General features: G+C 67.7%; 52 protein-coding genes and 1 pseudogene (1 of these 53 running past the window's edge). 28 read left to right on the plus strand and 25 right to left on the minus strand.

Features of this window, described 5'->3' with window-relative positions; translation table 11 throughout:
* From narJ to D472_RS0106450, 12 genes and pseudogenes are all read left to right on the plus strand, one after another.
* On the plus strand, positions 1–509 hold a 509-nt coding region (gene narJ / locus D472_RS24935), incomplete at its 5' end, for a nitrate reductase molybdenum cofactor assembly chaperone (protein WP_017603666.1).
* The gene (gene narI / locus D472_RS0106400; protein ID WP_017603667.1) at positions 506–1,258 is read left to right on the plus strand and encodes a respiratory nitrate reductase subunit gamma; all 753 of its coding nucleotides are present in this window, start codon (positions 506–508) and stop codon (positions 1,256–1,258) included. The genes narJ and narI, both read left to right, overlap by 4 nt.
* 51 nt (positions 1,259–1,309) lie before the next feature.
* The gene (locus tag D472_RS0106405) at positions 1,310–2,260 is read left to right on the plus strand and encodes a DUF5996 family protein (protein ID WP_026117449.1); all 951 of its coding nucleotides are present in this window, start codon (positions 1,310–1,312) and stop codon (positions 2,258–2,260) included.
* A 149-nt stretch (positions 2,261–2,409) separates the two neighbouring features.
* Positions 2,410–2,697, plus strand: a complete 288-nt coding sequence (locus D472_RS0106410; protein ID WP_017603669.1) for a GNAT family N-acetyltransferase — start codon at positions 2,410–2,412, stop codon at positions 2,695–2,697.
* 146 nt (positions 2,698–2,843) lie between these two features.
* Positions 2,844–4,343: an alanine/glycine:cation symporter family protein gene (locus tag D472_RS0106415; protein ID WP_017603670.1), complete on the plus strand. Its 1,500-nt coding sequence runs from the start codon at positions 2,844–2,846 to the stop codon at positions 4,341–4,343.
* A 208-nt stretch (positions 4,344–4,551) separates the two neighbouring features.
* Entirely contained in the window at positions 4,552–5,151 is a 600-nt protein-coding gene (locus D472_RS0106420; RefSeq protein WP_017603671.1) for a GNAT family N-acetyltransferase, read from the plus strand.
* A gap of 311 nt (positions 5,152–5,462) precedes the next feature.
* A complete protein-coding gene (locus tag D472_RS0106425) occupies positions 5,463–5,672 on the plus strand; it encodes a heavy-metal-associated domain-containing protein (RefSeq protein ID WP_017603672.1) in 210 nt (69 codons plus the stop codon).
* A gap of 1 nt (position 5,673) precedes the next feature.
* On the plus strand, positions 5,674–5,850 hold the full coding sequence (locus tag D472_RS28585) for a hypothetical protein (protein WP_017603673.1): 177 nt from the start codon (positions 5,674–5,676) through the stop codon (positions 5,848–5,850).
* Between the two features lie 18 nt (positions 5,851–5,868).
* Positions 5,869–8,175 carry a heavy metal translocating P-type ATPase gene (locus D472_RS0106435; protein ID WP_017603674.1) on the plus strand — a complete coding sequence of 769 codons (2,307 nt, stop codon included), beginning with the start codon at positions 5,869–5,871 and terminating at the stop codon, positions 8,173–8,175.
* 261 nt (positions 8,176–8,436) lie between these two features.
* A pseudogene (locus D472_RS26630) lies at positions 8,437–9,686 on the plus strand (cytochrome P450).
* Positions 9,683–10,783 carry a cytochrome P450 family protein gene (locus D472_RS0106445; RefSeq protein ID WP_017603676.1) on the plus strand — a complete coding sequence of 367 codons (1,101 nt, stop codon included), beginning with the start codon at positions 9,683–9,685 and terminating at the stop codon, positions 10,781–10,783. The pseudogene D472_RS26630 and the gene D472_RS0106445 overlap by 4 nt, the downstream one beginning before the upstream one ends.
* 248 nt (positions 10,784–11,031) lie before the next feature.
* On the plus strand, positions 11,032–12,774 hold the full coding sequence (locus D472_RS0106450) for a serine/threonine-protein kinase (protein WP_017603677.1): 1,743 nt from the start codon (positions 11,032–11,034) through the stop codon (positions 12,772–12,774).
* Positions 12,775–12,801: 27 nt separating this feature from the next.
* Here D472_RS0106450 and D472_RS0106455 read toward each other — a convergent pair whose 3' ends face one another.
* Positions 12,802–13,509, minus strand: coding sequence for a response regulator transcription factor (locus D472_RS0106455; RefSeq protein WP_026117450.1), 708 nt, complete (start codon positions 13,507–13,509; stop codon positions 12,802–12,804).
* Entirely contained in the window at positions 13,488–14,657 is a 1,170-nt protein-coding gene (locus D472_RS0106460) for a sensor histidine kinase (protein ID WP_017603679.1), read from the minus strand. The genes D472_RS0106455 and D472_RS0106460 overlap by 22 nt, the downstream gene beginning before the upstream one ends.
* A gap of 175 nt (positions 14,658–14,832) precedes the next feature.
* Here D472_RS0106460 and D472_RS0106465 point away from each other — a divergent pair, with 175 nt between their 5' ends.
* The gene (locus D472_RS0106465) at positions 14,833–15,075 is read left to right on the plus strand and encodes a hypothetical protein (protein ID WP_017603680.1); all 243 of its coding nucleotides are present in this window, start codon (positions 14,833–14,835) and stop codon (positions 15,073–15,075) included.
* Positions 15,076–15,180: 105 nt separating this feature from the next.
* The gene (locus tag D472_RS0106470) at positions 15,181–15,996 is read left to right on the plus strand and encodes an NAD(P)H-binding protein (protein WP_017603681.1); all 816 of its coding nucleotides are present in this window, start codon (positions 15,181–15,183) and stop codon (positions 15,994–15,996) included.
* A gap of 653 nt (positions 15,997–16,649) precedes the next feature.
* Here D472_RS0106470 and D472_RS0106475 read toward each other — a convergent pair.
* The 3 genes from D472_RS0106475 to D472_RS0106485 form a co-directional block, all read right to left on the minus strand.
* The gene (locus D472_RS0106475; protein WP_017603682.1) at positions 16,650–17,486 is read right to left on the minus strand and encodes a phosphoribosylaminoimidazolesuccinocarboxamide synthase; all 837 of its coding nucleotides are present in this window, start codon (positions 17,484–17,486) and stop codon (positions 16,650–16,652) included.
* 6 nt (positions 17,487–17,492) lie between these two features.
* Positions 17,493–18,239, minus strand: coding sequence for a GntR family transcriptional regulator (locus D472_RS0106480; protein WP_017603683.1), 747 nt, complete (start codon positions 18,237–18,239; stop codon positions 17,493–17,495).
* Positions 18,240–18,614: 375 nt separating this feature from the next.
* A complete protein-coding gene (locus tag D472_RS0106485) occupies positions 18,615–19,769 on the minus strand; it encodes an acyl-CoA dehydrogenase family protein (protein WP_017603684.1) in 1,155 nt (384 codons plus the stop codon).
* A 130-nt stretch (positions 19,770–19,899) separates the two neighbouring features.
* On the opposite strand from D472_RS0106485, the gene D472_RS0106490 reads away from it, so the two are divergent.
* From D472_RS0106490 to D472_RS0106505, 4 genes are all read left to right on the plus strand, one after another.
* Entirely contained in the window at positions 19,900–20,610 is a 711-nt protein-coding gene (locus D472_RS0106490; protein ID WP_017603685.1) for a TetR/AcrR family transcriptional regulator, read from the plus strand.
* 94 nt (positions 20,611–20,704) lie between these two features.
* A complete protein-coding gene (locus D472_RS0106495) occupies positions 20,705–22,327 on the plus strand; it encodes a peptide chain release factor 3 (protein ID WP_017603686.1) in 1,623 nt (540 codons plus the stop codon).
* 778 nt (positions 22,328–23,105) lie between these two features.
* Positions 23,106–24,392 carry a citrate synthase gene (locus tag D472_RS0106500; protein WP_017603687.1) on the plus strand — a complete coding sequence of 429 codons (1,287 nt, stop codon included), beginning with the start codon at positions 23,106–23,108 and terminating at the stop codon, positions 24,390–24,392.
* A 205-nt stretch (positions 24,393–24,597) separates the two neighbouring features.
* Positions 24,598–25,428, plus strand: a complete 831-nt coding sequence (locus tag D472_RS0106505; RefSeq protein WP_017603688.1) for an HdeD family acid-resistance protein — start codon at positions 24,598–24,600, stop codon at positions 25,426–25,428.
* A gap of 8 nt (positions 25,429–25,436) precedes the next feature.
* Here D472_RS0106505 and D472_RS29000 read toward each other — a convergent pair whose 3' ends face one another.
* Positions 25,437–25,745 carry a putative quinol monooxygenase gene (locus D472_RS29000; RefSeq protein ID WP_017603689.1) on the minus strand — a complete coding sequence of 103 codons (309 nt, stop codon included), beginning with the start codon at positions 25,743–25,745 and terminating at the stop codon, positions 25,437–25,439.
* A gap of 322 nt (positions 25,746–26,067) precedes the next feature.
* Here D472_RS29000 and D472_RS0106515 point away from each other — a divergent pair, with 322 nt between their 5' ends.
* The 4 genes from D472_RS0106515 (at position 26,068) to D472_RS0106530 (ending at position 29,470) form a co-directional block, all read left to right on the plus strand.
* The gene (locus D472_RS0106515; protein ID WP_026117451.1) at positions 26,068–27,321 is read left to right on the plus strand and encodes an ACT domain-containing protein; all 1,254 of its coding nucleotides are present in this window, start codon (positions 26,068–26,070) and stop codon (positions 27,319–27,321) included.
* A complete protein-coding gene (locus D472_RS0106520) occupies positions 27,318–27,671 on the plus strand; it encodes a hypothetical protein (protein WP_017603691.1) in 354 nt (117 codons plus the stop codon). The genes D472_RS0106515 and D472_RS0106520 overlap by 4 nt, the downstream gene beginning before the upstream one ends.
* Positions 27,672–27,687: 16 nt before the next feature.
* On the plus strand, positions 27,688–28,917 hold the full coding sequence (locus D472_RS0106525) for a PP2C family protein-serine/threonine phosphatase (protein ID WP_026117452.1): 1,230 nt from the start codon (positions 27,688–27,690) through the stop codon (positions 28,915–28,917).
* A 256-nt stretch (positions 28,918–29,173) separates the two neighbouring features.
* On the plus strand, positions 29,174–29,470 hold the full coding sequence (locus D472_RS0106530) for a DUF6221 family protein (RefSeq protein WP_017603693.1): 297 nt from the start codon (positions 29,174–29,176) through the stop codon (positions 29,468–29,470).
* A 3-nt stretch (positions 29,471–29,473) separates the two neighbouring features.
* Here the strand turns inward: D472_RS0106530 and D472_RS0106535 are convergent, their stop codons facing one another.
* Together D472_RS0106535 and idi are read right to left on the minus strand one after the other, a co-directional pair.
* A complete protein-coding gene (locus D472_RS0106535; RefSeq protein WP_017603694.1) occupies positions 29,474–30,139 on the minus strand; it encodes an HAD family hydrolase in 666 nt (221 codons plus the stop codon).
* A gap of 73 nt (positions 30,140–30,212) precedes the next feature.
* Positions 30,213–30,755 (minus strand): isopentenyl-diphosphate Delta-isomerase, encoded by a 543-nt coding sequence (gene idi, locus D472_RS0106540; protein ID WP_017603695.1) that lies wholly within the window; start codon positions 30,753–30,755, stop codon positions 30,213–30,215.
* 181 nt (positions 30,756–30,936) lie between these two features.
* Between idi and D472_RS0106545 the strand changes: the two genes are divergently transcribed.
* Positions 30,937–32,403, plus strand: coding sequence for an SDR family NAD(P)-dependent oxidoreductase (locus tag D472_RS0106545; protein ID WP_017603696.1), 1,467 nt, complete (start codon positions 30,937–30,939; stop codon positions 32,401–32,403).
* Between the two features lie 30 nt (positions 32,404–32,433).
* On the opposite strand, the gene D472_RS0106550 is transcribed toward D472_RS0106545, so the two are convergent.
* The 3 genes from D472_RS0106550 to D472_RS0106560 form a co-directional block, all read right to left on the minus strand.
* The gene (locus D472_RS0106550; RefSeq protein WP_017603697.1) at positions 32,434–33,447 is read right to left on the minus strand and encodes a zinc-binding dehydrogenase; all 1,014 of its coding nucleotides are present in this window, start codon (positions 33,445–33,447) and stop codon (positions 32,434–32,436) included.
* A 132-nt stretch (positions 33,448–33,579) separates the two neighbouring features.
* A complete protein-coding gene (locus D472_RS0106555) occupies positions 33,580–34,230 on the minus strand; it encodes a response regulator (protein ID WP_017603698.1) in 651 nt (216 codons plus the stop codon).
* Positions 34,227–35,450 carry a sensor histidine kinase gene (locus D472_RS0106560; RefSeq protein WP_017603699.1) on the minus strand — a complete coding sequence of 408 codons (1,224 nt, stop codon included), beginning with the start codon at positions 35,448–35,450 and terminating at the stop codon, positions 34,227–34,229. The genes D472_RS0106555 and D472_RS0106560 overlap by 4 nt, the downstream gene beginning before the upstream one ends.
* Positions 35,451–35,675: 225 nt before the next feature.
* Here D472_RS0106560 and D472_RS24945 point away from each other — a divergent pair, with 225 nt between their 5' ends.
* On the plus strand, positions 35,676–36,851 hold the full coding sequence (locus tag D472_RS24945) for a DUF418 domain-containing protein (protein ID WP_017603700.1): 1,176 nt from the start codon (positions 35,676–35,678) through the stop codon (positions 36,849–36,851).
* Here the strand turns inward: D472_RS24945 and D472_RS0106570 are convergent.
* Together D472_RS0106570 and D472_RS0106575 are read right to left on the minus strand one after the other, a co-directional pair.
* Positions 36,825–37,109, minus strand: a complete 285-nt coding sequence (locus D472_RS0106570) for a MoaD/ThiS family protein (protein ID WP_017603701.1) — start codon at positions 37,107–37,109, stop codon at positions 36,825–36,827. The two genes, D472_RS24945 and D472_RS0106570, sit on opposite strands and share 27 nt — an antisense overlap.
* A gap of 1 nt (position 37,110) precedes the next feature.
* Complete coding sequence (locus tag D472_RS0106575) at positions 37,111–38,214, minus strand: WD40/YVTN/BNR-like repeat-containing protein (protein ID WP_026117453.1); 1,104 nt, start codon at positions 38,212–38,214, stop codon at positions 37,111–37,113.
* Between the two features lie 485 nt (positions 38,215–38,699).
* Here D472_RS0106575 and D472_RS0106580 point away from each other — a divergent pair, with 485 nt between their 5' ends.
* On the plus strand, positions 38,700–39,293 hold the full coding sequence (locus tag D472_RS0106580) for a TetR/AcrR family transcriptional regulator (protein WP_017603703.1): 594 nt from the start codon (positions 38,700–38,702) through the stop codon (positions 39,291–39,293).
* A gap of 469 nt (positions 39,294–39,762) precedes the next feature.
* Entirely contained in the window at positions 39,763–40,866 is a 1,104-nt protein-coding gene (locus D472_RS0106585) for an enoyl-CoA hydratase/isomerase family protein (RefSeq protein WP_017603704.1), read from the plus strand.
* Positions 40,867–40,932: 66 nt separating this feature from the next.
* Here D472_RS0106585 and D472_RS0106590 read toward each other — a convergent pair whose 3' ends face one another.
* The 6 genes from D472_RS0106590 to D472_RS0106615 form a co-directional block, all read right to left on the minus strand.
* Positions 40,933–42,111, minus strand: coding sequence for a beta-1,3-glucanase family protein (locus D472_RS0106590; RefSeq protein WP_017603705.1), 1,179 nt, complete (start codon positions 42,109–42,111; stop codon positions 40,933–40,935).
* A gap of 139 nt (positions 42,112–42,250) precedes the next feature.
* The gene (locus D472_RS0106595; protein ID WP_017603706.1) at positions 42,251–43,276 is read right to left on the minus strand and encodes a methyltransferase; all 1,026 of its coding nucleotides are present in this window, start codon (positions 43,274–43,276) and stop codon (positions 42,251–42,253) included.
* A gap of 317 nt (positions 43,277–43,593) precedes the next feature.
* A complete protein-coding gene (locus tag D472_RS0106600; protein WP_017603707.1) occupies positions 43,594–45,159 on the minus strand; it encodes a serine/threonine-protein kinase in 1,566 nt (521 codons plus the stop codon).
* A complete protein-coding gene (locus D472_RS0106605; protein WP_017603708.1) occupies positions 45,156–46,871 on the minus strand; it encodes a serine/threonine-protein kinase in 1,716 nt (571 codons plus the stop codon). The genes D472_RS0106600 and D472_RS0106605 overlap by 4 nt, the downstream gene beginning before the upstream one ends.
* 102 nt (positions 46,872–46,973) lie before the next feature.
* Positions 46,974–47,696, minus strand: coding sequence for a hypothetical protein (locus tag D472_RS24950; RefSeq protein WP_017603709.1), 723 nt, complete (start codon positions 47,694–47,696; stop codon positions 46,974–46,976).
* A 121-nt stretch (positions 47,697–47,817) separates the two neighbouring features.
* Positions 47,818–48,921, minus strand: a complete 1,104-nt coding sequence (locus D472_RS0106615; protein ID WP_239642925.1) for a hypothetical protein — start codon at positions 48,919–48,921, stop codon at positions 47,818–47,820.
* Between the two features lie 393 nt (positions 48,922–49,314).
* Here D472_RS0106615 and exaC point away from each other — a divergent pair, with 393 nt between their 5' ends.
* A complete protein-coding gene (gene exaC, locus D472_RS0106620) occupies positions 49,315–50,838 on the plus strand; it encodes an acetaldehyde dehydrogenase ExaC (RefSeq protein WP_017603711.1) in 1,524 nt (507 codons plus the stop codon).
* Complete coding sequence (locus tag D472_RS0106625; RefSeq protein ID WP_017603712.1) at positions 50,838–51,239, plus strand: DUF779 domain-containing protein; 402 nt, start codon at positions 50,838–50,840, stop codon at positions 51,237–51,239. The genes exaC and D472_RS0106625 overlap by 1 nt, the downstream gene beginning before the upstream one ends.
* Positions 51,240–51,335: 96 nt before the next feature.
* Here the strand turns inward: D472_RS0106625 and mnhG are convergent, their stop codons facing one another.
* The 6 genes in view from mnhG to D472_RS0106655 are tightly spaced (at most 2 nt apart) and all read right to left on the minus strand, a layout consistent with a single transcriptional unit that may run on beyond the window.
* Positions 51,336–51,740, minus strand: coding sequence for a monovalent cation/H(+) antiporter subunit G (gene mnhG, locus D472_RS0106630; RefSeq protein ID WP_017603713.1), 405 nt, complete (start codon positions 51,738–51,740; stop codon positions 51,336–51,338).
* Positions 51,737–52,069, minus strand: coding sequence for a monovalent cation/H+ antiporter complex subunit F (locus D472_RS0106635; RefSeq protein ID WP_017603714.1), 333 nt, complete (start codon positions 52,067–52,069; stop codon positions 51,737–51,739). Before D472_RS0106635 ends, mnhG begins: the two co-directional genes overlap by 4 nt.
* Complete coding sequence (locus D472_RS0106640) at positions 52,066–52,689, minus strand: Na+/H+ antiporter subunit E (protein ID WP_017603715.1); 624 nt, start codon at positions 52,687–52,689, stop codon at positions 52,066–52,068. The genes D472_RS0106635 and D472_RS0106640 overlap by 4 nt, the downstream gene beginning before the upstream one ends.
* Positions 52,686–54,344, minus strand: coding sequence for a Na+/H+ antiporter subunit D (locus D472_RS0106645; RefSeq protein ID WP_017603716.1), 1,659 nt, complete (start codon positions 54,342–54,344; stop codon positions 52,686–52,688). Before D472_RS0106645 ends, D472_RS0106640 begins: the two co-directional genes overlap by 4 nt.
* A gap of 2 nt (positions 54,345–54,346) precedes the next feature.
* Entirely contained in the window at positions 54,347–55,180 is an 834-nt protein-coding gene (locus D472_RS0106650; protein WP_017603717.1) for a Na(+)/H(+) antiporter subunit C, read from the minus strand.
* Positions 55,177–57,170 carry the 3' portion of a Na+/H+ antiporter subunit A gene (locus D472_RS0106655; RefSeq protein WP_017603718.1) on the minus strand. The gene runs 982 nt beyond the window's last position, so 1,994 of the gene's 2,976 nt are visible here — the last part of the coding sequence; its start codon lies off the right edge, out of view; the stop codon is at positions 55,177–55,179. Before D472_RS0106655 ends, D472_RS0106650 begins: the two co-directional genes overlap by 4 nt.

Consider the following 57,170-nt stretch of genomic DNA (forward strand, 5'->3'; position numbering starts at 1 on the left):
TGGCGTTCTGTGAACACGCCTCCAGCACACCGGAACTCGAACTGTCCGCGCACTACGTGGACGTGTTCGATCTGCGCCGGCGTCGGGCGTTGCACATGACCTACTACACCGACGGCGACACCCGACGCCGAGGTCACGCACTGGCCGAGATCAAACGGGTCTACGCCCAGAGCGGTTGGCGGGTCCACACCCGTGAACTGCCCGACCACCTGGCCGTGATGTTGGAGTTCACCGCGCGGGGCGACGCCGAGGCCGGACAGGAACTCCTGGTGAACCACCGGGCCGGACTCGACCTGTTGGCCGAGGCGTTGCGCGAGTACGGAACGCCCTACACCCGTGTGGTCGACGCGGTCCGGTACACGCTCCCGGCGCCTCGCCGCGCCGATGAGGAGCGGATGCGCAGACTGGCGAAGGAGGGCCCGCCCGCGGAGGACGTGGGAATGGAGCCCTACGGGGCGCGTCCACGGGTCCCGCTGCCGTTGACGGACGTGAGCAGGAGGGACCGGTGAACGGGGACGGCACGGTGGATCTGTTGTTGTGGGGTGTGGTGCCCTACGTGGTGCTGGTGCTCGTGGTGGGCGGTCTGATCTGGCGATATCGCTATGACCGGTTCGGTTGGACCACGCGTTCCTCGGAACTGTACGAGTCCCGATTGCTGCGGATCGGCAGCCCACTGTTCCATTTCGGGCTGCTGGTGGTGATCGTGGGACACGTGGTGGGGCTGTTGATTCCGGGCAGCTGGACTCGCGCCCTGGGGGTCTCGGACACGCTCTACCACGTGAGCGCACTGACGCTCGGTGTCATCGCGGGCTTTTGCACACTGGTGGGCATCGCCCTGTTGGTCTGGCGCAGGCGCACCACCGGCCCGGTGTTCAGCGCCACCACACGTAACGACAAGCTCATGTACCTGGTCCTGGTGTCGGCGATCGTGACCGGTCTGGGGATGACCGTGTACTTCGCGGGCGTGGAGCTCGCCGGAGGGCACACCGGTGACTATCGGGAGACGGTGTCGCCATGGTTCCGTTCGATCTGGATCCTGCGCCCCGACGTGGCCGCCATGTCCGCCGCCGAGGCTCCCTACAAGTTGCACGCGCTCATGGGACTGGGGCTGTTCGCGTTGTTGCCGTTCACCCGGTTGGTGCACGCGTTCAGCGCGCCGATCGGCTACCTGTTCCGCCCCTACGTCGTCTACCGCACCCGCGACCCGCAACCGGCCGGTGCCGGTCAGGCCACACGGATCATCCGCCGCGGCTGGTGATCCGAACGTGGCCCTGCCTCGCGGGGCCGACCGACGACCTTCGGAGTGTCCATGGATCCCTTCCCGACGTTCCCACTCCAGGAGTGGAACGACACCAAGCAGACCCTTCATCGTTTCGAGCAGATCGTGGGCAAGACGCGCTTGCGGCACAGCCCTCGCCGTAACCACTGGTGGAACGTGCCCTTCCACCTGACCGGCACCGGGATCACCTCACGGCCGATGGGATCGCTGAACGAGGACTCCGTCTTCACCGTGGACTTCGATTTCGTCCGTCACCGACTCGTCGCGAGCAACCTGCGCGGGGACGTCGTCTCTTTTCCCCTCCAAGGGCACAGCGTCTCTTCGTTCCATCTGCGCTTCCAGTCGGCGATGGAGGCTCTCGGGGTGGACGGTGCCATCGTGCGGGCGAGTCCGTTCGACCTGCCCGACGCCGGGCGCCCCTTCGTGGACGATCATGAGCACGCCACCTACGTGCCCGAGCACGCCACGAAGTACTGGCGGATCCTGAGCCGGATCAACCTGCTGCTGGAGGAGTTCGCCGCGGGGTTCTCCGGCAAGACCAGCCCGGTGCACCACTTTTGGCACACCTTCGACATCGCGCTCACCCGGTTCTCGCAGCGTCCCGTCCACCAGCCGAAGGAGGCGGGTGGCGTGGTGCGGGAGGCGTACTCGCGCGAAGTGGTGAGCTTCGGTTTCTGGTTCGGTGACGACGAGGTTCCCGAACCCTGTTTCTACGCTTACGCCGCACCCGAGCCGGAGGGCCTCATCGAAGAGCCGCTGAACCCGGCCTCGGCCCGGTGGGCGTCCAGCGGTAGCGGACACCTGGCGCTGTTGCGTTACGCGGACGCGCGTGAGCGGCCTGATCCGTACGCGGCCGTTCTGGAGTTCTGGGAGAGCGCCTACCAGGCGGGGGCGAACCGGCTCGGCTGGGACGTCGAGGCCTTGGCCTGCCCCGGCGGGATCACCGACCCCCACCTGGCCGGGCGCCGACCTCGGGCGTGAGGTCTTCTTCGGGGCCGGCCGGAGGTACGACCGCACCTATCCGGACCTCCCCATGTGTGAACGCGCGAGGGGTGTGGGAACGTGTCCTCTGTGGGACCCACCACGCGCGCACCACGTGCGCGACAGACGCACGAAGTTGGGGTAGTGGCATGGAAATGACCGTTGTCGACGTGCCGGAACGGTCGAGGTACGAGGTGAGCGCGGACGGTGAGGTGATCGGTTTCTCCGCCTACCACCTGATCGCCGAGGGGGTCTTGGCCCTTCCCCACGTGGAGGTGGAACCGGCCTTCGAGGGCCAGGGCGTGGCCAGCGAACTCATGCGCCGATCCCTGGACCACATCCGGGAGCGACACCTGAAGGTCGTGCCGATCTGCCCGTTCGCCCGAGCCTTCCTCGAGAAGAACCCGGACTACGCGGATCTCGTGCACGAGGGATGAGTCCGGGTGAGAGCGCGGCACGCCCCTGGCCCCAGGCGATAACGAAACCATGAACATCCGGTGGCTCAGCGCCACCAGGGGTGTTTTGTCCCACTATGTGGGCATGGGGTTCCGGTTGACTTCTTGGAGCTAAGGAGCCCCACCGCGTGATATCCGCAGACCAAGCCCCCACCATCGACGCCCGACTCACCGAAATGATCGGCGCGTTCAACGACGAGGTCCTCTGGGCCTGGATCCTCATCCCCCTCCTGGTCGGGGTGAGCCTCTACATCACCATCAAGACCGGTCTCGTGCAGTTCCGGATGTTTCCGGAGATGTTCCGGGTGCTCAGGAGCAAGCCGGAGATCGCACCCGACGGCAAGAAGGCCGTCTCCTCCCTCCAGGCGTTCTTCATCTCCGCTGCGGCCCGGATCGGCACCGGCAACATCATCGGTGTCTCCATCGCCATCTCCCTCGGTGGCCCCGGTGCGGTCTTTTGGATGTGGGTGATGGCGCTCGTGGTGTGCGCCGCGAGTTTCGTGGAGGCCACGCTCGCCCAGCTCTACAAGGTGCACGACCCCGCCGGGTACCGGGGTGGCCCCGCGTACTACATCGAGCGAGGACTGGGTCAGCGCTGGTTGGCCATCATGTTCGCGGTCGTCCTCCTCATCACCTTCCCGATGGTGTTCAACGCGGTGCAGAGCAACACCATCACCAACACGCTCGCCAACTCGGCCGGGGAACTGGGCTTTGAGAGCGACCTGATGTTCTCCGCGGCTATCGGTGTCCTACTCGTCACTCTCACCGGCCTGGTGATCTTCGGTGGTGTCCGTCGGATCGCGCACACCGCGCAGGCGCTCATTCCCGCCTTCGCCTCCCTTTACGTGGTCATCGGCCTCATCGTCATGGCGATGAACTGGGAGCTGGTGCCCGGTATGTTCATGTCGATCATCGAGAACGCCTTCGGCCTGGGTGAGTTCGCCGCCGCCGCGCTGGGTGTGGTCATCATCCAGGGCGTGCGCCGAGGCATGTTCTCCAACGAGGCGGGTCTGGGTTCGGCGCCCAACGCGGCGGCCAGCGCCTCGGTCACCCACCCGGTCAAGCAAGGGCTGGTGCAGAGCCTGGGCGTCTACCTGGACACCCTCGTGGTCTGTTCGGTGACCGCCTTCATCGTCCTGCTCGGTCAGCAGGGCATCGCCGACGGCGCCTTGGAGGGCGACCTGACCCAGATGGCCCTGATGTCCCTACTGGGCCCGTGGGCGCTGCACCTGATGACGCTCATCATCTTCCTGGTGGCCTTCACCTCGGTGCTCGGCAACTACTACTACGGCGAGTCCAACATCGAATACCTGGGCGCGAGAGGGAAGGTGCTGTTCGGGTACAAGGTGGTCTTCCTCGTGGCGACCTTCCTGGGCTGCCTGGGGTCGATCGACCTGATCTGGACCCTGGCCGACACCACCATGGGTCTGATGGCGCTGCTCAACCTGATCGCCATCGCCCCGCTGACGGTGGTCGCCTGTCGTCTGTTGAAGGACTACAACGAGCAGCGCAGCCAGGGGATCGACCCGGTGTTCACCCGAGACCGCCTACCCGATGTGCGCGGCGTGGAGTGCTGGGCTCCGGAGGAGGAGATGAAGGTCCGGGACCGCGAGGCCACGAAGACCTGATCGACCCTCGGTCCGATGTGGGGCGCGTCCGCGGTGGCCGGACGCGCCCCACGGCGTTTCGGTTGACACTCGATTCACCCAAAAATGCGCACAAACCCCTAAGGCTAGGAGTTTTCGGGCATCTGTGTTCTTTCGGCCACAGCGAATCATCGCTAGTGTGCTTCATCACAGTTGTGGCGGTCAGAGTTGTGCCTCGCGAGGGAGTCCGATGTCCATCGTCTCAATCGAGCCCGCCACCGCCGAGCGGTGGAACGACCTGGAGAACCTGTTCGGGCCGACCGGAGCGTACGGGCACTGCTGGTGCACGTTCTTCCGGAGAAGAGCCAAGGACCACACGGCGAGTGTTTCCTGTGAGCGGTCCATGCGCGGTCTGGACAACAAGGAGGAGTTGCGGCGGCTCACTCTGGATGGGCGGGTGCCCGGTCTGCTCGCCTACGACGCCGACGGTCCCTGTGGCTGGGTGTCCGTGGCGCCCAGAGAGGACTTCATCCGGCTGTCCCGGTCGCGGACCCTGCGTCCGGCCGACCCCGGGGAACCGGGAGTATGGTCCCTGGTCTGCTTCTGGCTGCCGCCGCGCCGCCGGCGGCGCGGGTTGGGTACCAGGCTGCTGGACGGCGCCATCGAATACGCACGCGCCAACGGGGCGCGGATCCTGGAGGCATATCCGGTCGACACCGTGGGTGGACGCGCCCCCAGCGCCGAGGTCTACACCGGGACGGTGGAGATGTTCCGACGCTCCGGGTTCACCCTGGCCCCGCATCATCTGAGTGAACGTGTGGTGGCCCGGCTGGAGTTGAAGGCCGAATGATCCTGCCCCTGGGGGCCTTCGCCGACGCCTTGGCCCGAACGAGATGACCCTGGCCCCCACAAGCGCGAACATGTGACGGGTGTGCGTCAGGCCCCCGGGGATCGGATGACGGGTCGTCCGCTCGCCCCGGGGGCCTGCTCTGTCATGGTGGGGGTTTTGCCTTTCCTTGATACCCCCCTGGGGTAATCTGGCCAGGTGCAGGTCGGCGAGAAGGTTGGGTGGCGTTTGACGTCAATATACCCCAAGGGGGTATATTGTTTCTTGTAGGAACAGATCCGTGAACGCGCGGAAGAACGCACGAGGAGGCACCGATGGACAGCACCGCCGTCTACACCGTCGAGGGCATGAGCTGCGGACACTGCGTCGACTCGGTCACCGAGGAGGTCGGAGCGGTCGCCGGGGTCACCGCCGTCGAGGTCGACCTGGAGAGCAAGAAGGTGACCGTCACCGGCGAGGGTGAGATCGACGACACGGCCGTGCGCGCCGCGATCGACGAGGCCGGCTACGAGGTGGTGGCCTGACATGGGAGTGACCACGAAACTCGGGCTCTACGCCGCCGGTCTCGTGGTCGTGTTCGCCGCGGCGTTCGGGGTGGGATCCATGATCGGCCCCGTTCTGCCGAAGGAGGACGGCCATGGGCAGAGCGTGGAGCGCTCATCCGAGGACACCCGGGACCAGCACGACGTCGAGGAAGACTGACCCCACCTGGAGCGGCATATGAGTAGCAGCAGGACGGCGTCCGCCGACACCGCACCGGTCGAACTGGCCATCGGTGGGATGACTTGTGCGGCCTGCGCCAACCGGGTGGAGAAACGGCTCAACAAGATGGAGGGCGTCACAGCCACCGTCAACTTCGCCACCGAGAAGGCCAGGGTCGCCTTCGAGGGGGAAGCCGTCCCGGTGGAGGACCTGGTCGCCCAGATCGAGAAGGCCGGCTACACCGCCACGGCGCCCGGCCCCGAACCGGAGGAGGCCACCCGGACGGTGGAGGACGACCCCACACGGGCGCTGTGGAACCGTGCGCTGGTCTCCATGCTGCTGTCCGCACCGGTCATCCTCCTGGCGATGGCCCCCGCCCTTCAGTTCACGTACTGGCAGTGGGCCTCCCTCACCCTGGCCGCCCCCGTGGTGGTCTGGGGCGCCCGGCCCTTCCACGTGGCCGCCTGGAAGAACCTCAAACTGGGCACCGCCACGATGGACACCCTCGTCTCCCTGGGTGTCACCGCGGCCTTCCTATGGTCCCTGTACGCCCTGTTCCTCGGCACCGCCGGGGTCCCGGGCATGACCCACCCCTTCGAGTTCACCATCACCCGTACCGATGGGGCGGCCAACATCTACCTGGAGGTCGCCGCCGGCGTCACCTCCTTCATCCTCCTCGGTAAGTACTTCGAGGCGCGCGCCAAGCGGCGCGCCGGAGACGCCCTACGCTCCCTGCTGGAGTTGGGGGCCAAGGAAGTCGCCGTGCTGCGGGGCGAGGGCGCCTCGGCGCGCGAGGAACTCGTCCCGGTCGACAGGCTCGTCGTCGGTGACCGCTTCGTGGTCCGCCCCGGCGAGAAGATCGCCACCGACGGCCAGGTGGAGGAAGGTACCTCGGCCGTCGACATGAGCATGCTCACCGGCGAGTCCGTGCCGGTCGAGGTCGAACCCGGCTCCGCCGTCGTGGGCGCCACCGTCAACGCGGGCGGACGCCTGGTCGTACGGGCCTCGCGGGTGGGTTCGAACACCCAACTCGCGCAGATGGCGCGACTGGTCGAGGAAGCCCAGAACGGTAAGGCCGCCGTGCAGCGCCTGGCGGACCGGGTCTCCGGCGTGTTCGTTCCGGTGGCCATCATGATCGCGGTCGGCGCCTTGGGCTTTTGGCTCGGCACCGGTGGCTCCGCCGGGGCCGCCTTCACCGCCGCGGTGGCCGTTCTCATCATCGCCTGCCCCTGCGCGCTGGGCCTGGCCACTCCGATGGCCCTCATGGTGGGCACCGGGCGTGGTGCCCAGATGGGCATCCTGATCAAGGGTCCGGAGATGCTGGAGAGCACCCGCCGGGTGGACACCATCGTGCTGGACAAGACCGGTACGGTGACCACCGGCAAGATGGCCCTGGCCGGGGTGACCGTCGCCGAGGGCGAGGACGAATCCGAGGTGCTGCGCAGGGCGGGTGCCCTGGAAGGCGCCTCCGAACACCCCATCGCCCGTGCGATCGCCACCGGCGCCGCCGTGCGCGTGGGCGAACTGCCCACACCCGAGGACTTCGTCAACGTCGAGGGGCGCGGCGTCCAGGGTGTGGTGGACGATCACACGGTCCTGGTCGGTCGGCCCGCGTTCCTGACGGAGCGGTTCCGGTACCTGCCCGAGGAGTTGGAACAGGCCCTGAAGGAGGCCGAATCCGAGGGACGCACCGCCGTGACGGTGGGTTGGGACGGCCGGGTCCGGGGCGTGCTGGTGGTGTCCGACACGGTCAAGCCCACCAGCGCCGAAGCGATCCGCCGGTTCCGCGAGCTGGGCCTGACCCCGATCCTGCTGACCGGTGACAACGCCGCGGTGGCCCGCGCCGTCGCCGATGAGGTGGGCATCGAGGAGGTCGTCTCCGAGGTGATGCCCGAGGACAAGGTCGCGATGGTCTCCCGGTTGCAGTCCGAGGGAAGGACCGTGGCGATGGTCGGTGACGGGGTCAACGACGCCGCCGCCCTGGCCCAGGCCGACCTGGGCCTGTCCATGGGCACCGGCACGGACGTGGCCATCGAGGCCGGCGACCTGACCCTGGTCCGAGGGGACCTGCGGGCCGCCGTCGACGCGGTACGACTGTCCCGACGGACCCTGGCCACCATCAAGGGCAACCTGTTCTGGGCGTTCGCCTACAACACGGCCGCCCTCCCGCTGGCCGCGGCCGGCCTGCTCAATCCGATGCTCGCGGGCGCGGCGATGGCCCTCTCCAGCGTCTTCGTGGTGAGCAACAGCCAGCGGCTTCGGCGTTTTCGGTCGTTGAGCGACCACACGGGGGCGGAAGGGGACCGGGTTCCACGGGATGGCTGACTGTGGCCAGGGTCTCGCCGGCGAAACGGGCGGCCGCTAAGGTTTGCGCGGAGCTTCAACACCATGACGTTCCACGGCGAACCGTGCGGCCCGCTCGTGCCCTGAACCCGCAGTGACCCCCTCACCAATGGTCCACGACCGCTCGGACGCACCACTGCCCACCCCCTCAGAGCAGAGGTCCCTCTCGTGACATCTGGATGCCCCCGAGCCAAGCTGTACCAAGACGAACCCCATCCGGACCCCTACGCCGTCTACGCCAAGATGCGCGCCGAACACGGACCGGTCGTGCCGGTGGAACTGGAACCCGGTGTGCACGGGTGGCTGGTCACCGACTACGCGACCCTCATCTCCTGGTCCAGGGACGAGACGACGTTCGGCCACGACGCGCGTCTATGGAAGGACTACCGGGAAGGGCGCGTCAACGCCGACGCGGCCGTGCTCCCCATGATGGCCCCGCGCAGCAACGCGCTCTTCACCGACGGCAGCGAGCATCAGCGCTACCGCAGAGCGATCACCGACAGCCTCGGTTCCATCGGCCACGAGCGGCTCACCGAGGTCACCGAACGGTACGCGAACGGACTCATCGACGAGTTCTGTGAGCGGGGCACGGCCGACGCCCTCAACGAGTACGCGCGGATGCTGCCGCTGCTGGTCATCAACGACCTGTTCGGCTTCGACCGCGACCAAGGTGTCCGTTTCGTCGAAGCCATGCGCAACCTTTGGTTGGGTATCGACGCCGAACGCTCCAACGCCGAGGCCGAGCGCGCCCTGTCCGAGGTGGTCACCGCCAAGCACCGCGCACCCGGCGACGACGTCACCACGAAGCTGATCCAGCACCGCGCCGCGCTCAGCGACGAGGAGGTGATCATGCAACTCCTCCTGTTGGTGGCCGCGGCCAACGAACCGACCGCCAACCTCATCAACTCGGGTGTGCGGGCGCTCATCGCCGACCCCAACCGCGCGAGTGATCAGGCTCCCTCACCGACCGTCCTGGCCGACACCGTGGATCGCGTCCTGTGGCGGGGGCCGCNAGGGTGGACGTCCCCCTCGGCGGTGGTCGGGTCATCGAGGCGGGTTCGCCCATTCTGTTGGGCTTCGCCGCGGCCAACCGGTTCTTCGTCGAGGAGAACGCCGAGGAGATGGTGGAGTCGGGTAGCCGTGCCCACGTGGCCTGGGGCGCCGGTTCGCACCGATGCCCGGCACGTGAGGAGGCGGTCACGATGACGATCATCGCGTTGCGTACGCTCTTCGAACGACTCCCAGGATTGCGGCAGACGGTTCCTTCGGAGGAACTTCGGTGGCAACTGTCCGCCCTGTCCTGGGTCCCCGTCCAGCTTCCGATCCAGTTCACTCCACAACCCCCTGTCACCCCCCGAGCCCCCGCGGAAGGAACACCTTGGAACGAATCCGACTCGCCCCCGGAAACCTCAGAGCCCAAGCGGCCCACCTCCGGGAAATCGCCCCTGTCGTCCCTGTCGAGCTTCCTGGTGAGGTTGATGCGTGGGTCGTGACCACCCACCAGGCGGTCACCGAGGCCCTGGCGGATCAACGAATCCAGAAGAACAAGAAACATTGGAAGGCCTTCAACGCCGGGGAGATCCCCGCGGACTGGCCGCTGATCTCCTGGATTATCAACGAGAACATGCTGTCCAAGGACGGCGAAGACCACACCCGGCTGCGCAGGCTGGTGTCCAAGGCGTTCACGCCGCGTCGGGTCGAGAAGCTGAAACCGACCGTCGTGGGCATCGTCGACTCCCTGCTCGACGACCTGGAGCGTGCGGCGACCGAGTCCGAGGACGGGGTCGTGGACCTCAAGGCCCTGGTGGCCCAGCCCTTGCCGCTCACGGTGATCAGCGACCTGTTCGGGGTCGATGAACGGACCAGACCCGAACTGCACCGGCTGGTCGGTGTCTTCTTCGACCAGAGCGTCACCCCCGAAGAGGCGATGGGGACCTTCTTCGAGATGTGGGCGGTCCTCACCGACCTGGTCGCGACCAAGCGGGCCGAGCCCGGTGACGACCTCACCACGGCCCTCATCGCGGCCCGGGACGAGGAGGACAAGCTCACCGAGGACGAACTCATCTGGAACCTGGTGCTGTTCATCAGCGCCGGCTACGAGACCACGATGAACCTCATCACCAACGCGGTGCGCGCCCTGGTCGCTCATCGTGACCAGCTCGACCTGATCATGAGGGGCGAGGTCGAGTGGTCCAAGGCGATCGAGGAGGTACTGCGTTGGGACGGCCCGGGTGAGTACGTGCCGATGCGCTACACCACTGAGGACATGAGTCTGGCGGGTGTCGACCTCCCCGCCGGAGAACCGCTCCTGCTCGGCTACGGTTCGGCCGGTCGGGACGAGGAACGCTACGGGCCCACCGCCGGGGAGTTCGACGTCACCCGGCAGGACTCCTCACACCTGACCTTCTCCCATGGTCGGCACTACTGCCTGGGCGCCAACCTGGCCCGTATGGAGGTCAACGAGGTCCTGCCGCGTCTGTTCGAACGCTTCCCCGAACTCGACGTGACGGTGGAGGACACGGAGCTGAGCGCCTCTCCCTCCATCATCGCGTCCGGGGTCGAGACCCTACCGGTACGCCTGAAGGGCTGAGCCCTTTCGGGACACGCCCGGTTTTCACGCTCCCGCCGAGAGCCACCGCGACGGATCTCGGCGGGATCCTCGCATTTCACGGGTGTTCTGGGCGGTCCTGTCACTGTATGGGGACAATGTTCGCACCTCAGTGGGGGCACCGAGAGGGGTCGGTGACTCCTAGACTCATCATGGCCCCCCACATCGCCCAGCCCCTGATCACGCACTTGCCCTTCCCTCCGAACGGGCTCTCCCGAGATTGCGCACATATGAACAGTTCGGAAGCCGAATCCGGTCGCGTCCTGGTCGACCGCTACCGCCTGGACGAGGTCATCGGCGTGGGCGGCATGGGCCGGGTCTGGAGAGGCACGGACACCCTGCTCGACCGCCCCGTGGCGGTCAAGGAGTTGACCACTCCCCCCAACCTGCCCGCGCACGAGGTCGACGTCCTGCGAACCCGGATGATCCGTGAGGCCCGCAGCGCCGCCCAGCTCAGTCACCCGGCCATCATCACGGTGTTCGACGTGGCCGAGGAGGATGGCCGCCCGTGGATCGTCATGGAACTGGTCGCGGGCCCCTCGCTGGGTGATCTCATCCGTGGGGAAGGGGCCATCTCGGTGCGGCGGGCCGCGGACATAGGGGAGCAGATGGCCGCCGGGCTGGCCGAAGCGCACGAGCGTGGCATCGTGCACCGCGACATCAAACCCGGCAACGTGCTCATCGCGGGCAACGACCGGGCGGTCCTCACCGACTTCGGTATCGCCCACCTGGACGGCTCCACCCACCTGACCAGCACGGGACTGCTCATCGGCTCTCCGAGCTACCTGGCTCCGGAGATCGCGCACGGGCGCTCGGCCACACCCGCCTCGGACATGTGGGCCCTGGGCATCACCCTCTACCAAGCCGTAGAGGGCTCCCTGCCCTTCGACCGGCCCACCCCGATGGCCACGCTGACGGCCATCGTCACCCAAGACCTGCCCGAGGCACCGAACGCCGGTGCGCTCCGCCCCGTCCTGGAGGCCCTGACCGAGAAACGGCCCGAGGACCGCCCCTCGGTTCGTGAGGTCCGCGCCTTGTTGCGCGAGGTCCGCGACGCCGAACAGGACGCGCGGTCGGCGGCCACCGCCGTGGCACCGGTCTCGCCACCGGAGGCCGAGGACACGCCCTCGAAGTCCCCCGAGGCCGCCGAGGAGGCGAATCGGAGGCCGGTGGCCGATGGGGGCACGGCGGACCGCGCGGTCCACGCCGCCGCGCCCGACCAGGACGCGCCGTCCTCGCCGACGGCCACGCCCCAAAACACCCGTGGGGGCGGGAGAAAGACGCCCGTACGCTCCCTTCTGGTGGTGGCGGCCGTTTTCGTCCTGCTGCTCGGGGCGGCGGTCACCACCGTCTTCGTCAGCGCGAATCGGCCCGGGGAGATCGCCGCGACCGGAGGAGGAACCGCTGAGGGAGAGGCCACCGAATCCGACGAACCCCAGGAAGCCGCGATCGATGCCGAAGGCGAGGAGGAAGCCGAGGGGCAGGACGTGGAGACCTCGGGAGAGGCCTCGGAGGAACCCGAGGAAGACGACGAGTGGGACTTCCTCACCCGCCACGAGGACTCCAGTGGTTTCGCCGTGGACGTTCCCCAGGACTGGAACCTCGACCGCGATGGGCACATGGTCTACTTCCGCAACCCCGACGGTGGGTACCTGCTCGTCGACCAGACCGACAACCCCAATCCGGACGCCGGAGACGACTGGCGTGACTTCGAACCCCGCGCCAAGGGCAACTTCTCCGGCTACTCGCTGATCGGGATCGAGGACGTGGAGGCGGATTGGGCCGAGGACTACGTCAGCGCCGCCGACTGGGAGTTCACCTTCAACGGACGCAACGGAAAGATGCACGCGATCAACCGTGGCTTCCACACCGAGAACAAGGGATACGCGCTGTTCCTGGTCAGCCCCCAGGACGCGAACATCAACCACGCGCTCCTCGACCGGATCTCGGAGTCCTTCGAGCCCGCCGACTGAGCGGCGCGGCGTCGCGAATCCTGCTGCTCAGGCGTGATCGTCGTCGAGGAGTTCGGCGTCGTGCACGAGCAGAGCGATCTGCACCCGATTGTTCAGGGCGAGCTTGGTGAGGATGCTGGACACGTGCGTCTTCACCGTTGGCACGCTCAGGAACAATCGGGCGGCGATGTCGGCGTTGGAACGACCCTCGCCGACGGCCACCGCCACGTCGGTCTCCCGGGCGTTGAGCACGGCCAGGCGTCGCCGGGCCCGATCGGCCCGTTCGCTGTGGTCGGTGTGGGCCACCCGATCCATCAGGCGACGTGTCACGCTCGGGGACAGTACGGGCAGCCCCCGCGCCACCCGGCGGACCGATTCGACGATCTCCTCGGGCGGGGTGTCCTTGAGCAGGAACCCCGCGGCCCCCGCGCGCAGGGCCCGCAGCACGTGTTCGTCCGCGTCGAAGGTGGTGAGTACCAGTACCTGGGGCGGATCCGGCAACGCCCGCAACGTTTCGGTGGCGGTCAGTCCGTCCACGGTGGGCATCCGGATGTCCATCAACACCACGTCGGGAGAGTGCCGTTCCACCAGGTCCAAGACCTGGCTTCCATCCTCCGCCTCGGCCAGGACCCGCACGTCCGGGGCGCCCCCCATCATCATCACCAGGCCGACCCGCACCAAGGCGTCGTCGTCGACGATCACCACGCCGATCCGCCGATCGTCATCCCGCTCGCTCATGCCGACCACGGTAGCCATGCGGTGAGGCGCCAACCACCATCGTCGGTCGGTCCGTACTCCAACCTGCCCGAGGCCAACGACACTCGTTCGGCCAGACCGACCAGGCCCCGTCCCTCGCCCTTGGAGGGGGCCGTTCGGGGGTCGTCGCCGGTGGGCCCGTTGACGACCTCCACGGTGAGCCCCTCACCGGCGCCCCCGGACAGACGTATGGAGGTGTCGGCGCCGGGCGCGTGCTTGCGCGTGTTGGTCAGTGCCTCCTGGACGATTCGGTAGACGGTGCGTCCGGTCCGTTCCGGAACCGGTCCGAGGTATTCCTCGGCGCACTCCACACCGACCCCGGCGTCACGGGCCTCGGCGACCAGTTCCGCCAGGTCGGCCAAGGTGGGTTGTGGCAGCTCACCCACGGGCGCGCGCAGCACACCGATGACCTCGCGCAGATCCTGGAGGGCCTGATGCGCGCTCTCTCGGATCACCTTCGCCGAGCGGGCCACCTCCTCGGCCGGCGCCTCCGGCCGGTACTCCAACGCGCCCGCGTGCACGCTGAGCAGGGACAGTCGATGTCCGAGGACGTCATGGATCTCTCTGGCGATGGATTCGCGCACTTGGTGTTGGGCTTGCTCGGCCCGAAGTCGCGCCTCGGCCTCGGCGTGCACGGCCCGCTCCCGCAGGGAGGCGAACAGTTGGCGTCGGTGTTGCACGGAGATGCCCCACCCGGCGACCGCGCCCTGGAAGACCGCGCTGAGCAGGAACATCACCAAGAACGGCGCGTGGGGCTCGGGGTGCAGGACCACGTTGACCAAGGAGGCCAAAAAGCTCAGCCCCAGAACGCACAGGCCGACCTTGGGCGGACGGTGCACGCACAGGGAGAACAGGGCGGCGAGCATGGCCCCGCCCACCAGGGGGAAGAAAGCCGACAGCACGACCAGCGTCACCGCGATCCCGAACGGCCACCGGCGCCGCCACCACAGCGCCGCGCAACCGGCCAGGGCGATCAGCTGGTCGGCGATGGTGAACAGTTCCGGTTTCGGTGGGGGAGGTGGGTCCCCCGGGACGGAGATCGCTCCCAGCAACCCGAACCCCAGGGCGATCACGAACATCAGGGAATCCACGACCCAGTCGCGCGCGCTGCGTCGATACGGCTGCCGGGGCGAGGTCGTGTCGTTCATCGACGGATTCTACGAGCGGCCGGCCGTCCCAGGAACGGCACGCGAGGGACGCGGTACCGAAGGTGGTCGGGTCCATACTTTGGTCGAACACCGTGAATGGGTCGTGGACCTTGGTTCCTCGATCGGGTGCCGTCGGCCGATCCGCCGAAAGCGGGCGGCGCCCTAGGTTCGACGTATGCGCAAGGTGATTCAGGGAGTGGGAGCCCTCCTCGTCCTCATGGGGATCAGCGGGGCCATCGACCATTTGTGGACCCAGCCGGTCCTGGGCATCGTGCTCAATGCCTTCGACCGGCTCGTGGTGGCGCACGTTCCGTTACTCCAGGAGAACGCCGTCCTGGCCAACCTGGGTCTGGCCGCCTGCGGTGTCGTGCTGGTGGGCATCGCGGAGGCGCTTCCACGTGCCCGAAACCGTCCCTAGCCGTCCTTGAGCCCTCCGGGTGCGTCGTTGTGTTCCCCGCCCACCCCGGAGAGTGGGTAGCGTCGGTGCTCGGAGCACCCACTCGGGAACCTGGGGGAACACCCGATGAGCACACTGGTCACCGGCGCCACCGGACAGGTGGGCCGACGTGTCCTGACCGAACTGCGCACACGCGGCCTGTCCGCCGTGGGCGCCTCCCGGAGCGGAGAAAGACGCCTGGACTGGACGGACACCAGTAGCTGGAAACCGGCATTGGAGGGTGTGCGGAGTCTGTTCGTCACGGTTCCCATGGCCAGTGGGCTCACCGAGAGGGCGGGGGCCTTCCTCGAATCGGCGGCCGACTCGGGGGTGGGCACCGCCGTGCTCGCCACCGCCATGGGCGCGGAGAACGGCCCCCCGGACTCCGAGCAACGATTCCTGGAGTCACGGGTCCGGGAGTCGTTCGACCGTTGGACCATCGTGCGACCCAACTGGTTCGACCAGGACTTCACCGAAGGTCTCTTCGCCCGACTGGCCCGCTCCCGCAACGGGCGGCTGGAGCTACCGGTACCCAAGCGCTCCGCGGTGAGTTTCGTGGACGCGCGGGACGTCACCGACACCATCGTCGCCGCCTTGATCGACGAGCGACACCACGAACACGAGTACACGCTCACCGGCCCCGCTCCGGTCACCTTTCGCGAGATGGTGCGGATGACCAAGGGCACGGACAGCCCGGTGTGGCGCTACAAGAAGGTGGACGAGGCGGGCTTCTACTTCCGCGCCACCGACATGGGCCTGTCGGACCGGTACGTGGACACCCTCAACGAACGCTTCCGCGCCATCGCGAACGGTCAGGCCGCCAAGGTCACCGAGGACGTTCGCCGTGCCCTGGGGCGCGATCCCGTCCCGATGGCCAAGTTCGTTCGCGAGGCCGTCATCTGAGGCCTTTCGGCCACGGCGGAGCCCCGGACGGTCGAGAGCGCCTCCGGGGCTCGGGTACGGGTCGCGCCGGGTCCTACTTCAGCAGCCGGCGGGCCATGACCATGCGCCGGCTCCGGTTGGTGCCCTCCTAGCTTCGGGTGTTGTGCCCAAGTGGTCCGAGGCGACCTGGGTGGACCCGTGGAGTTCTTGTGATGGCAGGGGAGGGGCCTTCCTTCGGTGCCCGGTGTTTCTCACGGTTGTTCGGCCTTCGACGGAACACCCTCACCGGCTACCCGGATATGTGGTCGAGTACCGAAACGTCTGCGGGTGCGATATCAATACAGGAAGCACGTCGACGCCGGTTGGGGCTTATGTCCGTTTCTCAACAACTTGCAAATTCGAGGGGTTCGGGCGGATAGAAGCCCAGGTCAGCGAGACTGCTCCCCGCGCACGCGGGGATGGACCCTCGCAACGGATGATGGTGCTGAACCGCTTGTGCTGCTCCCCGCGCACGCAGGGATGGACCCACGCGGTCGGCCATCGAACGGTCGAGCAACGTCTGCTCCCCGCGCACGCGGGGATGGACCCGTTGCGGTAGGGCCTGCCCGGCTCAAGGCCTTCTCGCTCCAGAAGCTCCCACAACCTGCCGGAGCAGCTTGTTGTGGTCTACGTGCTTACGCCTCCCAGGTCTTGCCGGTGATCCGTTCGTAGACCTCGATGTACCGGGCCCGGGTCGCTTCCACGATCTCATCCGGGATCTCGGGGCCGGGCGGGGTGCGGTCCCAGTCGGTGACCGTGCTGGACCAGTCCCGCACGAACTGCTTGTCGAACGCGTGCTGGGGCCTGCCCGGCTGCCAGTCGTCGGCGGGCCAGAACCGCGAGGAGTCCGAGGTCAGTACTTCGTCGGCGAGTATGAGCGTGCCGTCGGCCGCGCGGCCGAACTCCAGCTTGGTGTCAGCGATGATGATGCCGCGCTCAGCGGCGATCTCAGCGCCGCGCTTGTACACGTCCAGGGTCACCGTGCGCAGGCGGTCGGCGGTCTCCTGGCCGATCTCCTCCACCACGTCCGCGAAGGTGATGAACTCGTCGTGGCCCTCGGTCGCCTTGGTGGTGGGGGTGAAGATCGGCTCCGGAAGCTTGGATGCCTCCACCAGGCCCTCGGGGAGCTCGACCCCGGAAACGGTGCCCTGCTTCTGGTACTCCTTGAGCCCCAGGCCCGCGAGGTAGCCGCGAGCGATCCACTCCACGGGCAGCATGGTGAGCCTTTGGCAGCGCACCGCACGCCCGGCCCACTCCTCGGGCACGTCGGTGGCGGAGATGACGTGGTTGGGCACCACGTCGGCCAGTTGCTCGAACCACCACAGCGAGAGCCGGGTAAGGATCTTGCCCTTGTCGGGGATGGGCGTGGGCAGCACGACGTCGTAGACGCTCACGCGGTCCGAGGCCACCAGGATGAGGTCATCACCATCGGCGTAGACGTCGCGCACCTTGCCCGAGTGCAGCAGTTCCATGTTTTCCTACCTGGAGATCTCGTAGTCGTAGGTGGCCCAGCGGCGCGCCACCGAGACGGACTGGCCGAACTCGATCACGTCGCCTTCGGCGCTGAACACCCAGTTCTGCTTACGCAGGACCGGGGAGCCGAGCGGGATGCCGAGTGTCGCGGAGTCCTCTTCGGAGGCGATGTCGGCACGGAGTTGGTCCTTGCCGGTCGCGGGTGTGAGCCCCACGCTCTCCTCCACGTACTTCGGAGTGCCCTGGCGAATTCGCTGGGCTTCAAGCAGCAGCGGGGCCGACCCAGCCAGTTCCCCGCTGTACCAGGACGTGCTCGCTGAGGAGGGCACGTCATCGCGAAGGGTGATCCGTTGGCGTCGGATCACGTCGGCCCCGACCGCAACACCCATGGCGTTCGCGACGTCCTCGGGCGCCGGTACCAGTTCGGCCACCCGGATCTCGGTCCGCTCGTCGTCCGTGTAGATGTTGCCTTCAAGGCTGCGCACCACGCGATCCTTGGCGCTGGCCGTGGTCTGGTGGCGAGTGACGATGCTGCCCCTGCCCGGCTCGCCGCGCACCAGGCCTTCGGCCTTGAGTACACCGACGACCTTGGTCGCGGTGGCGAGCGAGATCTTCCACTTCGCGGCGATGGTGCGCACCGAGTCGATCTTCTCCCCCTCGGGGAGGGCCCCGGACTCGATCTCTGCCTTGATGTGCTTGGCGACCTGTAGGTAGGGCGGGTCGGTGCGTTGGATCCGAGGCTGAGGTGACACGGGCGGCTCCTTCGCGGCGAACACGATCAGTGTACTAGTACATATGACTGTTCGGTCGTGGGGCCGAAGATCTACGAGGCACGACGTCCTCGGGGTCGTTGGATGCTGAAACCGTTCTAGCACGCGAACGTATGGCGTGCCGAAGCGGTTCCACGGCCACGGGCCGCAGCCGCTCGACCTTCACCCGGCAGGCCGGCCGTTGGCGGGGGGGCCGTCCGCCGTGGCCGAGCGGAACATGACGGAACATAGACGGAACAGGCTCCTCACGGAGCGGGTTCCGAACCTTTGCACACGGCACGCGGAACAGCCCTGCCCACGGTTCGGGCCATTTGACGAAGGCCACCGTGAGCAGGGCTTTTTTGTGTTCGGGGCGGCCTACTTGAGCAGCTGGCGGGCCATCACCATGCGCTGGATCTGGTTGGTGCCCTCGTAGATCTGGGTGATCTTGGCGTCGCGCATCATGCGCTCCAGCGGGAAGTCCTTCACGTAGCCGGCGCCACCCAGGAGCTGCACGGCGTCGGTGGTGATCTCCATGGCGACGTCGGAGGCGTAGCACTTGGCGGCCGCGCCGTAGAAGGGCAGGTCCTCGTCGCCCCGCTCGGACTTGGCGGCGGCCACGTAGACCATCTGGCGGGCGGTCTCCAGCTTCATGGCCATGTCGGCCAGCATGAACTGGATGCCCTGGAAGTCGGCGATGGACTTGCCGAACTGCTTGCGCTCCTTGACGTAGGCCACGGCGTGGTCCAAGGCGCCTTGGGCGATGCCGACGGCCTGTGCGCCGATGGTGACGCGGGTGTGGTCCAGGGTGCGCAGGGCGATCTTCAGGCCCTCGCCGGGGGCGCCGACGATGCGGTCACCGGGGACGAGGACGTCGTCGAAGAACAGCTCACGGGTGGGAGAGCCCTTGATGCCGAGCTTGCGCTCGGGCTCGCCCAGGGTGAAGCCGGCGTCGTCGGCGTGTACGACGAAGGCCGAGATGTTGCGGCCGCGCGGTCCCTCGGGGTCGGTGACGGCGAGCACCGTGTAGTACTTGCTGACCCCGGCGTTGGTGATCCACGACTTCTGGCCGTTGAGGACCCAGTCGTCGCCCTTCGGGGTGGCCTGGGTGCGCATGGATGCGGTGTCGGAACCGGCCTCGCGCTCGGACAGGCCGTAGGAGAACATCGCCTCGCCGCGAGCCACGGGGGTCAGGTAACGCTGCTTGACCTCCTCGGAGGCGCCCAGGATCAGCGGCATGGTGCCGAGCTTGTTCACCGCCGGGATCAGGGAGGAGGAGGCGCACACACGGGCGACCTCTTCGATGATGATGCAGGTCGCCAGGGCGTCGGCGCCCACGCCCTCGTAGTCCTCACCGATGTGCGCGGCGTGGAAGTCCGTCGCGGTCAGGGCGTCGAGGGCGTCCTGGGGGAAGGCCGACTTCTCATCCACCTCGGCGGCGTGCGGAGCGATCTTGTCCTCGGCCACGGAACGCACCGCCTCGCGCAGCTCCTCGTGCTCCTCGCTGGTCTTGAACAGATCGAAGTCGCTCATGTGCTTCCCTGGTCTCTGGCACTTAGTGCCGATATTTGGCATTCAGTGCCAGAGTAGGGGGTGGGGGCGAGGAAGTACACCGGCCGGGGTCGACTACCTTCCGAAGGACGCTGGCGTAGCGGAAGGACGTATGGACTCGATGGGCGAACAAGGCGCCGGACAGGTCAAGGGTGAGACCCGAGCGGTGGTCCTGGCCGCGGTACGGCTGTTCACCGAAGCCGGCTACGAAGCCACCACGATGGCGGAGATCGCCGAAGCCACCGGGATGAGTCGCCGCAGCCTCTTTCGTCGATTCCGTTCCAAGGAGGACATCCTCTTCGCCGAACACGACGAGCTGTTCGAGACGGTCGTGCGCTACATGGAGGCCTCCCCGGAGACCCCGGTGGACACGGTGGTGAGCGCCGCACGCCTGGTCTTTCAGGGGTATGTCGGCGCACCTGAGATCACCGTGCCCCGTTACCGTCTGGTGCGAGCCCACCCCAGGCTGCGCGACCGGGAGGTGGCGATGACCGCGCGCTACCAGGCGGCCTTCAGCCGGCACCTGGCGCGAAGAACCGGGGAAGGGCGGCCCTCACTGGAGGTCGAGGTGGTCGCCGCCGCCGTGATCGCCGCACACAACCACGTCCTGCGCGGGTGGCTTCGGGACCCGGCGGAGGGGGCCGTGTGGGAACGCTTCGGCGAAACGATGGACCGGGTCCACGCCCTGGCCGGCTCGCTCCTGGAAGGTGCCGAGGCCGGGAACGAGGGCGCCGAACGTGTCCTGGTCGCCGTCTATCCCAGTGGTGTGGAGCGCACCGAACTCCTGCGTCGGGTAGCCGATGCGGTCGCGCCCCCTTCGTGATCGGACATGGGCCGTCCTCCGTACGGCGCCCACGCGCGTAGGCTGTACAAGGCCCGGAACGGGGAGAAGACACGAGGCGGGACGGACGACGGGAATGAGCGTGGACACGGCGGGAGCGGCCAAGCAGGAGTCAGAGGTCGCACATGAGGCGGAGCGGCGCCGGACCTTCGCGGTCATCTCGCACCCCGACGCCGGTAAGTCGACGACCACCGAGGCCTTGGCCCTGCACGCCGCGGCGATCTCCTCCGCCGGTGCCGTGCACGGTAAGGGCGATCGCAAGGGCGTCACCTCCGACTGGATGGAGATGGAGCAGGATCGAGGGATCTCCATCACCTCCGCCGCCCTGCGCATCGACTACAAGGGACACGTCCTCAACCTGCTGGACACCCCCGGCCACGCCGACTTCTCCGAGGACACCTACCGGGTGCTCTCCGCGGTCGACTGCGCCATCATGTTGCTGGACTCGGCCAAGGGTCTGGAGCCACAGACCCTCAAGCTCTTCGACGTGTGTCGGGCCCGCAAGATGCCCGTCATCACCTTCGTCAACAAGTGGGACCGTCCGGGTCGTGAACCCCTGGAACTCCTCGACGAGATCGAGCAGCGCATCGGATTGCGCCCCACCCCGCTCAATTGGCCGGTCGGCATCGCCGGTGACTTCCGCGGACTGATCGACCGCACCTCGAACACCTACACCAAGATGACCCGGACCCCCGGCGGTGCGCGGAAGGCCATCGAAGAGGTACTGGACGACGACCGCGCGGCCGAGATCGAACTGGACGCCTGGGAGCAGGCCCGAGAAGAGATCGAACTCCTGGAGGCCCTGGGGGCCGACTTCGACCACGAGTCCTTCATGGCGGGGGAGTCCTCCCCGGTGCTGTTCGGCGCGGCACTGTCCAACTTCGGGGTGGGTCAGTTGTTGGAGGCGATCGTGGGCCTGGCCCCGGCGCCCTCGGCCAAGGTCGACGATCAGGACCGGCCGCGTCCGGTGGAGCGGCCCTTCTCCGGCCAGGTCTTCAAGATGCAGGCCAACATGGACAAGAACCATCGGGATCGGATGGCGTTCGTGCGGGTCAGCTCGGGCCGCTTCGATCGGGGCATGGTGCTCACCCACGCGGCCACCGGTCGTCCCTTCGCCACCAAGTACACCCAGGCCGTGTTCGGTTCGGATCGCTCCACCATCGACACCGCCTACCCGGGTGACGTGATCGCGCTGGTCAACGCGCAGGTGTTGTCGGTCGGCGACACCCTCTACGACGGTCCCAAGGTCTCCTATCCGCCGATCCCCAGCTTCGCTCCGGAACACTTCGTGGTGGCACGGGCCGTGGACGCGGGCAAGTACAAGCAGTTCCAGCGGGGGATCGCCCAGCTCGACGCCGAGGGCGTGGTGCAGGTGCTCACCTCGGACGTGCGGGGTGAGCAGGCTCCGGTACTGGCGGCGGTGGGCCCGCTCCAGTTCGACGTGGTCAAGCACCGTATGGAGCAGGAGTTCCGCAGCCCCATCGAGGCTTCGCCGCTGGAGTATTCGGTGGCTCGGCGCACCGACGCCGAGTCCGCGCCGACCCTGCACGGGTTGTCCGGCGCCGAGGTGCTGCGTCGGCGCTCCGATGGTGAGCTCTTGGTGTTGGTGCACAACAAGTGGCGGCTGAAGGTGATCGAGCGGGACCACCCGTCGCTGTTCATGGAGCCGCTTCTGGCGGGTGGTGTCGACGAGGCGTAGCGGCCGCTTCGTGGAAACGACTCTCGGATGGGATCGCTTTTTCGCAAAGCGCGCGATTTATTTACCCCGAGTGAATGGTTATCACCCTTTGTGTTTAAGTCGCCTTGTCGAGTGGCCCTACCCTTGCCCTTTCGGGTCTTTCGGCTTGATCGGAAGAGGCGCGGCACCGGCCTCCCCGGGGGAGGGTGGAGAAAAACCGTGAATTCTCCCGCCGGACGCACATGCTCGCTCCGTCGAGTGGGTAGGACAAGGTGCCCGATGGTGGTCGGGGGCGCCGAGCCGGACGGTAGAGGCCAAGATCACCGAGCCGGAGGTACCCCGCGTCGAGCCTGGTGATCAGGGCGAAGGTACCCTGATGCCGGGCCACTAGGGCGCGTTCGACCACCCGGCCACATCGAGTTCTGTTGGGATATGTCTCGATCTGTGAAGGACACCCCATCAGGGTGGGTGTGGGGGTTTCGGCGTGCCCAGGGGACCTGGCCAGGAGGTCCACGGTGGGCGGACGGGCCAACCCCGTCGCGATCCGTGACACTTCAGGGCGATCGCGCTGTTAAGGACAGTCGGCAAAGTTTGTAAATCTTCACCGAACGATAATTCTGATCACGTCTGGGTATGTGTTGCATGTCACCTGTTCGTGAATCGGTGAAACTTATATGATTTTGCTTAACTGGCGTTTAACAAAACAGAACAATAACGAGTGAATCGAGAACGTGGCGGCGGACCGCCCCACGTCTGACGCACCTCACGTATCCCCCGCCTGGAAAGGTTGACCTCGGGCATGAGCGATGACAAAGAGCGCACGGTGGAGCTCCACTACGAGGGCGGCGTGCTGAAGCTGCCGGTTTTCACCGGTACCGAGGGTGAGAGCACCATCGAGCTGAAGACCCTGCTGGGGTCGACCGGTATGACCACCCTGGATCCGGGGTTCGGCAACACCGCTTCGTGCAGCTCGGAGATCACCTACATCGACGGGGACGCGGGCATCCTGCGTTACCGCGGGTACCCGATCGAGGACCTCGCCCTCCACAGCACCTTCCTTGAGACCGCCTACCTCGTGATCTATGGGGAGCTGCCGGAACCCGGCCAACTCAAGGAGTTCTCCGACAAGCTGCGCGACAACGCCGACATCCCGGCCGAGATGGGCGCGTTCCTCGACGCGATGCCCCGCAACGGCCACCCGATGGCGCTGATGGCCAGCGCCGTGAACACCCTCGCCGCGTACTACGACGACAGCGTGGACCCGGAGAACGAGGACCAGGTCGAGCTCGCCACGATTCGGCTGATGGCCAAGCTGCCGACGATCGCGGCCCGTATCTACCGCAACTCCATCGGCCAGACCCCGATCGATCCGGACGGCTCGCTCGACTACGTCGACAACTTCATCCGGATGACCTTCGGCGACAAGGCGCCCACCGGTGAACTCGGCGACCTGTTCAACAAGGCCGTCGGCATGCTGCTGGTCCTGCACGCCGACCACGAGCTGAACTGTTCCACGGCCACCGTGCGCGTGGTCGGCTCCGCCAAGGCCGACATCTTCGCCAGCGTCGCCTCCGGCATCAACGCCTTGTCCGGCCCGTCCCACGGCGGCGCCAACCAGGCCGTGCTGGAGATGCTGGAGGAGATCCGTGACTCGGGCATCTCCATCGAGGACTTCCTGGCCAAGGTCAAGTCCCGCGAGGTCCGGCTCATGGGCTTCGGCCACCGGGTCTACAAGAACTTCGACCCGCGCAGCAAGGAGATCAAGGTTCTGGCCAGCCAGATCCTCGACCAGGACGAGAACCCGGACGAGCTCTTCAGGCTGGCTCTCAAGCTCGAGGCCGCCGCGCTCGAGGACTCGTACTTCACCGAGCGCAAGCTTTACCCGAACGTCGACTTCTACACCGGCGTCATCTACCGCACCATGGGTTTCCCGACCAACATGTTCACCGTGTTGTTCGCCCTGGGCCGTCTTCCCGGCTGGATCGCCCACTACCGCGAGCAGCTGCGTGACCCGGCCTTCCGGATCGCGCGCCCGCGTCAGCACTACGTCGGCTCCGCCGAGCGCCGTTACCCGGGCCAGGGGTAACACCCGCACACGAGTGCGTTGAACGCCCGCCCACGTCACCGACGAGGGCGGGCGCTTCCATGTCCGGAAGGCGTGCCCGAGACCGGAGGAGAACCTCCCTTTCCCTGTGCTTTGCGTACTTTCTGTCATCAGTGTGCGACGTTGAGGGAAAGTTCATTAGGGCGACCCCTATCGAGAGGGGCCGTACGAGGGAGGAGGACCGACTATGGTCCGGTACGCGTTGGCCGGTGGCATGCTCGGCGATCTGAGCCGGAACTGGTGGCTCCTGGTCGTGCGTGGTGTGGCCGCCGTGATCTTCGGTGTCCTGGCCCTCTTGTGGCCGGGAATCACCATGGTGGCCCTGGCCGTCGTCTTCGGCGCCTTCGCGCTGGTGGACGGTATCGCCCTGGGCGTCTCCGCCTTCCGAACGACTTCGGGCACCCGGACCCCGATGGTGATTCAGTCGGTGCTCGGCGTCCTGCTGGGTCTGGGAGCCCTCATCTGGCCGATCATCGCGGTGTTCGCGCTCGTCATCATCATCGCCGCCTGGGCGATCGTCACCGGTGTCGCCGAGATCGTCACCGCCGTGCGCATGCGCTCCCAGATCGGTTCCGAGTGGTTGCTGATCTTCGTGGGCGCCCTGTCGGTGATCTTCGGTCTTTTGCTGCTCCTGTGGCCAGGGCTGGGAGCATGGGCGCTCATCACCGTGATCGGTGTCTACGCCGTCATCTTCGGCGTGGCCATGGCGATCGCGGGTTGGCGCCTGAAGGGTGAGGCCGCACGCACGGCGCCCACCGACACCGAGGGCGATGGATCCGCCGAAGAGCCGGACGTGGAGGGCGTCGACCTCCTCGACGGGCCCACCGGTGAAAAGGACTCCCAGGAGGTGAGCGCCTTCGATGACGGTTACGGGGAGGGCTACCGTGCCGGCTACGAGGGTGACCAACGGTCCACCGGAGCCACCGAGGCATCCGTCTTCGACGAGCGCGCGGCCTCGGAGAGGGTCGGCAAACACCGGGCGCCTAAGGAGCCGCCCGAGGGTACCGACACGCCCTGATCCGGGCGTCAGCCCTCACCGAACAGAAGAGGGCCGAGCCGGTCGACCTGACTTTCGGGGACGACCAGTTCGGCCTTCTCGTCCTGCCAGGCGAGAAAGTGCGGAGTGCGTCGGTGCGCGGCCAGAGCATCGGTGTCGGTGAAGACCTCGTAGACCCAGAAGGCGTTCTCGTCCTCCGGATCCCCGATCACGTCGAACCGTAGACAGCCCGGCTCCTCCCGTAGGGCATGGGCGGCATTGCGCGAGATCCCGCGCAGGAACGCCGCGCGTCGGCCGGGCAGGGTGCGTATCGAGATGATGAGACAGAGGGGGGTCAAGGGGGCTCCTCCGAAGCGACGCGGGAATCCGACCCGGCTCGCGGTGACGAGACGACCCCCTCTCCCAGGGCATCGTGCCTGGAACGGGCCGGATGCGTCCGCGACGCCTTGGTCGTGGACCCACCACACCTGCCGTCGTGATTCCTGGGACGTACTCCATGTTGTGTCTGTGACCGTACAGGGTCGTAAATCGGGGAGCCCCTTGTGGTTCGGGGTGGGCGGGTACACACTCTTTCTAGACATCGAGACACGACCGGGGCGCGGCCGGTCGGTGGGGGTGATCCGGCAGGTGGCGAGCGCGGCTGAATTCGGCATGCCGCCCATGAGTTGGGAAGGGATCGATCACGCGCTCGATCGTGTCCTGGGCGAGGCGGACCGGATCTCCCTGGACCTGGCCGACCTGGAGCGTCACGGGGTGTACCGGTTGCTTCAGGACGCCGACCCGATGGGCCTCACCCGGTTTCGTTGGGAGAGGGCCGACGGTCACGTGCGGCGGCTGTGGCGGACCCGCACGATCTTCGACACGGTGATCGACCGGGCCGTGCGTTCGCGTGAGTCCGGCGGCGGATCCCAGACCGAACTCACCCACCTCCTCACGGGGGAGTCCGTCGAACTCTCCCAGGCCGATACGCCGCCGCGCGAACGCGGCCTGCCCCTCCCGAAGGCCGAGAACATCACCTTGGCCGAGGCCACGGCCCGGATGATCGCGGACCACGAGGCGATCACCGAGGTCGTTTCGGCGGTGGAGACCGCATGGGACGCCCTGTACCCCCGTCTGGGAGAACTGGAGGCCATGTGGCAGGAGGTCGGCACACTCGCGGACATGGTCGAGGTTCCCGAGGACGAGTACGAAGGTCTGCGCGAGGACCTGGCGCGTGTCGGTGAGACCGTACGCCGCGATCCGCTGGCCCTGGTGACCGAGAAGGGTGTGGACACCTCCGCCTTGGACCACCTCAGAGCGGCCTTGGGCCAGACCCGCGGAGAACTCCGTGACGCCCTACGAATGCGTGACTCCTACACCGAGAACGTCGGTCGGCTCGCTTCGGCGATCGACGACCTCGACCAGGTCGTGCGGCGTGCCCGGGAACTGCGTGTCCGGGTCATGGCGAAGATCTCCACCCCGTCGGCCATCGAGGTTCCCGACCCCGTACCGGACCTTCGTGAGGCCGTCACCCGGATGGACGTCCTGCGTTCCCGAAGGGAATGGAGAGGGTCGGGCGCCCGCTTGGGGGAACTGCAACGTTCCGTGCACGAGGCCGGGGACGACGCGCGTGAACGAGAGCGCGAGCTCACCGGGCTCCTGCGACGCCGGGCCGAACTCCGTGGTCGGCTGGATGCCTTCCGCGCCCGGGCGGTGCGTCTTGGGGTGGCCGAACACGAAGGGCTCGTCGAAGCCTATGGACGCGCCCACTGGGAACTGTGGAACGCCCCCTGCGACCTGGAGGCGGCCACCGTGGCGTTGTCCGCGTACGAGGGGACGCTCCGGCGACTTTCACGTACCGAACCGCTTCCGGACAGAACCAGAGTGGACGAGGGGGCGTCAGAGGTCGAGAACGGTGGTGGTGTGAGTAGATGACCAGATGCGTTTCCCCCGGCGGTCAGGGGTGGTTCGAGGACGGCTTCCGTGGTGTGTGCGACCTGGCGGCCATGGACGACGCTTCCTTCATCGTTCCCCGAGAACGGTCCTTCGGTCCTTCGAGGGGTCGGCTCCCCTGGGGTGCCCGCTCCCTCTCATTTCCTTCCTCCCTTCCTTGGGAACGGGTCGGGCTGGACGAGGAATCCTTCGGCCGGCGGCCGGCCGTACGGATCCTGGAGTCCGTTCTGGAGCGTCGCTGCCGGCCCCTGGCGCACCGCAAGGGCGGGGCCAAGGAGCGGTACGAGCTCATCGACAAGGCGAACCCGATGCGTCCCATGACCCTGCCCTGAGGATCGAAGGAACACGATGACAATGGTGCGGACCTGCCCTGCCTGCGCCGACACGGTGTCGGCGGTCGACGTCTTCTGTGAGGGTTGTGGACGGGCCCTCCCAGGGCCGGAGCCTTCCTCGAAGCGTTCCCACGAAAGGGGCGCGGTCGGTCCCGACAGTGTGCCGACGACTCCCCAGGAAAGTCTGGCCGGGGCAATGCCTTGGGAGGACGTCGACTCCCAGGCCACTCGACCCTTCCGACGCCGGACCGTGGCCCGGCCTGAGGGGTCGGAATCGGCCCCGGAGTCATCGTCTTCGGTCCCCGAGGGGCCATCGCCCGCCACCGGTGGTGGTCCGATCGCGGAACGGAATCCCGGCCGATGCGCGTGGTGCCCGGGGCGGGTGAGGGAAGGCTACTGCGACGCGTGCGGGCTCCTCCAACCCACCGGGCGCGACCACGTCGAGGTGCGGGCCAAGAGAGCGTTCGGGGTCAGCGACCGGGGTCTACGGCACGAACACAACGAGGACGCCATGGCGATCCGGGTGATCGAGGACGAATCACCCCACGCGCCGGGTGCGGTCATCGCCGTGGTCTGTGACGGGGTTTCCAGCTCGCCCCGCTCCGACGAGGCGTCGCGGGTCACCGCGGAGACCGGTGCCACCGTACTCGCCGAACGCATTCGGCGGGGGGACGATCCCAAGGAGGCCACCGGTACGGCCATGACGCGTGCGGCCCAGGCGGTCGCGGCCATCGCGGATTCGCCGGAATCGGCCCCCGCCTGCACCTTCGTGTCAGCGGTGACGGATCCGCGGACGGGATCGGTGACCGTCGGCTGGGTCGGGGACAGCCGTGCGTACTGGCTCTCCGGTGGCCCCGACTCCAGCGAATCGGCCCTGCTCACCAGGGACGACTCCTGGAGCGAAGCGATGGTGCAGATGGGTGCCCTCTCCCGAGAGGAGGCCATGCGCTCGGCCAACGCGCACGCGCTGATCGCCTGGATGGGAGCGGACTCGGGTGAGATCGACGCGCACGTCCGTACGGTGACCCCGACCGGCCCCGGAAGCGTCGTGTTGTGCAGTGATGGTCTTTGGAACTACTACCCGGAGGCCAAGGACCTGGCCGACGCCGTCCCCGGAGCGGGGCGGTCCCCATTGGAGGCCGCCCGCGCCTATGTCGGTCACGCGTTGAAGGCCGGTGGCAGAGACAACATCACCGTCGTGGTCATCCCCATGCCCCCAGGGGAGCCTCGCGCCGAGCCCGTCTGAGCGGGGCCTCGCACTCGCACGGCGGGCGGGAGAGGAGGAGACGGCGAAGATCCTCACCCGGATGGTCGAGGGGAGGGACAGACCGAGTGTCGAGGGCTCCTCAGTCCTCGATGGGCGATCCCGTGGCTGAGGATGAACGGGGGAGTGGCCCGTGGGGGCATCGGTCGACGGGGATCTGCCAGGGTGGTCCGAGAGGGTCATATGGCAGATACTGAACCTTATGTAGGGACTTGGGGGACAGAGGAGGAGTTGTCCGTTGACCATCGTCGAGTTCCTGAAAGCACGTCTGGATGAGGACGAACGCGCGTCCAAAGCCGTGCCCGTGGGTTCACGCGGTCGGGAGCGAGCGCTGGCCGAAGTCGCCGCCAAACGCAAGATCGTCCACGGCTACACCGAGGCGCACACCGCCAGTATGCGCATGCTCGACGAATCCGGTGGGGCGAAGGACAAGGGCGACCCCTGGTCGGAACTACTGGCCTGGCGGCTCGCGGTGAAGTACCTCGCCGCCGTCTATCGTGGCCACCCCCACTACGATCCCTCCTGGGAGAAATAGGACTCAGTTCGACAGGGTCAACAGGCCCCGGACCGTCTCGGCCAGGTCGCGGCCGTGCACGTGCGCGGGGTCGAACAACACGGAGAAACGCCCCTCCACGTGGGACGACCAGCCGGTCACCAGACCGGCCGCGCGCCCACCGGCCACGTCCCACCCGTGCGCCGTGACCAATCCCGTCCGCTCCGGTGGCACCCCCAGGGCCTGCGCTGCGGCGAGGTAGGCCGTGGGAAGCGGCTTCCATCCGCTCGGCCCAGCGCCGTCGACGACCGCGTCCACCTCGAGCCCCGAACGGTCCAGGAGTCGCCGGGCGTCCGCACCGCCGAGGTGGCCCAGAACGGCCGTGGGGACCCCGGCCCGCCTGGCGGTGTCCAAGGCCTCGCCGGCCTCCCGGCGTGGTTCGAGGCGAGTGAGCCCGTCGATGATGTCGTCCTCGGCGGACGGCGCGATCTGGTGTCCGGTGATGTCGCGCAGTGACCCCCGCGCCACGTCCTCGAATTCCCGGTCCCCACCCAGCAGGGACAGCGCGAACGCGTCCCGAAGCAGGTGATCGCACCAGCGGTTCATCAGTACCCGGGGGATTCCGGCCTCCCGGAAACGCCACTCCAGGGGGCTCAGAGGGAAAAGGGTGTCCAGCAGGTCGAAGACCAGGGCGGTGGGGCGGTCGGGCATGGACGCTCCAACTCGATCGGGGGCGCCGGGGTACCTACCCGGTTCCGAACGCCTCGCACCACCCCGATGGGGCTCAGCCCGTCGCGTTCAGCCGTGGAATCTGCTCAGCCGACCATGGGCTGATCACCCAGGGCGTGTGTTCGGCGAGGGCGACCGCGTCCTTCCAGGGCACCCAGGTGAACTCGCCGACCTCAGTGGCGTCCGGGGACGGCTCGTCCTCGGTTCGGGCCCAAAAGACCGGGCAGAACTCGTTCTCCACGATGCCCTCGGCCGAGACCGCACGGTAACGGAAGTCCGGCAGGGCTTCGGTGACCTCTGTCAGCTCGATCCCCAACTCCAGACGGGCCCGGCGACGTACCGCGTCCACCAGGGATTCTTCCGGCGCCGGGTGCCCACAGACGCTGTTGGTCCATACTCCGGGCCAGGTGATCTTGTCCAGTGCGCGCCGGGTGAACAGTACCCGGTCGTCCGGCCCCATCACGTAACAGGAGAAGGCCAGATGCAGTGGAGTGTCCTCGGTGTGCACGACCGCCTTGTCCGCCACCCCCGCAGGGCGGTGCTCCTCGTCCAGCAACACCACGAACTCACGATCCGAACCGGATGCCGGCTGGGTCACGGGGCCTCCTTCGCTCACGGACACTCGGTGTCCCACGGGTCGACACTGGCTCCATCGTCGCCGCTTCTCCCCTTTTGGCCAAACCGATGACTCGGGGGGATGGGTCATCTCGGTCCGTTCGTGCGCATAAGGTTCCTCATGGTCCGGCGAAGCGGGCCTGAGAACGGCGGCGGGTGCGGTGATGACGGAGACGGTGACGAAGACGACGGTCGAGGGGATCGACCCCGAGGACTTGAAGGTGTGTCTGGAGGTGCTCGCCAAGGTCGACGAGCTCCCCGCCGACCACGCCGACTCCCTCCTTCTCCAACGCGCCACCGCCCGATTGTTCAAGAACCTCAAGGAGCGTCGGCGTAGGGAACGCAGGGCCGCCGAGAAGGCCCACGACAAGGCGGTGTTCGCCGCCACGGCCACCGCCGCCCCCGACCGGATCGACGACGAGACCAGCGGTCGGGCGCTCACCAGCGCGAGCACCGGGGCACTCGCCGGTGTCCTGCGCAAAGCCCGCCCTTGCTACATCTGCAAACAGAAGTACCGCGAGGTCGACGCCTTCTACCACCAGCTCTGCCCGAAGTGCGCCGCCTTCAATCGGGAACGTCGTACCGCCAGGACCGACCTGACCGGGCGCAGGGCCCTGCTGACCGGTGGCCGAGCCAAGATCGGCATGTACATCGCGCTGCGCCTGTTGCGCGACGGCGCCCACACCACCATCACCACGCGCTTCCCCAACGACGCGGTGCGCCGCTTCGCCGCCATGCCCGACAGCGACCGATGGCTGCACCGACTCCGGGTGGTCGGCATCGACCTGCGCGACCCCGGTCAGGTCCTGCGCCTGGCCGACTCGGTGGCCGCCCAGGGGCGCCTGGACGTCCTCATCAACAACGCCGCTCAGACAGTGCGGCGCTCACCCGACTCCTACGCACCGCTCCTGGCCGCCGAAGCCGAACCGCTCGCTGGTGCCGGGCTTCCCGAACCCCTCGTCCTCGGCGGGGTCTCTCCCCGTGCGCTGGAAGAGGCGACCGAGGCGCAAGACGCGCGAGTGACTCCGCACGCGCTCACCCCGGAAATGCTCACCACGCTGGCGCTGACCACCGGTGCGGCCCACCCCGCCAAGGTCCGCGCGGGAGGGACCATCGACGCGGGTGGCCTGGTCCCCGACCTCGCACCGGTCAACAGCTGGACACAGCGGGCCGGGGAGATCGATCCGGTGGAGATGCTGGAGGTGCAGCTGTGCAACGTGAGCGCTCCCTTCCTCCTGGTGAACCGGTTGCGTCCGGTGTTGGCGGCGTCTCCGGCTCGGCGCACCTACATCGTCAACGTGTCCGCTATGGAGGGGGTGTTCGGCCGCGGCTACAAGGGCCCGGGCCACCCGCACACCAACATGGCCAAGTCCGCGTTGAACCAGCTCACCCGGACCAGCGCCCCGGAGATGTTGGAGACCGACGGCATCCTCATGACCAGCGTCGACACCGGGTGGATCACCGATGAACGCCCGCACCCGGACCGGGAGCGGATGGCCGAGGCCGGTTTCCACGCCCCGCTCGACCTGGAGGACGGAGCGGCGCGTGTCTACGACCCCATCGTCCGAGGTGAACTGGGCGAGGACGTGCACGGCTGCTTCCTCAAGGACTATCGGCCCTCGTCCTGGTAGCGCTGGTGAGTCGAAATCCGGGACCGGGTCTCAGGGTTGGAGTACCAGCCGGACCGAGGTCCCCGACCGACCCCCCAACCTCTCCACGGCTTCGGGTACCTGTTCCAGGGAGAAGGTGTCGCTGATGGAGCGGGAAAGATCCAGACGGCCCGAGCCGATCAGGTCGACCAACTGCACCACGTGTTCGGGCTCCGAACCGTGATGACCGAGAATCCGCTGGCGTAGGTAGCCGAACCGGGCGCCGTTCTCGACGTCCAGGGGGCGGCCGGTCGATCCCACCAGTATCAGGCGGCCGTGCTCGCTCAGGAGGCGAACGGCCTGTTCACGGACGGCCCGGACCCCGGTGAAGTCGAAGGCGACGTCCAGACCACGTCCGTGGGTCAGCTGCCCGACCCGGGTGAGGAAGCCCGACGAGGTGGGATCCAACGCCTGGTCCGCACCGAGTTCGAGGGCGCGGGCACGCGCCCGTTCATCGGGGTCGGTGGCGATGATCGGGGCCGCGCCGACCATGCGCAGCAGCTGGATCGCGTGGGCGCCCAGCCCTCCCAGGCCCCACACGCACACCGCTTCGGCGGGGCGTACGTCTGCGGTGGCGGTGATGGCGGCCCAGGGCGTGGACACCGCGTCCGGGATGATCGCCGCCTGGTCGAAGGACAGGTCGTCAGGGATCGGTACGAGGGTGTCCTCACCGGCCAGAACGTACTCCGCCCAGCCGCCGTCGTAGTCCACACCACGGGTGAGGACCCGGCCCTGGCGGTCCTGTTCGCCCGACTGGAGCGTCACCCGGTCACCGACCCTCGCGCCGACCACGTCCGGTCCGAGCTCCTCGACCACACCCGCCACTTCATGACCCAGAGTGACGGTGTCCCCCTTCAGGTGGAGTGGGGTCAGGGTGCCGTCCATGAGATGGGCGTCGGACGGGCAGATCCCGGCGGCCCTGACCCGAACCAGTACCTGGCCCCGCCCTGGAATCGGTTTGGGGACGTCGGTGACCCTCAAAGAGCGATCGGTGATGTTCAACCGGGCCGCACGCATGGTGACCATGGAGCATTCCTCGCAGTAGTGTCGTCGGCGCACGATTCCCCACGATCATCACTCTCCGTGCATGATTTCGGCTGTGGACGACACAGGAGATAAGGGTCAGAACCCGCTCACTTTTTCGTCAAGTGGGACAGTTCAGGCGACCAGACCGGCACGGTAGGCCCAGGCGGCGACCTCCACCCGGTTGCGCGTTCCCAGTTTCTCCTGCACCCGGGCCAGGTGCGTTTTGACCGTGCTCACCGTGACGTACAGCTCCGCGGCGACCTCGGTGTTGGTGAGACCGCGCGCCACCGAACGCACGATGTCCAACTCCCTCGTGGTCAATCCGCCGGTGTCCGGTTCGGTGCGCCGGCCACACGTTCGGGCGAAGTGCCGTAGGAGTCGGATGGTGATCCGCGGCGACACCAGGGCGTCCCCGCGCGCCGCCGCGCGCACCGCCTCGATCAGGAGGGCGGGCCCGGCGTCCTTGAGTAGAAACCCCACCGCGCCGCCGCTCAACGCGGCATGCACGTATTCGTCGAGGTCGAAGGTGGTCACCACGACCACCTTCACTGGATCGGCGACCCCCGGACCGGCGAGCCTTCGAGTGGCCGACAACCCGTCGATCCCCGGCATTCGGATGTCCATGAGGACCACGTCCGGACGCAGTTCCCCGGTCAGCCGGACCGCCTCGACTCCGTCTCCGGCCTCACCCACCACCTCGATGTCGTTCTCCGCGTCGAGCATGAAGCGAAAGCCCGTACGGACCATCTGTTGGTCGTCGGCCAGCAGGACCCGAATCGTCACCGTGTTCCCCTTCTCGGTATCGGGATCGTCGCCGACACCACCCAGCCCCGACCCTGATCGGCCGGTCCGGCGGATAGGTCACCGCCGAGGAGCCTGGCGCGTTCGGCCATCCCCACCAACCCATGACCACCGGCGGAGGAGCCACCGCCCCGACCATCGTCGTCCACCCGGAGCGCCACCAGGTCGTCGTCGGCCCTCACCGTCACACCCACCCGGCCCGCCCCCCGGGCGTGGCGCAGCGCGTTGGTCACCGATTCCTGGGCGATCCGCCAAACCGCCGTGCCGACCTCTACGGGCAGTTCCGACACCGGACCCTCCAGCCACACCGACACCTCCGGCCGTCCTGGAGCGGCCGGTGCGGCGAGTGCCCGCAGCCCGTCGGCCGGATCGGAGGTCAAGGGCACCTCCTCCGGACCACGCAGCCGAGAGACCATACCGCGCATCGACTCCAACGCCCTCGTCCCCGCCTCCTCGATCTCCGGCAGGGTCTCATCGACCAGTTCGGGCCTGCGGTCGGCCGCGTACCGCAGCGCTTGGACCCGCACCACGATTCCGGTCACCTCGTGGGCCACCACGTCGTGCAAGTCTCGGGCGATCGCCAGCCGTTCCTCGGCACGGACCCGACGTACCCGGGCCTGCCGGTCGGCCGCCCGCCAGCGCAGGTACAGCCCGGGCGCCAGCCCCACCAGCACGAGCGACAAGGCGGCGGCCGGTTGGGGATCGAAGGGCTCACGCAGGTAGTCGGACAAGCCAGCGAGGAAGCACAGAGCCGACACCAGCAGGACCTGCCAGAGGTGACAGCGCAGGGCGACCAAGGCCAGTACGACCAAGAGCCCCATGGTCTCGGTGACGGAGAGGGGGAACCCGTACATGCCCTTGGGCAACGGCCACAGTGATGCCGAGACCACGAGGACGGCCAGGGGAACGGCCACCCCGGCGGACGCCGTGGCGAGGGTGGCCGGTCGACCGTCTCGTGGCCACACCGCCAGGCCGACCGCCAGCACGCAGACCATCCCGGCGAACCAAGGGGCGAAGTCCATCGAAGAGTGCGGCGGCCCCGCCCAGCCCTCCACCGTCCGCGATCGGAGGACGCCACGCAGATCCGCCACAAAGACCACGACCATCGCGGCCATCAGCCCCGACGCCGCCAGACGTGACAGGGGCCGGGACCTTCGCTCGACGGCGGTGAACAGCCTGTTCCCGAGGGTGGCACGGCTCATGTCGTCCAAGGCTAGACCGCTCCGCCCGGCTCGGGCATCGGCCGAAGGGATGACCCGGGCGCGAGGGCTTCGGCTATTCGGTGGATGTGTGCGAGAGGGCGCGGGAGCGAGGCTGGGTTCCTGGTCCGAACAGGAAGAGGCACGACCTTGACCGCAGCCACGAACCCGGGCGCCGTCTCGTCCGGTGATGATGTCGCATCGGCTCCGCCGAACCACGGTCGACGAGTGGTGTTCTTGGACGTCGCACGTGCGATCGCGATGCTCGGTGTGGTCATGATGAACGCGACCATCGTCGTCTTTCCGGCGGAGATGGCCGGTGAGAGTGAGCCGAGTGTCCTCACGTCGGTCCTGGACACCGGCCTGACCCTGCTCATGTCCGGTAAGGCCAGAGCCATGCTGATGGTGCTGCTCGGCGTGGGAACCTTGTTGGCCTGGCGTTCCGCGGCCCGCCACGACGGCCGTCCCCTGGTGACCATGCTCCGTAGGTACGTGGTCCTCGGTCTGCTCTTCGGGATACCGCACCTGTTGGCGTTCAGCGGGGACATCCTCACCCACTACGCGATCACCGCGCTGCTCCTGGCCCCGTTGATGCCGCTGTTGTCGATGGGATCGCCGCACCGGCCGCTGTGGGCCGCGGGTGTGCTGTTCTCGTTCGCGCCGCCGTTCGAGTACCTCCTGGGAGCGGGGCCGATCCAGAGCACACTGATCGGGCCGATCCCACAGACGCTCGGATTCTTCTGTGTGGGAGTGTGGCTGGCCCGCCGCCCCGAACTCTCACCGGACTTCACGCGCCCGAACCGGCTCATCGCACCGATGGTCTGGGGCGGTCTGGGCGGGCAGTTTCTGGGTGTGGTCCTCCTGGTCGGCGCCGACCTCCTCTTCCCCAGGGAGTTCGATGCAAACGGTGTTCCGGTGTTGGGCCCCGACGGCGTGCCGGTGACCCCGCCGCCGGCCGAACTGATGGGGACCCTCTCATCCACGCTGACGGGTCTGGGCGGGGCACTCTTCTACCTCGGGCTGGTGTGGTGGCTACTGGGCCGTGGCGGTCCCGGCGCTCGGATGTTGGGCACTTTGGCCCCACTGGGGCGGGTGACGCTCACCACGTACCTGGCCGGCACGGTGGTGTTCCTGTCGTTGAAGCCCTTCGAGGGCCAAGTGCCCATGATCGCCCAGTACGCACTCGCCGCCTCCTATTTCGTGCTGATGGCTTTGGTCGCCACCTGGTGGCGACGTCGGTTTCGACTCGGTCCCCTGGAGTGGCTCTGGCGGACTCTCACCTACCTGAGGCCCCGGCCCATGCGTCGTGCTCGCATGGCCCCGAAGGAGGCGGTCGGATCCGTGGGACGGGAAGGGACCATGGACGCTCCCAGGCCGTCAACCACCGGCGACGGAGGGGAGTAGCCGAACATCGGCGCCCTCGGGTACGGGTGCGTCCAGGCCACCGGTGGCACGGCACTCGGTCTGGTCCACGAACACGTTCACGTACCGGCGCAACCGCCCCTGGTCGTCCCGGATCCGTCGGTCCAGCCCGGGGTGACGCGTGGTCAACTCGTCCAAGACCTCGCGCAGTACCACGGCGTCGTCGAATTCCAGGGGGATGTGAGCGGCCCCGTCGGCGTCGGCCCGCAACAGTCCGGGCAGGTGCACGGTCACACGCATCTCACACCTCCGCCGCTCGCAGGCACAGGACGTCGGGCAGATGGGCGGCCACCTGGTGCCAGCGGTCCCCGTCATCGGTGAGGGCGTACACGTCACCGGTACGAGTGCCGAAGTAGAAACCGGGCACCTCGGCGCCGTCGGTGCAGGCCGCGTCGCGCAGCACGATCCCGAAGTAGGGTTCCTCCGGGAGCCCGTCGTTGATCGCCCGCCAACCGTTGCCGGAGTCATCGGTGCGGTAGGCGCCGAGTCGGTTCTTTGGTGGCAGGTGCACCTCCTGACTCACCACGGGAAAGTTGAGCGCGGACTCGGCTCGGTGGGGGTGGGCGACCATCGCGAAACCGAAGTCGGTGGGCAGTCCCGTCTCGATCCGGTTCCACCCCTGGGCGGCCGGTGAAGCGCTGCGGTAGACCCCGTGGTGGTTCTGCGCGTAGAAGGAGCCGTCCGCCGCCGCGGCGACCTTGTGCACGCACTGGCCGTACTCGGGTTCCTCGTCGGGAAGGAAACCCGCGACGATGCCCCGGTTGGTCGGTGCCCAGGTGGCCCCGGCGTCGGCGCTCTGGTAGACACCGCCGGTGGACATGGCCACGGTGATGGCGTCGGGTGAGTGCTGACCGGAACCGAGCGTGCCGGGCAGGATGGTGTGGATGGCGCCGCCACCCGCTCCGGGAAACCAGTCGGAGCGGTGGGGATGGTCCCATAGGGATCGGACCAGGGTGAAGGAGTCACCGCCGTCCGTGGAGCGGAACAACGCGTGCGGTTCCACACCGGCGTAGACGGTCCCGGGCTCCTCTCCGAAGGCGAATTGCCAGGTGCGGGTGAGCGAACCGTCGGTGTCCTTCGGGAAGCGGATCGGTGGTGTGGAGGGTTCGGACCAGTTCGCGCCGAGATCGTCGCTGTGCCAGACGCTCGGGCCGAATTGCCAACTCTCCGTACCGACGAGCAGACGTCGTGTACGCGGGTCGATCCCGACCGCGTAGACCGGGCTCATCCCGGCGTCGTTGGCCTCGTCGAGGCGGTGTGGATCGCTCACCCTCCACGTGCGTCGGTCCTCGCTCCGAGCGGTGAACAGTCCCTTGCGTGTTCCTATGACCAGGAGATATGTCATGGCGACCCCCAACATGTGATCTAGGTCTCCACTGTGTCACGGGGTGGGGACATTCCAGGGCCGTTCGTCGAGTGAACGGCGAGCCGGGGTTCGACGATGATCATGCCCCGGAGGAGCGGGGTTACGGATGTTTCGGAAAGTTGATATCTGGGAACCCGAAAGATTCACTCTGAGTGTTTTATACACGGCGCTGGAAAATGTACACCCGCCTGGAGGGATAATCTCCCTCAGTGGGGAACTCTTTCCAGGCAGGGACCTCCGTTCGGTGGAAGGTGGTTGCCAGCCCCCTACTTTTTTGCAATAAAATTCCGGGCTGACCGGTGTCGGCCGAAGTCCCCAGGGCTTCGGCCGCCGGCCGCGCAAGCCCCCTCGACAACCCGACGATTGCCCGCTCCCTCGAACTTCAGGTCCGTTTAGGGACCACAGTCCCAATGGTCGGTTCCACGTACCTAAAAGTATCGAGTTCCCATTGATAGGGTCGCCTCATGCACCACCCCCCGGACACGCTCCACGCTCGCAAACGGCGTAAGGCGCGAGCCACGATCGTGTCAGCCGCCTTCCAACTCTTCGCCGAACATGGATTCGACAATGTGACCGTCGCGGCCATCGCCGAGCGGGCCGAGGTCGGCCGTACCACCTTCTTCCGGTACTTCGGTGACAAACAACAGGTGTTGTTCGCCGACGACGCCTCCGAGGTGGACCGTATGTGCGCCTACGTGCGAGAGCAGAAGGGGCGCCCCCTCGGCTCCGACCTCGGCGCGGCACTCGCCTTGTTGCGTGAGGCCGGCACCGTCACCCGCCCCCACGCGGCGCTCTCCCCGGCGCACTCCGCGGTCTTGGTCCGCCTTCTCCGAGAGAGCGTGGACCTGCGGTCCCGTTACCTGCTCACCCGTCAACAACGGGCCCTTCGTTTGGCGGGCGCTCTGATCGAGGCGGGATCGGTCGAGGGCGTCGCGGTCCTGGCCGCCCATACCGCGATGGCCTGCGAACTCACCGCCATGAAACTCGCGGAGAACCCGGAGGCCTTCCCGCACCGCGTGGACGAAGCCCACCGGATGCTCCGAACGCTGGGGAACTGAAGGCCGGGGAGAGCACGCTCGGAGGGGGTGGTGACCGACCACGGTCCGGCAGAGGAGGTACTCACACACCCTCCGTGTGGGTCGGCGACCAAAGGAGAGCGCCACGGCCAGGCCGGTCACCGCCATCAACACGTGGAGCGTGCGTGAGGAGTCGGCCCGTCCCAGGGCCGGGGCCAAGCCGGCCAGGGCGAACCCACGGTGCCCACGCCCCACCCGACGTGCCCCGTCCCCAGCATCTTGAACACCGTCCCGTAGCGGGCGAACCCCGAGCGCCACGGTGTCGGTGGCACCAAAGAGCCAGGGGTCGACCTGGTTTCGGTAGGACGTCCGAATATATGGTGAGGGCGTCGCGGAACCACCCCGCAGGGCATGGACGAGGCCATGCGTGATCTGGGGCGTTCCGAACCCTGGAAGGAATCGATGAGATCATGAGCCTGCCCACCGCTCGCGGACTCACCGGGGCCGCCTGATGTCCGGGGCCGCCACCTCCACCGAGGAAACGGTGCTGCTGCGGGTCGAGAACGGCCTGGCCCGCGCCACCCTCAACCGGCCGCGTGCCATCAACGCCCTCGACCACGAGATGGTCCGGGCACTCGCTGTGGCCCTCGATTCTTGGGAGAAGGACGACTCCGTCGCGGTGGTGCTCGTCGATGGCGCCGGGGAGCGAGGGCTGTGCGCCGGTGGTGACGTCCGTGCCATCCGGGCCAGCGCCATGGACGGCGACGACCGGGCTGCGCGGTTCTGGCGGGACGAATACCACCTCAACGCACGCATCGCCCGCTACGCCAAGCCCTATGTCGCCTTCATGGACGGCGTGGTCATGGGTGGCGGCGTGGGCATCTCCGCGCACGGTGCGGTCCGGGTGGTCACCGAGCGCTCCAAGGTGGGGATGCCGGAGACCACCATCGGTTTCGTTCCCGACGTGGGCGGTACCTACCTGTTGTCGCGGGCACCCGGGCAGATAGGTGTCCACCTGGCGTTGACCGGAGCGGCGGTGGGAGCCGCGGACGCCCTGTACGTCGGGTTGGCCGACCACTACGTGCCCTCCGAACGGCTGTCCGCCTTGGCCGAGGTGCTCACCGAGGCCGATTCCGAAGCCGCCGTCACCGAGGCGGTGGGTCGGTTCGCGCAGATCGCCCCCGCGAGCACGCTGGCCGGTCATCGATCGTGGATCGACACCTGCTACGCCGCGGACACCGTCGAGGAGGTCATCGAACGGTTGCGCGCCCACCGCGACCCGGCGGCGGTCCAGGCGGCCGAGACCATCGAGACCAAGTCGCCGACCTCGTTGAAGACCACTCTGGCCGCGCTGCGTCGGGCTCGGGAGGCGGGCTCCCTGGAGGAAGTCCTGGAACAGGAGTACCGGGTCTCCTGCGCCACCCTCGCCTGGCCGGACCTGGTGGAGGGCGTTCGGGCGCAGGTCGTCGACAAGGACCGTACGCCGAGGTGGTCCCCGCCCACGCCGGCCGATGTCGACCCGAAGGTGGTGGAGCGTGCCTTCCTTCCCGCGCCGGATGGACCGCTCGGGTTGGCCGAGCCCCGCCTCACCAAGGAGGAGCGGGAAGGGGCGTGAGCCCGCGATGTCCCGCCGCCCGAAGGTGTTCGGGGCGGCGGGAGGCCGGGTTCGTTCCGCCTTCGGTCAGAACGGGGTCAGGGTGATCTCCAACTTGGAAGGGCCGTGATCTTGGACGTAGGACGCGAAGTCCTCGACGTCGTCGAACGCGAACCCGTACGCCTTGCCGTCCTCGGTGTGCTCGTGGAAGACGGCGGCGTAGTGGTTGGCGATCTCGTTCAGGTAGAAGGTCGCCGGGTCGTTGGTGGGTTGGGCGGCGGAGTCCAGCAGGGTGGACCGGTTGAGGGCGGCACCGACGATGGCGGCGACCGGACCGGTGATGCCGTCGTTGGGCGCGGCCAGGGCTCCGTCACAGAAGAACACGTCCCGAGTGCTGGGTCGTGGGATGGCAAAGACACCGCCGTCGAACAGTAGTCGGTCGCCCTCCACCCGACCGGTGAAGGTGCCGGCGTTGGTGGTGACGCTCAGGTCGGTGCCCGCGTAGTGCGTCCAGACCTGGTCGACGTAGGGGTCGAAGTAGTCGGTGGGGAAGAGCCCGGCGTCGAGACCGTGACCGGGGGCGATGATGCGGTGCTGATCGAAGACCAACGGGGAGAAGTCGGGGTCGGCGGCGAGGGTCTCGAAGATCGCGTCGCGCCCCCCGGGCAGGAGGAAGCCGGTGCTCTGGTCTTGGTCGCCGGTCAGGCGGATCCCGATGGGGACGCTGAACTGGTCCACCATGGAGGTGTTGCAGAACATGCCGTCCTCGTTGTGGGTGAACTCCACGGTGTCGTGCAGGACGTCGAAGGAGCCGTCGCCGTCGACCCACCCGGCGGGGAGCTGAAGGGCGGGGTCGCCGTTGCCGTCCTCGACGATCCGGATCCCGAGTTCGCCGCCCATGGCCAGGTAGATCCGGCCGGACATGTAAGGGAGCGTCATGTCCGCGGACAGGGCGCCCAAGGGGATCGAATAGTCCGTGTATCCGTCGTTGGTGTTGTCGTCGATGCTCACGGGGTGGGGCGTACCGGTGGAGTCCACCCAACAGTGTCGATCCGTGGTCAGGTCGGTTCCGACGATGTACAAGAGGATCTCATCGTCCGTGTAGCGACCGCTGTTGTTGGTCACGCTGATCGGGAGCGCTCCCATGTTGGCCGCGTCACTGATCGGTGTGGCGGCCCGGGGGTTGCCGGCGCAGCCGACCGTGCCCAGCAGGGGTGTGGCGGCGGCGATCGACGCTCCGCCCAGGAAGAGTCTGCGGTTGATCATGCTCTGGGTTCTCCTCAGTAGCGGGGTGAAGAGGTGGACCCATGGAGCCAGGTGGGGCGAAGGCGCGTCAATAGGGGCAAGGAGATGGTTCCTGTGGCACTCGCGTTACCCATGGTGACAAAGGTATGTGTGTCACGCATCACATTGGATGGCCCAGGGTGAACTCCAGCAGCGAGACCCTTTTGGACACGTGATCCCCCGCGAGACTCAGTCCCGCCTGTTCGGCCAAGGCCGTCAGGGCCTCGGTGTCTCGTTCTCGGCCGTTGAAGTAGGCCAACATCCGCAGATCCAGTTCGCTCGCCGCACCCTCCGAGGCGTACTCGGCGACCAGGACCCGCCCATTCGCCCCGATCGCCTCGGCACAGCGCCGCAGGATGGCGACGGCCGATTCGTCGTCCCAATCGTGCAGGATCCAGCACAACAGGTAGGCGTCCCCGCCTGGGGGAAGCGGGTCGAAGAAGCTGCCCTCGACGGCATCGGCACGGTGCTCCAGGCCCGTGGTCCGGAAGGTTTCGCGAGCCGCCGCGACGGGGCCGGGCAGGTCCAGGACCGTCCCGCGTGGTCGAGGAAAACGTGTCAACAGGGTGCTCAGCAGGGTTCCGTCTCCACCGCCCACGTCCACCAGATGCTCCAGCGCCTCCCACTCGTACATCCCGGCCAAGGTTCGGGCGTGCTCGACCATACGGGAACCCATCAGCGAGTCGAAGGAGCGCGACAGCACCGGATTCGCGGCCAGGTCCGTCCAAAAGTCCGAACCGTCGAAGCGCAGTGAGTAGGCGCTCTCGCCGCTGCGCAGGGCCTCGGCCAGCTCCGACAGACACAGGTCGGCCCGCCCATGCGCACCGTCCCCGGTGAACCAATCGAGGAGAGAACGCGGGTGGTCCGAACACAGGACCGCACCCACCTCGGTGAGTGCGAACCGGTCACCGTCCTGGGTGAACAGGCCCTGCCGAGCCAGGTACCGCAGTACTCGGGCCAGGCCGCCCGGGTCCGCCCCTACCGCCGTGCCGAGCTCGTCGGCCGTGCGTGGACCCTGGGAAAGGTGATCGGCGACGCGCAGCGTGGCCACCGCGCGGATCGCCATCGGGGTGACCGGCTCGGCCAGGGCCCAGAGCCGCTCGGCGGCCTGCCGCGCCGGTTCGAAATCCTCGTGTTCCTCGCGCACGTGATGTCTCCTGTCGAATCCGCCCCACTTTTGGGCCGTGGACGGACCTACCCAGAGCGCTCCTTTCCAACAGTGGCGTTCGAGCGGTTCGGTCCAAAGGCCCTCGCCCGGTGCGTTCGACCTCGACGCAGCGGTAGGTGGCCCCGTCGGTGGCGTTCATCCCCGCCCGGTCTACGCAGCACGCGGCCGACCTCGATGAACCCGGATCGCCCGGTCACCCCGGTGAGTGCCTCGGTGGGCGAAAGGACCCTTGTGGGGCCGCGGGTCGACGCGCAGCGGTCGTGAACGGGCGCCGTGCCGCCGGCCCCGGCCTTCCCCTAAGCACAGTCCTCCGGTTCGGGGGACAACTTCCCGGCCGATGCGTCGTAACAGATGCTGATGGGCGGAAACCCCGAAACCCCGGGAACGTGCTCAGGGTCGGTGAACGTGAACTGCCCCTCCGCGGGGGCCTCGGGGAAGGTGAGGTCGAGTTCGTCACCGACTTCCACCGGCCCCGGCGACTCCACGGGCGACAGGGGCGCCTGCGGGGTGGTGACGGTGAGCATCGTGGGCAGGTCGTGCCCCTCCAACAGGTTGAGCACGCTCAAGGAGAACCGCACCCCCTCGGAAACCTCTTCCACCGATGTCACGGACACATAGGTCAGGCTCGCGAACCGGTCGGGGGTCACTTGGAAGGTCGTGAACCCCTCCGGGGAGATGATCACCTGGGCCTCCCACTCGGCATTGGTGCCGAACCGAGCGGGTCCGGGTGCTTCCCAGTCGGGACCCTGCGCGACATCCTCGGCGGCTTCGCCGGCCCCTTCCGTGACCTCGCCGGAGGCCTCCTGCGTGGTGCCGGCCGTCTCATCGGGGAGTTCTTCCTCCCCGGAGGCGAGCATCCGGGCGGTCAACAGCCCACCACCGGCGGCTGAGAGCACCAGGACGGCCGCGCCCACAGCCAAGAGCGCCTTCGGGGCTCGGCGCGAGGAAGGCACGGATGGAGTGGTGACCTCGATACCGTGCCACTCGCGATCCAGCAGGGAGCCCACGGCCACCGAAAGCCCTTCTCCACCGGGGTGTCCGGTCAGCGCGGACACGACCTGTTCGGCGGTGGGGCGTCGGAGTGGATCCTTGTCGAGGGCGGCGGTTACCAAGGGCAGTAGGGGTGCGGGCACCCCGGCCAGGTCGGGCTCTCGGTCCAGTACCCGGTAGGCGAGCGACTCGGTGGAGCCTGATCCGAACGGTGGCCGTCCGGTGGCGGCGAAGGCCACCAGAGCACCCCAGCCGAACAGGTCGGCGGCCGGGGTGGGGGTCGCTCCTCGCAGAACCTCCGGGGCGATCCACCCCGGAGTCCCCACGAGGCCACCGGTACGGGTCAGGGCCGTCTCGTCCACTGCTCGGGCGATCCCGAAGTCGAGGACCTTGGGGCCGTCGGGGGCGAGGATGACGTTGCCGGGCTTGAGGTCACGGTGCACGATCCCCGCGGCGTGGGCCGCTACCAGAGCCTCCGCGACCCCTGCGGCCAGACCACGCAACAGATGGGGCGGGAGAGGCCCGTGGTTTCGCAGGTGCTCCGAGAGTGAGGGCCCGGGTACGAACTCGGTGGCCAGCCACGGCCCACCACCGTCCTGTCCGGAGCCGAGCAGCGCGGGAACACAACGGCTGCGTACCCGGCCGAGGAGCCGGATCTCACGGGTGAAGCGTTCTCGTAGCCCGGGGTCTTCGGTGAGTTCCTCCCGGATGACCTTGATGGCCGTGTACCGGCCGCGACGGCCGACCCCGGCGTAGACGGTCCCCATGCCGCCGGTACCGACCCGACCGACGACGCGCATGCCGCCGACGGTCTCCGGGTCGTCCGGGCGGAGCGGGGAGAACACCGTGGTGGAGGTGGTCGGTCCGGTCATTGGGGCCTCTCCGCGGGACAGGGCACGAACTCCTCATCGGTCATGTCGACCGGAGGGTAGGGGTGCCAGTTCATGTAACAGGTGTAGACCCCGCCCACCCGTGCCTCACCACCGAGGGCGTCGGCGGCGGGCAGGTAGGCGAGCAGACCGCTCTGCGGAGCGTCGGGGAAGTCCACCTCGAACTCGGAGTCGGGGGAGTCCGGGGAGACGGTGGCGAGTACCCGCCCGGGGTCGGCGGTGTGTGCGCCACGTCCGTCCGCGGTGGGGTCATCGGGTAGAGGATCCAGCCCTTGGCCCACCTCCAAAAGGGTGAGGTCGCCGGCGCGCAACGTGAATTCCCCCTCGTCGGCCAGGTACTCCACCTCGCCGAACACCCGGACACCGGTCTGGGTGGCGCTGTCCGCGGAGACGGTGTTCACACGCACGCTCGCCACGACGTACTCGTCCCGGGCCACCCCCTGGGGAAGGCCGAGTCCCACCCCGGCGAACCCCGGGGTCACGTCGAGTGCCCCGGAGGTGTCGGCGTGCACCATGAACAGGCCGTTTCCGGCGACCTCGACCAGGACCCGTTCATCGGAGCCGGTCGCTTCGGGGTCTGTCGCTTCCTCGTTCCGACCCTCTTCGGTGCCGGCGGCGGCGGCCCCACCGCCGGGATCCTCCACGGGATCTTTCGAGAGCCGGTCCCCGGCCGCCCAGGCGCCCGCCGCCACCAGCGCCAACGCGCCGATCGCCGCGCCGGTCAGGAGCCAGGGGCGCCCTCGTTTCGGTTCCGTGCGCGGGAGCGGGTCACCGGTGAACACGGTCGGTGGGGGAGGCGCCTCCCAGCCGGCCCTCAAGACCCGAGTGACCAACTCGGTCGCTTCGGGCCCGGCCCCGACCACGGTGGCCTGGTCGGTACCGAGCAATTCGGCGAGGGCCTGCTCTACGGTCGGTCGCCGGTTCGGATCCTGGCCGGTGGCCGCTCGAACCAGCGGCGCTAGGTGTTGTGGGACCCCTTCCAGGTCCGGTTTCCCGTCCAAGACGCGCACGGCCATGGTTTCTGCCGAGCCCTTCCCGAACGGGGCGCGTCCGGTGGCGGCGAACGCCACCAGACCACCCCAGGCGAAGACGTCGGCCGCCGGGGAGGGCGGCGCACCGCGCAGGAGTTCGGGAGCGACCCAACCGGGGGTACCGAACAGTCCACCGGTTCGGGTGATGGCGGTCTCGTCCACTGCTCGGGCGATCCCGAAGTCGAGGACCTTGGGGCCGTCGGGGGCGAGGATGACGTTGCCGGGTTTGAGGTCGCGATGAACGATCCCGGCGGCGTGGATGGCGCGTAGGGCCTCGGCCACACCGAGGGCGAAGGCGTGCAGGGAGTCTCCGCTGAGGGGGCCGTGCTCACGGACGTGCTGGTGCAAGGTCGGGCCGGACACGTATTCGGTCGCCAGCCAGGGCAGATCCGCTTCGGTGTCACGGTCCAGGAACCTGGGCACGCAGGGGCCGACGACCCGACCGACCAGGTCGGCCTCACGGCGGAATCGGGCCCGGAACTCGGGGTCGGTGGCGAGGTCTCCGTGGACGAGTTTGATGGCCACCAGGGATCCGGAGGGGGCCCGGCCGGCGTAGACGACGCCCATGCCACCCGCACCCAGGCGGCCCACCGTTCGGTAACGGCCGACCGAGGTGGGGTCTCGAGGCTTGAGGGGAGGGAACGGAGGATCGGAGGTGGTCACGGACGCTCCCGGTGCTCTGGGGACGGATGCGATCGGGTGTAAGCGGGTAAGCGTTGTGCTCAACCACGTGAGACACCGATCACCCCCTTCTGGTTCCCGACATCAGGGGTGGTGGTGGCCAAGGCCCCCAGGGTGCCCGCCGGGGTGTCCGGGGTGACCGGGCCATCCATCGGGCCGGCCACCCCGACCCTGGGACCGTTCCGCGATCAGTTGCCTGCGGTGACGGCCGCGGCGCACACCGGTCACGACCATGACCGTGATACCGACGATCGCTCCGATGAGGGGGAGTCCGACCATGAAGGCCACACCGGTGAGGGCACCGCGCACGAAGTCCTCCTCACCGTTACCGACGTCCCCTAGGGCGTAGGTCGTGTCCATGCCCGTGTACTGACAGTCCATCGTGTGTTCGCCGGGCTGCGCGGCGTCGTGGACGCCGACCAACCGCCACGATTCCCCGTTCAGGGCGCCGGTGTGGCTGTAACCCGGGTAGTCGAACCCTTCGGTCCGACCATCGGGGGTGCTCAGGGTGCAGTCGCCCACGATGGCGTTGCCGTTGGCGTAGAGACCGAGGTTGACCGTTTCGGTACCGGTCACTTCGAAGGTGATGCTCTCGCCTGCCCGCACCCGGTGTTCGAGTTCGGGCAGACCCACCGAGCTCGCGAGGCTGATGACGAAGCCGAGGATGCCACCGATGATCCCGAGTACCAGGACGAGGGCGCCCACGAAGAACCAGACCCGCCCGGGACGCAGCTCCTTGCCGTCGACCCGGGGAGGGAACGAGGGCTGTGGATAGGGCGGGTACTGGGGGTGGTGGGGCATCGCCATGGTCGTTCTTCTTCCCTGAGTGGAAACCTTCCGTGCCTGCTATGACGCGCCGAAGGGCGAATACGTTGCCGAATCATCGGCGACACGTATTCGCCCTCCGTCGCGGGTCGGGAACCAGGGATCAGTGGGGCGATCCGGCCCGGTGCCGTTGTCCGGCCACGCGTTCGGGATAGGTGCCACGCCGAACCCCGAGGATGATGACGGTCACGAGCATCGACAGGAAGCCCACCGAGCCGCTCAGCATGAGGGTCAGGGCCGTGGCGGCCCCATGGTCGTCGTTCTTGGCCGCCGTGCGGGTCTCCGCGACGACGTACGACCGGTCCGAGGGGCCATCGCAGGTCAGTGTGTACCGGCCCGGGGCGTCGACCTGAACCGCGTACTCCAGCCGCCATTCGTCCCAGCTGTGCGGGACTTCGCGCTCGGTGAGTCTGGGATATCCGGGGCCGTCGATGGAACAGTACGTCGCTCCGCTGTCCACAGGAGAGGCGTACAGGCCGAGCGAGGGCGCGTCCTCGCTGATCACGGTCATCGTGGTCGACTCTCCGCCCACGATGACCTCGGAGACGAGCTCGGGTGGTTCGGAGGACATGAAGGCGTTGGCGCCGGTCAGGGTGAGCACCAACAGACCCACACCCATGAAGCCGGGTGGGAGCAGGAGCGCGGCCCCGAACCACAGGCGTCGTGGGCGCAGGTCCTTGGCCGGAACCTTGGGAGGTAGGGGCCGTGGGGGAGAGGGGCGCGGCGGGACGAGGGGGTGCCCGTAGTGGGCGGCTTGGATCGCTCGCATTCGATCCGTACGCATACGTGACATGTGGTTGCCGCGCATGATGGCCACGGTGACGACGATGACGAGCGTGGCCCAGAAGGAGAGGGCCACCGTGATGGAGGAGAGAACACCCAGCCAGACCGGCACGGCGAACCACTCGGTGAGGATGAGCACCGTGCTCATGAAGGCGATCGACGCCGGAAGCAGGGACCCGCCGATCCAGTACCAGCGTGTGCTCGGCTTGATCAGCTTCGGATCGGGCTCGGGAGGGAGCGGCGGCGTGGGCGGAGCCGCCGGGCCGGAGGGTGGCCCCCCTGGCTGGAGGATCGGCCCCGGAGGCAGCAGGTTCGGTCGGTGCTGCTCCCGTCCGAGCCCGGGGGCGGAGTCGGGACGTCCTGGGCCGCCGGGAACAGCAGGCGGTACGGGGTTCCCATGTGGATGCCGAGGGGGGTTGTGCATGTACGAAGTGTTGCAGAATCCCCTGACAGGAGAGGAATCGGGCGACCACGGGCCGGGAGGTCGAAACCACGTCCGATCGCCGCGTCGGTCGGGGTCTTCGGCCGAACCGGCTCCCTCCGTGAGCGATGGCCCCGTTCGGGTACACACATGGTGTGAGCGGAGCGACCCGAATGGCGAAACGATCTCCGTGCTCTCGGTGCCGTGCTGCGGGCCGTTGGCCCCGGTTCGCCCCGATGCGCCCTTTCTCCGGTCGTCCGCGAGGACTCGGCGAACGAGGGCGCGCCTTCGCCACGTGGTCGCGACCTTGGTGTAACCAAGGTCACAGTCCATCGTTTTCGGGGAACGGCGCCGGAACACGGTCACCGGCGCGTCCATGTGCAAGGAGGCACGACCATGGCGATCTACGCTCCTCCCGGTGAGCCGGGCAGCGTCGTCGAGTACGCGGCACGTTATGAGAACTGGATCGGTGGTGAGTGGGTCGCGCCCGTGAAGGGACGCTATTTCCAGAACCCCACTCCCGTCACCGGACGTACCTTCACCGAGATCGCCCGCAGCGGTCCCGAAGACATCGAACTCGCCTTGGACGCCGCGCACGGCGCCGCGCCCGCCTGGGGCCGCACCAGCGCGGCCGAGCGCGCGATCGTCCTCAACAAGATCGCCGATCGCATGGAGGAGAACCTCGAAAGGATCGCGGTCGCAGAGTCGTGGGAGAACGGTAAGGCGGTCCGCGAGTGTTTGGCCGCCGACATCCCACTGGCCATCGACCACTTCCGCTACTTCGCGGGAGCCATCCGCGCCCAGGAAGGGCACAGTTCCCAGATCGATGATGACACCGTCGCCTACCACTTCCAGGAGCCCTTGGGCGTGGTCGGTCAGATCATCCCGTGGAACTTCCCCATTCTCATGGCGGTGTGGAAGCTCGCCCCGGCCCTGGCCGCGGGCAACGCGGTGGTCCTCAAGCCCGCCGAGCAGACGCCGGCGTCGATCCTGCTGTTGATGGACCTCATCGGTGACCTTCTGCCACCGGGCGTGATCAACGTCGTCAACGGTTTCGGTGTGGAGGCGGGCAAGCCGCTGGCGTCCAACCCACGGGTACGCAAGGTCGCCTTCACCGGGGAGACCACCACGGGGCGGCTGATCATGCAGTACGCCTCGGAGAACCTCATCCCGGTCACACTGGAGCTGGGCGGCAAGAGCCCCAACCTCTTCTTCGCGGACGTGGCCGCCGAGCGTGACGCGTTCTACGACAAGTCGTTGGAGGGTTTCACGCTCTTCGCCCTCAACCAGGGTGAAGTGTGCACCTGCCCCTCTCGGGCCCTGATCCAGGACTCCATCTACGACGACTTCATGGCCGACGCCCTGGCCAGGGTCGGCCGGATCAAGCAGGGGAACCCGCTGGACACCGAGACCATGGTGGGCGCCCAGGCCAGCAACGACCAGTTGGAGAAGATCCTGTCCTACATCGACATCGGTCGTCAGGAGGGCGCCAAGGTGCTCACCGGGGGAGGCCGGGCCGAGCTGGAGGGCGATCTGGCGGACGGGTACTACGTCACCCCGACGGTCTTCGAAGGTCACAACGACATGCGTATCTTCCAGGAGGAGATCTTCGGCCCCGTGGTGTCCGTGGCGCGCTTCGACGACTACGCCGACGCCATCAAGATCGCCAACGACACCCTGTACGGGCTCGGCGCGGGTGTGTGGTCGCGGAACGGCAACATCGCCTACCGGGCCGGTCGCGACATCCAGGCCGGCCGTGTGTGGGTGAACAACTTCCACTCCTACCCGGCGCACGCGGCCTTCGGTGGCTACAAGCAGTCGGGGATCGGTCGAGAGAACCACAAGATGATGCTCGACCACTACCAGCAGACCAAGAACCTTCTGGTCAGCTACTCGGAGCAGGCGATGGGTCTGTTCTGATGGACGCTCACGGCGATGACACGACGGTCGAGCGGGTGGCGGTCACCGATCGGGCGGCGGCCCTGATCCGGGAGCTGACCACCGATCACGGCCCGTTGATGTTCCACCAGTCCGGCGGCTGCTGTGACGGCAGTTCCCCGATGTGCTATCCGGTGGGGGAATTCCGTACCGGAGCCTCCGACGTGCGTCTCGGGGACCTGGACGTGGGGCTTTCGGACCCGGTGCCGGTGTGGATGTCGCGCTCACAGTTCGAACTGTGGAGCCACACCCACTTGACCATCGACGTCGTCCCGGGGCGGGGCTCGGGCTTCTCGGTGGAGGCCCCGACCGGACAACGGTTCCTGATCAGGTCGCGGTTGATGAGTGAGGAGGAGTCGGCTCGGCTGGAGAACGAGGGCTGAACCGTCTCCGACCGACCACGACACAGGCCCGAACGGGGGATGGGGCGGGGCCGACCGGGGAAGGGGCCCGACCGGCCGGCGCCCGTGTGCACACGTTCAAGAGACGTTGTTCTCGGCCCCGCTCTTGGTGAAGCGATCGCTTTCCAGCCGGTCGGCCAGCTCGTCCGTGCCCAGCAGGTCCCGACGGATCCGACCGGTCCGATACCCGACCCGGGCCACGATGTGGCCGGCGACCGGAACCGTCACCACCTGGAACAGGCCCACCAGGACCAGGGTCCCGGCGCTGAACACACCGGTCTCCTCCTGAGGAAGGATTCGCAGACCGATTCCCACCAACACCAGCAACAGCCCAAGGACCTGGGGCTTGGAAGCGGCGTGCATACGGGAGAGCAGGTCGGGGAAGCGGAGCAGACCGATTCCGGCGATGAGGGACAACAGCGCCCCGGCCAGAAGGCACAGAATCGCGATCCAGTCCAGGATCTGGACGAACTCTTCGCTCACGAGGTCTTCCCCTCCTCTTCGACCGTGTCCTCAGCGAGCCGGAAGACCGACGGGCCCTCATCGTCGTGACTCTCGGTGCGTCGGGCGACGAACTTGGCGATACTGACCGACCCCACGAAACCCAGCAGCGACAACACCAGCAGGGTGGGCAGGACCGTGGGGTCGCGGTTGAACGCCGCGTAGGCACCCAGACCGGTCAGGGAGAAGGCCAGCAAGGCGTCGACGGACAGTGCCCGGTCGAGGATGCTGGGCCCCAGCAGGAGTCGGACCATGCTCATCAGCGCGGCCACCGCGAGCAGGACGGCGATGATGATCCACAGCGTGTTCACACGCTCCCCCTCTCAGAGGCCAACACGGCCTCCAGATCGGCGATGTTCTCCCGGGTACCGATCCCGCGGGCGATGCGCTCCTCCAGCGCGTGGACGTCCTTCTTCGCCTTGGCCGCCTCCTCCTGGTTCCGCGCGCCCAACACGTGCACGTACAGCACGTGTTCGGGCTGGGAAGCCTCCACGATCACACTGCCCGGGATGATCGACGTGGCGATGGCGACACACACCATGATCAGGTCGGAATCGGTGCGCATCCGTACGGCGATCACCGAGCTCTTCACCGGTGGGCCGGGGCGGAGCACCCAGGAGCTGACCTCGATGCTCGCGGCGAACATCTTGCCCAGGATGTACAGGAGCATGTAGACGCCCTGTACCGGCCAGAACCGGAAGCCCGGAACGATCGGTGGCAGTGGAAAGACCATCATGATGGCCAACGAGACCAGGAACCCCAGGACGGCGAGCCCCAACGACTCTGGCCGTGGCTGGAAGGCGTTGAAGAGCAACATCCAGACCACGGTCATCCCCAGGGCCACCGGGATCTGAACCTTGCCCAGCCGGCTTCGGACCGCGCGCACGCGCAGCTTCTTGCGGACCTTCTTCTTGGTCTGCGGTTCGTTCATCGAGAGCCTCCCAGGACCGCGTCGATGTAGGGAGTGCGTGCCATCAGATCGGTCGCGGCCTCCGAGGAGTAGGCGATGAGCGGTCCGGCGAACACGGTCATGGCCAGGCCGAAGGCGACCAAGGCCACGGTCGCGCCCACCATGCTCTTGGGCAGGACCACCGAGGTCACCACTGGAGTGGCCGCGGTGGAGGTGTCCCCCAGACGGGAGGACGGGCCGACCGCGTCGCCCGGACCCAGGGCCGCGGTGGAGGTGTCATCGTCCTCGGTGTCCTCCAGTACGGTGCCGGGCTCGGCGACCATGCCTTCGGACGGGGCGCGCCAGAAGGCGTAGTTCCACACGCGGGCGATGACGTACAGGGTCAGCAGGCTGGTGAGCACCGAGGCGCCGACCAAGGTGTAGGCGAGAGGAGTACCCGCGTCGACACCGGCCTGCATCAGCCCGATCTTGCCGAGGAAGCCCGACAGCGGCGGGATGCCGCCCAGATTCATCGCGGGGATGAAGAACAAGATGGCCAGGATCGGCGCGATCTTGGCCAGGCCACCGAGGTTGTCCAGCGCCGTGGATCCGCCTCTGCGTTCGATCAGACCCGTCACCAGGAACAACGTGGTCTGCACGGTGATGTGGTGGGCGATGTAGTACACCGCGCCGGCCATGCCCAGCTGGCTGCCGAGGGCCACGCCGAACACCATGTAACCGATGTGACTGATCAAGGTGAACGACAGCAGACGCTTGATGTCGGTCTGCGCCACCGCGCCCAAGATGCCCAAGAGCATGGTGGCCAGGGCCACCCACATCAGGGCGTCGTTGAGCTGGACGCCGGGGAACAGTAGTGTCTGCGTCCGAATGATCGCGTACACGCCCACCTTGGTGAGCAGCCCCGCGAACACCGCGGTGACCGGAGCCGGAGCGGTGGGGTAGGAGTCCGGCAGCCAGGCCGCGAGGGGGAACACCGCCGCCTTGATACCGAAGGCCACCAGCAGGATGACCTGTAGGATCAAGGCCAGGTCCGAGGAGAGCTCGGGTAGGCGCTCACCGAGCTGGGCCATGTTCACGGTTCCGGTCGCACCGAAGATCAACGCGATGGCGAGCAGGAACAGCACAGAGGAGACCAGCGAGACCACCACGTAGGTGGCGCCCGCCCGCATCCGCGACTGGGTACCGCCCAGGGTCAACAGCACGTAGCTGGCGGTCAGCAGGATCTCGAAACCGACGTAGAGGTTGAACAGGTCACCGGCGAGGAAGGCGTTGGAGACACCGGCCACCAGGATCAGGTAGGTCGGCTGGTACACCGACAACGGCGCCACCTCGGCCTTGCCGGCCATGCCCTGACCGATCGAGTAGATCAACACGGCCAGGGTCACGGCGGCGGAGACCGTCACCATCAACGCGGACAAGCGATCGGCGACCAGCGTGATGCCGATCGGAGTCTCCCAGCCGCCCACTTGGACGGCCTGGGGCCCGAACACGTCGGCACCCACCATCAACGCGGCACCGATGACCAGCACGAGCGTCAGGGCGATGACACTGAGCCATTGCTGGACCCGCGGCCAGCGGATGCCCATCGCGAGCTTCACGCCGGCCGCGAAGAGCGGCAGCACCACCGGCAAGGGGACGAGGTAGTGCAGGAGTCCGGCGAAGTGGTCCCATCCCATGGTCAGTCGTTCCCTTGCAGGTCGCTGTCCTCTGCGCGAGCCAGGCGTTCACGCTCTGCCCGCATGGTCTGACGTGCCTGACGCCGTTGCGAACGGATGCGGCGACGCAGCTCGCGCCACAGTTCGCGTTCGGCGGCGCGGTCCGCACGTCGATGCTCACGCAGCCGCTTGCGGCCCAGACGAATGCGGCCACGCAGCTCCGTCACCTGATTGACCATGCTCTGTTGCCGGTCGGCCAGGCGACGCACCTTCTCCTGGGACCGTTCGTCGACCTTGCCGTCCTCGGCTTCCACCTCGAATCGGGCCAGCTCGGCCTGGGCGGCCGCGATCTCCGCCTTGATTCGGGCCTGTTCGGCCAGCTCTTGGGCGTCGGCGGCGGCGATGGTCGCTTGGAGCTCGGCGCGCTGCCTGCGGATGTCCGCTCGCAGTCGGCGACGCTCCTTCAGGAAACGCTGACGTACCGCGCGTCGACCCTCGCCCTGCACGATCCGCAGGTCCTCGGCGTCGTCTTGGACCTCGTCGTTGCCCTCCAGCTGCCAGCTCCGGTAGGCCAGGGCCAACAGGAAGGCCGTGATGCCGAGGGTGATGACGATCGCCGTCAAGATCAACGCCTGTGGCAGTGGGTCGGTCATCTCCTCGATGTCGGAGGTGAACCACCGGACCGGAGGGCCACCCGGCTCCCCCGCCATGGCCAGGATCATCAGGTTGACGCCGTTGCTCATCACGATGAAGCCCAGCAGTACCCGGGTGAGGCTGCGTTCCAACAGGAGCACCACACCGACCGCGACGAGGAAACCGATGACGATGACGAGGGTCAGGCTGGGTGTCTCGCTCACGGAGTGACCTCCTCGGCTCGTGCGGGGGCTCCGTGCGCGGCCGCGTCCTCCTCGTACAGGGCGTCCCGTTCGATCTGTTCGTCGATCCGAGCACCGAGGCTGCGCAGGATATCCAGGATCAGACCGATGACCAGCAGGTACACACCGATGTCGAAGAGCAGCGAGACCGTCACGTGGGCTTGGCCCAAGAGCCAGAAATCGATGTAGAAGTCGGCCCCGGCGAGCACGTCCTCGAGGAAGATGGCGCCACCGAGCGCCGTACCCGTGGCTATGGCCAGACCGGCGCCGATCAGTGCGCCCGGCTGCACCCACGCGGTGGCGTACAGCTCGAACCTGCCACCGGCGAGGTAGCGGACGATGAACGCCAGACCCGCCACGATGCCACCGGCGAAACCACCGCCGATGTCCGTGTGACCGGTGAGCAGCAGGTACACCGAGATCGCCATGATCACGGGGAAGAGGAAGCGCGAGACCACCTCGAAGATGATCGACCGGCGTTCGGTGGGTTGTGCTTCCGCACCGGGCAACCAAGCGCGGTTCCACTGCGGCCTGACGTGCATGTGCTGCGGAGCGACCCGCAGGTCGCCCAGCTCCACTCGATCGTGCCCGTTGGTGGGCTTGGGCGGAGGAGCGACGGACAACGCCATCACACCACTGGGTGCCTTCCGGGGCTGGGCCCGGCGGCGCACGAACATCAGGCTCGCCACACCGGCGGCCGCGGCGGCCAGCACCGCGATCTCGCCCATGGTGTCCCAGGCGCGGACGTCGACCAGCAGCACGGAGATGATGTTGTAGCCGCCGGCCTCGTCGGCCGCGTCCACGTAGGACGGGCCATCGGGGCCGCCCAGGGCGATGGAGGGTTCTTGCCGACCGGCCAGGGCGTACCACGTCATGGTGGCCGCGAGCAGGCCGGTGGCGGCGCCGATCGTCAGGTTCCAGATCCGGCGGCCTCTGAGCGCGGGTGCCGAGAACTGGGCCGGGAAGCGGCGCAGCACCAGGACGAAGACCACCAGGCTGACGGTTTCGACGAGGAACTGGGTGAGCGCGATGTCGGGTGCGCCCTGCAGGTAGAACAAGGCGGCCACACCGTAACCGCCGACACCGACGAGGATGACCGCGTACAGACGGCGCCGCACGAACAGGATCAACAGACAGGTGATGACGATGATCAGCGCGGGGATGACCTGAACCGGGGTGTCCCACAGGCGCAGTGGCGGGTAGTCGCCCACCCAGATCCGGCCCGTGATCATGGGGACGCCCGCACAGACCACGAGGAACACCAGGATGGTGCCGAGGTAGACCGGGAGCGAACCGCGCTGGGTGCTACCGGTGACCTGGAGGGCCAGGCTCTCCAACCCCGCCGTCATCCGACGGTAGTTGCGCTCGGGATGAAAGACCGTGAACCGAGTACCGAGCCAGGCCACCCGGTGGCGGAAGTAGAACAGCACCAGACCACCGGCGACGCAGACCGCCGACAGCAGCAGGGGCGCCTCCCATCCGTGCCACAGGGCCAGGTAGGAGGGGTGTTCCTCGTGCGGTCCCGGAGGGACCGTGTCGGCGTAGACGGCGAAGAGCGGGTCGATCCAGGAGGAGAGGAGACCGCCGAACAGGCTGAGCACGGCCAGGACCACGGCCGGTGCGAGGAAGGGGGCACCGGGGGCCTGGACCGGGGTGGGCGGCACACCCTCCTTGTCGAGGAAGGCGCCCCACAGGAAGCGCAGACTGTAGGCCACCGTGAAGGTCGAACCGACCACCAGGCCGAGCAGGACCAGGGCGTCGATGACACCGCCCTCGGTGTAGGCACCGAAGGCGAGTTCCTTGGCGACGAAACCGGCGGTGGGCGGCAGACCGGACATGGAGGCCAGGGCCACGACCGTGACCCAGAAGGTGCCCGGCATGGCTTTGCGCAGTCCGGAGAGTTCACGCAGGTCTCGGCTCCCGGTGCCGTGATCGATGATGCCGACCACGAGGAACAGGGGAGCTTTGAAGA

Origin of the sequence: Nocardiopsis alkaliphila YIM 80379, from assembly GCF_000341005.1 — a bacterium.
In the GTDB taxonomy this organism is placed as follows: Bacteria; Actinomycetota; Actinomycetes; order Streptosporangiales; family Streptosporangiaceae; genus Nocardiopsis; species Nocardiopsis alkaliphila.

Excerpts from the sequence above, each read along its gene's own strand:
- D472_RS0106405 (WP_026117449.1), top strand. The coding sequence starts at position 1,310 with ATGGATCCCTTCCCGACGTTCCCACTCCAGGAGTGGAACGACACCAAG.
- D472_RS0106410 (WP_017603669.1), top strand. The coding sequence starts at position 2,410 with ATGGAAATGACCGTTGTCGACGTGCCGGAACGGTCGAGGTACGAGGTG.
- D472_RS0106420 (WP_017603671.1), top strand. The coding sequence starts at position 4,552 with ATGTCCATCGTCTCAATCGAGCCCGCCACCGCCGAGCGGTGGAACGAC.
- D472_RS0106425 (WP_017603672.1), top strand. The coding sequence starts at position 5,463 with ATGGACAGCACCGCCGTCTACACCGTCGAGGGCATGAGCTGCGGACAC.
- D472_RS28585 (WP_017603673.1), top strand. The coding sequence starts at position 5,674 with ATGGGAGTGACCACGAAACTCGGGCTCTACGCCGCCGGTCTCGTGGTC.
- D472_RS0106435 (WP_017603674.1), top strand. The coding sequence starts at position 5,869 with ATGAGTAGCAGCAGGACGGCGTCCGCCGACACCGCACCGGTCGAACTG.
- D472_RS0106450 (WP_017603677.1), top strand. The coding sequence starts at position 11,032 with ATGAACAGTTCGGAAGCCGAATCCGGTCGCGTCCTGGTCGACCGCTAC.
- D472_RS0106455 (WP_026117450.1), bottom strand. The coding sequence starts at position 13,509 with ATGGCTACCGTGGTCGGCATGAGCGAGCGGGATGACGATCGGCGGATC.
- D472_RS0106460 (WP_017603679.1), bottom strand. The coding sequence starts at position 14,657 with ATGAACGACACGACCTCGCCCCGGCAGCCGTATCGACGCAGCGCGCGC.
- D472_RS0106465 (WP_017603680.1), top strand. The coding sequence starts at position 14,833 with ATGCGCAAGGTGATTCAGGGAGTGGGAGCCCTCCTCGTCCTCATGGGG.
- D472_RS0106470 (WP_017603681.1), top strand. The coding sequence starts at position 15,181 with ATGAGCACACTGGTCACCGGCGCCACCGGACAGGTGGGCCGACGTGTC.
- D472_RS0106475 (WP_017603682.1), bottom strand. The coding sequence starts at position 17,486 with ATGGAACTGCTGCACTCGGGCAAGGTGCGCGACGTCTACGCCGATGGT.
- D472_RS0106485 (WP_017603684.1), bottom strand. The coding sequence starts at position 19,769 with ATGAGCGACTTCGATCTGTTCAAGACCAGCGAGGAGCACGAGGAGCTG.
- D472_RS0106490 (WP_017603685.1), top strand. The coding sequence starts at position 19,900 with ATGGACTCGATGGGCGAACAAGGCGCCGGACAGGTCAAGGGTGAGACC.
- D472_RS0106495 (WP_017603686.1), top strand. The coding sequence starts at position 20,705 with ATGAGCGTGGACACGGCGGGAGCGGCCAAGCAGGAGTCAGAGGTCGCA.
- D472_RS0106500 (WP_017603687.1), top strand. The coding sequence starts at position 23,106 with ATGAGCGATGACAAAGAGCGCACGGTGGAGCTCCACTACGAGGGCGGC.
- D472_RS0106505 (WP_017603688.1), top strand. The coding sequence starts at position 24,598 with ATGGTCCGGTACGCGTTGGCCGGTGGCATGCTCGGCGATCTGAGCCGG.
- D472_RS0106515 (WP_026117451.1), top strand. The coding sequence starts at position 26,068 with ATGAGTTGGGAAGGGATCGATCACGCGCTCGATCGTGTCCTGGGCGAG.
- D472_RS0106520 (WP_017603691.1), top strand. The coding sequence starts at position 27,318 with ATGACCAGATGCGTTTCCCCCGGCGGTCAGGGGTGGTTCGAGGACGGC.
- D472_RS0106525 (WP_026117452.1), top strand. The coding sequence starts at position 27,688 with ATGACAATGGTGCGGACCTGCCCTGCCTGCGCCGACACGGTGTCGGCG.
- D472_RS0106535 (WP_017603694.1), bottom strand. The coding sequence starts at position 30,139 with ATGCCCGACCGCCCCACCGCCCTGGTCTTCGACCTGCTGGACACCCTT.
- D472_RS0106545 (WP_017603696.1), top strand. The coding sequence starts at position 30,937 with ATGACGGAGACGGTGACGAAGACGACGGTCGAGGGGATCGACCCCGAG.
- D472_RS0106550 (WP_017603697.1), bottom strand. The coding sequence starts at position 33,447 with ATGGTCACCATGCGTGCGGCCCGGTTGAACATCACCGATCGCTCTTTG.
- D472_RS0106560 (WP_017603699.1), bottom strand. The coding sequence starts at position 35,450 with ATGAGCCGTGCCACCCTCGGGAACAGGCTGTTCACCGCCGTCGAGCGA.
- D472_RS0106570 (WP_017603701.1), bottom strand. The coding sequence starts at position 37,109 with ATGCGTGTGACCGTGCACCTGCCCGGACTGTTGCGGGCCGACGCCGAC.
- D472_RS0106575 (WP_026117453.1), bottom strand. The coding sequence starts at position 38,214 with ATGACATATCTCCTGGTCATAGGAACACGCAAGGGACTGTTCACCGCT.
- D472_RS0106580 (WP_017603703.1), top strand. The coding sequence starts at position 38,700 with ATGCACCACCCCCCGGACACGCTCCACGCTCGCAAACGGCGTAAGGCG.
- D472_RS0106585 (WP_017603704.1), top strand. The coding sequence starts at position 39,763 with ATGTCCGGGGCCGCCACCTCCACCGAGGAAACGGTGCTGCTGCGGGTC.
- D472_RS0106590 (WP_017603705.1), bottom strand. The coding sequence starts at position 42,111 with ATGATCAACCGCAGACTCTTCCTGGGCGGAGCGTCGATCGCCGCCGCC.
- D472_RS0106600 (WP_017603707.1), bottom strand. The coding sequence starts at position 45,159 with ATGACCGGACCGACCACCTCCACCACGGTGTTCTCCCCGCTCCGCCCG.
- D472_RS24950 (WP_017603709.1), bottom strand. The coding sequence starts at position 47,696 with ATGGCGATGCCCCACCACCCCCAGTACCCGCCCTATCCACAGCCCTCG.
- D472_RS0106615 (WP_239642925.1), bottom strand. The coding sequence starts at position 48,921 with ATGCACAACCCCCCTCGGCATCCACATGGGAACCCCGTACCGCCTGCT.
- exaC (WP_017603711.1), top strand. The coding sequence starts at position 49,315 with ATGGCGATCTACGCTCCTCCCGGTGAGCCGGGCAGCGTCGTCGAGTAC.
- D472_RS0106625 (WP_017603712.1), top strand. The coding sequence starts at position 50,838 with ATGGACGCTCACGGCGATGACACGACGGTCGAGCGGGTGGCGGTCACC.
- D472_RS0106640 (WP_017603715.1), bottom strand. The coding sequence starts at position 52,689 with ATGAACGAACCGCAGACCAAGAAGAAGGTCCGCAAGAAGCTGCGCGTG.
- D472_RS0106645 (WP_017603716.1), bottom strand. The coding sequence starts at position 54,344 with ATGGGATGGGACCACTTCGCCGGACTCCTGCACTACCTCGTCCCCTTG.